This is a genomic window from Enterobacter sp. UPMP701 (genome assembly GCF_053709515.1).
Genome location: NZ_JBSKJN010000002.1, coordinates 568498 through 621359, shown reverse-complemented (window position 1 = coordinate 621359; position 52862 = coordinate 568498). Strand labels below are relative to the sequence as shown.

General features: G+C 53.6%; 72 protein-coding genes, 2 tRNA genes and 1 pseudogene (2 of these 75 only partly in view). 46 read left to right on the top strand and 29 right to left on the bottom strand.

What is annotated here, in order from left to right; genetic code table 11:
* Window positions 1-762: the 3' portion of a class I SAM-dependent methyltransferase gene (locus ACWKXT_RS08665; protein ID WP_454532209.1), read on the top strand. Its footprint begins 12 nt before the window's first position; 762 of the gene's 774 nt are visible here — the last part of the coding sequence; its start codon lies beyond the left edge, outside the window; its stop codon occupies window positions 760-762.
* 51 nt (window positions 763-813) lie between these two features.
* Here ACWKXT_RS08665 and mltD read toward each other — a convergent pair whose 3' ends face one another.
* Both mltD and gloB read right to left on the bottom strand, forming a co-directional pair.
* Window positions 814-2178, bottom strand: coding sequence for a murein transglycosylase D (gene mltD, locus ACWKXT_RS08660; protein ID WP_080328135.1), 1365 nt, complete (start codon window positions 2176-2178; stop codon window positions 814-816).
* A gap of 68 nt (window positions 2179-2246) precedes the next feature.
* Window positions 2247-3005 carry a hydroxyacylglutathione hydrolase gene (gene gloB / locus ACWKXT_RS08655; RefSeq protein WP_454532208.1) on the bottom strand — a complete coding sequence of 253 codons (759 nt, stop codon included), beginning with the start codon at window positions 3003-3005 and terminating at the stop codon, window positions 2247-2249.
* Between the two features lie 32 nt (window positions 3006-3037).
* On the opposite strand from gloB, the gene ACWKXT_RS08650 reads away from it, so the two are divergent.
* Complete coding sequence (locus ACWKXT_RS08650; protein ID WP_454532207.1) at window positions 3038-3757, top strand: class I SAM-dependent methyltransferase; 720 nt, start codon at window positions 3038-3040, stop codon at window positions 3755-3757.
* Here the strand turns inward: ACWKXT_RS08650 and rnhA are convergent.
* Window positions 3754-4332 carry a ribonuclease HI gene (gene rnhA / locus ACWKXT_RS08645; protein WP_454532206.1) on the bottom strand — a complete coding sequence of 193 codons (579 nt, stop codon included), beginning with the start codon at window positions 4330-4332 and terminating at the stop codon, window positions 3754-3756. The two genes, ACWKXT_RS08650 and rnhA, sit on opposite strands and share 4 nt — an antisense overlap.
* On the opposite strand from rnhA, the gene dnaQ reads away from it, so the two are divergent.
* From dnaQ to ACWKXT_RS08600, 9 genes are all read left to right on the top strand, one after another.
* Window positions 4286-5017 (top strand): DNA polymerase III subunit epsilon, encoded by a 732-nt coding sequence (dnaQ, locus tag ACWKXT_RS08640; protein WP_080328133.1) that lies wholly within the window; start codon window positions 4286-4288, stop codon window positions 5015-5017. The two genes, rnhA and dnaQ, sit on opposite strands and share 47 nt — an antisense overlap.
* A gap of 132 nt (window positions 5018-5149) precedes the next feature.
* Window positions 5150-5226: transfer RNA gene (locus ACWKXT_RS08635), tRNA-Asp, on the top strand.
* Between the two features lie 379 nt (window positions 5227-5605).
* Entirely contained in the window at window positions 5606-6325 is a 720-nt protein-coding gene (locus ACWKXT_RS08630) for a FadR/GntR family transcriptional regulator (RefSeq protein ID WP_454532205.1), read from the top strand.
* Window positions 6322-7335 carry an ABC transporter ATP-binding protein gene (locus ACWKXT_RS08625; protein ID WP_454532204.1) on the top strand — a complete coding sequence of 338 codons (1014 nt, stop codon included), beginning with the start codon at window positions 6322-6324 and terminating at the stop codon, window positions 7333-7335. The genes ACWKXT_RS08630 and ACWKXT_RS08625 overlap by 4 nt, the downstream gene beginning before the upstream one ends.
* Entirely contained in the window at window positions 7332-8414 is a 1083-nt protein-coding gene (locus ACWKXT_RS08620) for an ABC transporter ATP-binding protein (RefSeq protein ID WP_454532203.1), read from the top strand. The genes ACWKXT_RS08625 and ACWKXT_RS08620 overlap by 4 nt, the downstream gene beginning before the upstream one ends.
* A 2-nt stretch (window positions 8415-8416) precedes the next feature.
* Entirely contained in the window at window positions 8417-9931 is a 1515-nt protein-coding gene (locus tag ACWKXT_RS08615; RefSeq protein ID WP_454532202.1) for an ABC transporter substrate-binding protein, read from the top strand.
* Window positions 9932-9949: 18 nt separating this feature from the next.
* Complete coding sequence (locus ACWKXT_RS08610) at window positions 9950-10891, top strand: ABC transporter permease (RefSeq protein WP_015571382.1); 942 nt, start codon at window positions 9950-9952, stop codon at window positions 10889-10891.
* A 2-nt stretch (window positions 10892-10893) separates the two neighbouring features.
* On the top strand, window positions 10894-11769 hold the full coding sequence (locus tag ACWKXT_RS08605) for an ABC transporter permease (RefSeq protein WP_032639545.1): 876 nt from the start codon (window positions 10894-10896) through the stop codon (window positions 11767-11769).
* A gap of 9 nt (window positions 11770-11778) precedes the next feature.
* Window positions 11779-13380 (top strand): gamma-glutamyltransferase family protein, encoded by a 1602-nt coding sequence (locus ACWKXT_RS08600; protein WP_454532201.1) that lies wholly within the window; start codon window positions 11779-11781, stop codon window positions 13378-13380.
* Between the two features lie 55 nt (window positions 13381-13435).
* On the opposite strand, the gene ACWKXT_RS08595 is transcribed toward ACWKXT_RS08600, so the two are convergent.
* On the bottom strand, window positions 13436-14206 hold the full coding sequence (locus ACWKXT_RS08595; protein WP_454528103.1) for an amidohydrolase: 771 nt from the start codon (window positions 14204-14206) through the stop codon (window positions 13436-13438).
* Between the two features lie 108 nt (window positions 14207-14314).
* On the bottom strand, window positions 14315-16759 hold the full coding sequence (gene fadE, locus ACWKXT_RS08590; protein WP_454528102.1) for an acyl-CoA dehydrogenase FadE: 2445 nt from the start codon (window positions 16757-16759) through the stop codon (window positions 14315-14317).
* 239 nt (window positions 16760-16998) lie between these two features.
* On the opposite strand from fadE, the gene lpcA reads away from it, so the two are divergent.
* Together lpcA and ACWKXT_RS08580 are read left to right on the top strand one after the other, a co-directional pair.
* The gene (lpcA, locus tag ACWKXT_RS08585) at window positions 16999-17577 is read left to right on the top strand and encodes a D-sedoheptulose 7-phosphate isomerase (RefSeq protein ID WP_003863232.1); all 579 of its coding nucleotides are present in this window, start codon (window positions 16999-17001) and stop codon (window positions 17575-17577) included.
* A 48-nt stretch (window positions 17578-17625) separates the two neighbouring features.
* Window positions 17626-18393, top strand: coding sequence for a class II glutamine amidotransferase (locus ACWKXT_RS08580; protein WP_080328125.1), 768 nt, complete (start codon window positions 17626-17628; stop codon window positions 18391-18393).
* On the opposite strand, the gene dpaA is transcribed toward ACWKXT_RS08580, so the two are convergent.
* Window positions 18364-19104, bottom strand: a complete 741-nt coding sequence (gene dpaA, locus ACWKXT_RS08575; RefSeq protein ID WP_454528101.1) for a peptidoglycan meso-diaminopimelic acid protein amidase — start codon at window positions 19102-19104, stop codon at window positions 18364-18366. The genes ACWKXT_RS08580 and dpaA overlap by 30 nt on opposite strands.
* A 298-nt stretch (window positions 19105-19402) precedes the next feature.
* Here dpaA and ACWKXT_RS08570 point away from each other — a divergent pair, with 298 nt between their 5' ends.
* The 8 genes from ACWKXT_RS08570 to dinB all read left to right on the top strand — a co-directional run bounded on the left by ACWKXT_RS08570 (window position 19403) and on the right by dinB (window position 26607).
* On the top strand, window positions 19403-20746 hold the full coding sequence (locus ACWKXT_RS08570) for a Na(+)-translocating NADH-quinone reductase subunit A (RefSeq protein WP_454528100.1): 1344 nt from the start codon (window positions 19403-19405) through the stop codon (window positions 20744-20746).
* A gap of 2 nt (window positions 20747-20748) precedes the next feature.
* Window positions 20749-21984, top strand: coding sequence for an NADH:ubiquinone reductase (Na(+)-transporting) subunit B (locus tag ACWKXT_RS08565; RefSeq protein WP_454528099.1), 1236 nt, complete (start codon window positions 20749-20751; stop codon window positions 21982-21984).
* The gene (locus ACWKXT_RS08560; RefSeq protein ID WP_454532200.1) at window positions 21977-22771 is read left to right on the top strand and encodes a Na(+)-translocating NADH-quinone reductase subunit C; all 795 of its coding nucleotides are present in this window, start codon (window positions 21977-21979) and stop codon (window positions 22769-22771) included. Before ACWKXT_RS08565 ends, ACWKXT_RS08560 begins: the two co-directional genes overlap by 8 nt.
* Entirely contained in the window at window positions 22764-23402 is a 639-nt protein-coding gene (locus tag ACWKXT_RS08555) for an NADH:ubiquinone reductase (Na(+)-transporting) subunit D (protein WP_003863219.1), read from the top strand. The genes ACWKXT_RS08560 and ACWKXT_RS08555 overlap by 8 nt, the downstream gene beginning before the upstream one ends.
* Window positions 23403-23408: 6 nt before the next feature.
* Window positions 23409-24005: an NADH:ubiquinone reductase (Na(+)-transporting) subunit E gene (nqrE, locus tag ACWKXT_RS08550; protein ID WP_061099102.1), complete on the top strand. Its 597-nt coding sequence runs from the start codon at window positions 23409-23411 to the stop codon at window positions 24003-24005.
* Window positions 24006-24015: 10 nt separating this feature from the next.
* Window positions 24016-25239, top strand: coding sequence for an NADH:ubiquinone reductase (Na(+)-transporting) subunit F (gene nqrF / locus ACWKXT_RS08545; protein WP_080328119.1), 1224 nt, complete (start codon window positions 24016-24018; stop codon window positions 25237-25239).
* A gap of 2 nt (window positions 25240-25241) precedes the next feature.
* A complete protein-coding gene (gene nqrM, locus ACWKXT_RS08540) occupies window positions 25242-25442 on the top strand; it encodes a (Na+)-NQR maturation NqrM (RefSeq protein WP_454532199.1) in 201 nt (66 codons plus the stop codon).
* A 106-nt stretch (window positions 25443-25548) separates the two neighbouring features.
* The gene (gene dinB / locus ACWKXT_RS08535; RefSeq protein WP_041911133.1) at window positions 25549-26607 is read left to right on the top strand and encodes a DNA polymerase IV; all 1059 of its coding nucleotides are present in this window, start codon (window positions 25549-25551) and stop codon (window positions 26605-26607) included.
* A 55-nt stretch (window positions 26608-26662) separates the two neighbouring features.
* On the opposite strand, the gene pepD is transcribed toward dinB, so the two are convergent.
* Window positions 26663-28120, bottom strand: a complete 1458-nt coding sequence (gene pepD / locus ACWKXT_RS08530; RefSeq protein WP_454532198.1) for a cytosol nonspecific dipeptidase — start codon at window positions 28118-28120, stop codon at window positions 26663-26665.
* A 257-nt stretch (window positions 28121-28377) separates the two neighbouring features.
* On the opposite strand from pepD, the gene gpt reads away from it, so the two are divergent.
* From gpt to crl, 3 genes are all read left to right on the top strand, one after another.
* Window positions 28378-28836, top strand: a complete 459-nt coding sequence (gene gpt, locus ACWKXT_RS08525) for a xanthine phosphoribosyltransferase (RefSeq protein ID WP_003863205.1) — start codon at window positions 28378-28380, stop codon at window positions 28834-28836.
* A 104-nt stretch (window positions 28837-28940) separates the two neighbouring features.
* A complete protein-coding gene (frsA, locus tag ACWKXT_RS08520; protein WP_028012084.1) occupies window positions 28941-30185 on the top strand; it encodes an esterase FrsA in 1245 nt (414 codons plus the stop codon).
* Window positions 30186-30242: 57 nt separating this feature from the next.
* Window positions 30243-30644 carry a sigma factor-binding protein Crl gene (gene crl, locus ACWKXT_RS08515; protein WP_205916628.1) on the top strand — a complete coding sequence of 134 codons (402 nt, stop codon included), beginning with the start codon at window positions 30243-30245 and terminating at the stop codon, window positions 30642-30644.
* Between the two features lie 157 nt (window positions 30645-30801).
* Here the strand turns inward: crl and phoE are convergent, their stop codons facing one another.
* Window positions 30802-31854 carry a phosphoporin PhoE gene (phoE, locus tag ACWKXT_RS08510; protein ID WP_454528094.1) on the bottom strand — a complete coding sequence of 351 codons (1053 nt, stop codon included), beginning with the start codon at window positions 31852-31854 and terminating at the stop codon, window positions 30802-30804.
* Between the two features lie 305 nt (window positions 31855-32159).
* Here phoE and proB point away from each other — a divergent pair, with 305 nt between their 5' ends.
* From proB to ACWKXT_RS08495, 3 genes are all read left to right on the top strand, one after another.
* Window positions 32160-33263 carry a glutamate 5-kinase gene (gene proB / locus ACWKXT_RS08505; RefSeq protein ID WP_454532197.1) on the top strand — a complete coding sequence of 368 codons (1104 nt, stop codon included), beginning with the start codon at window positions 32160-32162 and terminating at the stop codon, window positions 33261-33263.
* An 11-nt stretch (window positions 33264-33274) separates the two neighbouring features.
* Window positions 33275-34528 (top strand): glutamate-5-semialdehyde dehydrogenase, encoded by a 1254-nt coding sequence (gene proA / locus ACWKXT_RS08500; protein ID WP_454532196.1) that lies wholly within the window; start codon window positions 33275-33277, stop codon window positions 34526-34528.
* Window positions 34529-34639: 111 nt separating this feature from the next.
* Window positions 34640-34715, top strand: a tRNA-Thr gene (locus ACWKXT_RS08495).
* A gap of 14 nt (window positions 34716-34729) precedes the next feature.
* On the opposite strand, the gene ACWKXT_RS08490 is transcribed toward ACWKXT_RS08495, so the two are convergent.
* The 21 genes from ACWKXT_RS08490 to ACWKXT_RS08390 form a co-directional block, all read right to left on the bottom strand.
* Window positions 34730-35848 (bottom strand): tyrosine-type recombinase/integrase, encoded by a 1119-nt coding sequence (locus tag ACWKXT_RS08490; RefSeq protein WP_454532218.1) that lies wholly within the window; start codon window positions 35846-35848, stop codon window positions 34730-34732.
* Window positions 35770-36120: a helix-turn-helix domain-containing protein gene (locus tag ACWKXT_RS08485; RefSeq protein WP_072049671.1), complete on the bottom strand. Its 351-nt coding sequence runs from the start codon at window positions 36118-36120 to the stop codon at window positions 35770-35772. Before ACWKXT_RS08485 ends, ACWKXT_RS08490 begins: the two co-directional genes overlap by 79 nt.
* 394 nt (window positions 36121-36514) lie before the next feature.
* A complete protein-coding gene (locus ACWKXT_RS08480; protein ID WP_454532195.1) occupies window positions 36515-37381 on the bottom strand; it encodes a hypothetical protein in 867 nt (288 codons plus the stop codon).
* A 3-nt stretch (window positions 37382-37384) separates the two neighbouring features.
* Entirely contained in the window at window positions 37385-37735 is a 351-nt protein-coding gene (locus ACWKXT_RS08475; RefSeq protein WP_454532194.1) for a hypothetical protein, read from the bottom strand.
* A gap of 1 nt (window position 37736) precedes the next feature.
* On the bottom strand, window positions 37737-38558 hold the full coding sequence (locus tag ACWKXT_RS08470; protein ID WP_454532193.1) for an ead/Ea22-like family protein: 822 nt from the start codon (window positions 38556-38558) through the stop codon (window positions 37737-37739).
* Window positions 38555-38773, bottom strand: a complete 219-nt coding sequence (locus ACWKXT_RS08465) for a hypothetical protein (RefSeq protein ID WP_454532192.1) — start codon at window positions 38771-38773, stop codon at window positions 38555-38557. The genes ACWKXT_RS08470 and ACWKXT_RS08465 overlap by 4 nt, the downstream gene beginning before the upstream one ends.
* On the bottom strand, window positions 38770-39177 hold the full coding sequence (locus tag ACWKXT_RS08460; RefSeq protein ID WP_454532191.1) for a hypothetical protein: 408 nt from the start codon (window positions 39175-39177) through the stop codon (window positions 38770-38772). The genes ACWKXT_RS08465 and ACWKXT_RS08460 overlap by 4 nt, the downstream gene beginning before the upstream one ends.
* Window positions 39174-39353, bottom strand: coding sequence for a DUF2737 family protein (locus ACWKXT_RS08455; RefSeq protein WP_454532190.1), 180 nt, complete (start codon window positions 39351-39353; stop codon window positions 39174-39176). Before ACWKXT_RS08455 ends, ACWKXT_RS08460 begins: the two co-directional genes overlap by 4 nt.
* A complete protein-coding gene (locus ACWKXT_RS08450) occupies window positions 39350-39637 on the bottom strand; it encodes a hypothetical protein (protein WP_454532217.1) in 288 nt (95 codons plus the stop codon). Before ACWKXT_RS08450 ends, ACWKXT_RS08455 begins: the two co-directional genes overlap by 4 nt.
* A gap of 274 nt (window positions 39638-39911) precedes the next feature.
* Window positions 39912-40481: a hypothetical protein gene (locus ACWKXT_RS08445; RefSeq protein ID WP_454532189.1), complete on the bottom strand. Its 570-nt coding sequence runs from the start codon at window positions 40479-40481 to the stop codon at window positions 39912-39914.
* Window positions 40481-41302 (bottom strand): PD-(D/E)XK nuclease-like domain-containing protein, encoded by an 822-nt coding sequence (locus ACWKXT_RS08440; RefSeq protein WP_454532188.1) that lies wholly within the window; start codon window positions 41300-41302, stop codon window positions 40481-40483. The genes ACWKXT_RS08445 and ACWKXT_RS08440 overlap by 1 nt, the downstream gene beginning before the upstream one ends.
* A complete protein-coding gene (locus ACWKXT_RS08435) occupies window positions 41299-41595 on the bottom strand; it encodes a hypothetical protein (protein ID WP_454532187.1) in 297 nt (98 codons plus the stop codon). The genes ACWKXT_RS08440 and ACWKXT_RS08435 overlap by 4 nt, the downstream gene beginning before the upstream one ends.
* A 93-nt stretch (window positions 41596-41688) precedes the next feature.
* The gene (locus ACWKXT_RS08430) at window positions 41689-41898 is read right to left on the bottom strand and encodes a hypothetical protein (protein WP_454532186.1); all 210 of its coding nucleotides are present in this window, start codon (window positions 41896-41898) and stop codon (window positions 41689-41691) included.
* Window positions 41895-42065 (bottom strand): hypothetical protein, encoded by a 171-nt coding sequence (locus tag ACWKXT_RS08425; protein ID WP_214601313.1) that lies wholly within the window; start codon window positions 42063-42065, stop codon window positions 41895-41897. The genes ACWKXT_RS08430 and ACWKXT_RS08425 overlap by 4 nt, the downstream gene beginning before the upstream one ends.
* A gap of 97 nt (window positions 42066-42162) precedes the next feature.
* Window positions 42163-42423 carry a hypothetical protein gene (locus ACWKXT_RS08420; protein ID WP_454532185.1) on the bottom strand — a complete coding sequence of 87 codons (261 nt, stop codon included), beginning with the start codon at window positions 42421-42423 and terminating at the stop codon, window positions 42163-42165.
* Between the two features lie 158 nt (window positions 42424-42581).
* Window positions 42582-42758 carry a hypothetical protein gene (locus ACWKXT_RS08415; protein WP_454532184.1) on the bottom strand — a complete coding sequence of 59 codons (177 nt, stop codon included), beginning with the start codon at window positions 42756-42758 and terminating at the stop codon, window positions 42582-42584.
* The gene (locus ACWKXT_RS08410) at window positions 42758-43045 is read right to left on the bottom strand and encodes a hypothetical protein (protein ID WP_116484367.1); all 288 of its coding nucleotides are present in this window, start codon (window positions 43043-43045) and stop codon (window positions 42758-42760) included. Before ACWKXT_RS08410 ends, ACWKXT_RS08415 begins: the two co-directional genes overlap by 1 nt.
* Window positions 43046-43091: 46 nt before the next feature.
* Window positions 43092-43394, bottom strand: coding sequence for a hypothetical protein (locus tag ACWKXT_RS08405; RefSeq protein WP_454532183.1), 303 nt, complete (start codon window positions 43392-43394; stop codon window positions 43092-43094).
* 2 nt (window positions 43395-43396) lie between these two features.
* Complete coding sequence (locus ACWKXT_RS08400; RefSeq protein WP_454532182.1) at window positions 43397-43639, bottom strand: transcriptional antitermination N peptide; 243 nt, start codon at window positions 43637-43639, stop codon at window positions 43397-43399.
* Window positions 43636-44196: an HNH endonuclease gene (locus ACWKXT_RS08395; protein WP_454532181.1), complete on the bottom strand. Its 561-nt coding sequence runs from the start codon at window positions 44194-44196 to the stop codon at window positions 43636-43638. Before ACWKXT_RS08395 ends, ACWKXT_RS08400 begins: the two co-directional genes overlap by 4 nt.
* A gap of 269 nt (window positions 44197-44465) precedes the next feature.
* Window positions 44466-45116: a LexA family protein gene (locus ACWKXT_RS08390; protein WP_454532180.1), complete on the bottom strand. Its 651-nt coding sequence runs from the start codon at window positions 45114-45116 to the stop codon at window positions 44466-44468.
* 83 nt (window positions 45117-45199) lie between these two features.
* On the opposite strand from ACWKXT_RS08390, the gene ACWKXT_RS08385 reads away from it, so the two are divergent.
* The 19 genes and pseudogenes from ACWKXT_RS08385 to ACWKXT_RS08295 all read left to right on the top strand — a co-directional run.
* The gene (locus tag ACWKXT_RS08385) at window positions 45200-45385 is read left to right on the top strand and encodes a Cro/CI family transcriptional regulator (protein ID WP_045347010.1); all 186 of its coding nucleotides are present in this window, start codon (window positions 45200-45202) and stop codon (window positions 45383-45385) included.
* A gap of 108 nt (window positions 45386-45493) precedes the next feature.
* Complete coding sequence (locus ACWKXT_RS08380; protein WP_454532179.1) at window positions 45494-45784, top strand: CII family transcriptional regulator; 291 nt, start codon at window positions 45494-45496, stop codon at window positions 45782-45784.
* A gap of 34 nt (window positions 45785-45818) precedes the next feature.
* Window positions 45819-46223, top strand: a complete 405-nt coding sequence (locus tag ACWKXT_RS08375) for a hypothetical protein (RefSeq protein ID WP_454532178.1) — start codon at window positions 45819-45821, stop codon at window positions 46221-46223.
* Window positions 46223-46369 (top strand): DUF2740 family protein, encoded by a 147-nt coding sequence (locus tag ACWKXT_RS08370; RefSeq protein WP_088130987.1) that lies wholly within the window; start codon window positions 46223-46225, stop codon window positions 46367-46369. Before ACWKXT_RS08375 ends, ACWKXT_RS08370 begins: the two co-directional genes overlap by 1 nt.
* On the top strand, window positions 46362-47252 hold the full coding sequence (locus ACWKXT_RS08365; protein ID WP_454532177.1) for a replication protein: 891 nt from the start codon (window positions 46362-46364) through the stop codon (window positions 47250-47252). The genes ACWKXT_RS08370 and ACWKXT_RS08365 overlap by 8 nt, the downstream gene beginning before the upstream one ends.
* The gene (locus ACWKXT_RS08360; RefSeq protein WP_454532176.1) at window positions 47252-48586 is read left to right on the top strand and encodes a replicative DNA helicase; all 1335 of its coding nucleotides are present in this window, start codon (window positions 47252-47254) and stop codon (window positions 48584-48586) included. Before ACWKXT_RS08365 ends, ACWKXT_RS08360 begins: the two co-directional genes overlap by 1 nt.
* A gap of 3 nt (window positions 48587-48589) precedes the next feature.
* On the top strand, window positions 48590-49042 hold the full coding sequence (locus ACWKXT_RS08355) for a helix-turn-helix domain-containing protein (protein ID WP_454532175.1): 453 nt from the start codon (window positions 48590-48592) through the stop codon (window positions 49040-49042).
* Entirely contained in the window at window positions 49039-49296 is a 258-nt protein-coding gene (locus tag ACWKXT_RS08350) for a DUF4752 family protein (RefSeq protein WP_454532174.1), read from the top strand. Before ACWKXT_RS08355 ends, ACWKXT_RS08350 begins: the two co-directional genes overlap by 4 nt.
* A 27-nt stretch (window positions 49297-49323) precedes the next feature.
* Window positions 49324-49593 (top strand): hypothetical protein, encoded by a 270-nt coding sequence (locus ACWKXT_RS08345; protein ID WP_454532173.1) that lies wholly within the window; start codon window positions 49324-49326, stop codon window positions 49591-49593.
* A gap of 2 nt (window positions 49594-49595) precedes the next feature.
* The gene (locus tag ACWKXT_RS08340) at window positions 49596-49760 is read left to right on the top strand and encodes a hypothetical protein (RefSeq protein WP_454532172.1); all 165 of its coding nucleotides are present in this window, start codon (window positions 49596-49598) and stop codon (window positions 49758-49760) included.
* Window positions 49741-50178, top strand: a pseudogene (locus tag ACWKXT_RS08335) (recombination protein NinB). The gene ACWKXT_RS08340 and the pseudogene ACWKXT_RS08335 overlap by 20 nt, the downstream one beginning before the upstream one ends.
* 204 nt (window positions 50179-50382) lie before the next feature.
* A complete protein-coding gene (locus ACWKXT_RS08330; protein WP_454532171.1) occupies window positions 50383-50601 on the top strand; it encodes a hypothetical protein in 219 nt (72 codons plus the stop codon).
* A gap of 1 nt (window position 50602) precedes the next feature.
* On the top strand, window positions 50603-50908 hold the full coding sequence (locus tag ACWKXT_RS08325; protein ID WP_454532170.1) for a phage protein NinX family protein: 306 nt from the start codon (window positions 50603-50605) through the stop codon (window positions 50906-50908).
* Window positions 50909-51066: 158 nt separating this feature from the next.
* Window positions 51067-51372, top strand: a complete 306-nt coding sequence (locus ACWKXT_RS08320) for a hypothetical protein (RefSeq protein ID WP_454532169.1) — start codon at window positions 51067-51069, stop codon at window positions 51370-51372.
* The gene (locus tag ACWKXT_RS08315; RefSeq protein ID WP_454532168.1) at window positions 51365-51970 is read left to right on the top strand and encodes a recombination protein NinG; all 606 of its coding nucleotides are present in this window, start codon (window positions 51365-51367) and stop codon (window positions 51968-51970) included. The genes ACWKXT_RS08320 and ACWKXT_RS08315 overlap by 8 nt, the downstream gene beginning before the upstream one ends.
* Before the next feature lie 76 nt (window positions 51971-52046).
* A complete protein-coding gene (locus ACWKXT_RS08310; RefSeq protein ID WP_454532167.1) occupies window positions 52047-52244 on the top strand; it encodes a protein ninH in 198 nt (65 codons plus the stop codon).
* On the top strand, window positions 52232-52417 hold the full coding sequence (locus ACWKXT_RS08305; protein ID WP_454532166.1) for a hypothetical protein: 186 nt from the start codon (window positions 52232-52234) through the stop codon (window positions 52415-52417). Before ACWKXT_RS08310 ends, ACWKXT_RS08305 begins: the two co-directional genes overlap by 13 nt.
* Complete coding sequence (locus tag ACWKXT_RS08300) at window positions 52418-52609, top strand: hypothetical protein (RefSeq protein WP_246932152.1); 192 nt, start codon at window positions 52418-52420, stop codon at window positions 52607-52609.
* Window positions 52606-52862, top strand: the start of a protein-coding gene (locus ACWKXT_RS08295; RefSeq protein WP_454532165.1) for a hypothetical protein. The gene runs 355 nt beyond the window's last position; only the first 257 of its 612 coding nucleotides appear in the window; it begins with the start codon at window positions 52606-52608; the stop codon falls past the right edge of the window. The genes ACWKXT_RS08300 and ACWKXT_RS08295 overlap by 4 nt, the downstream gene beginning before the upstream one ends.

Below are 52862 nucleotides of genomic sequence, written 5' to 3'. Positions count from 1 at the left end.
CACTCCCATCATGACAACGTAGAAAAACAGTTTGGTTCTCAGGCAAGTGCTTATCTGAGCAGTGCCGTGCATGCCTCAGGTCGCGATCTGGTGCGTCTCGGTGAACATCTGGCGGCATTCCCGCAGGCGCACGTGCTGGATTTGGGCTGTGGGGCAGGGCACGCCAGCTTTACGGCTGCGCAGCAGGTAGCCCATGTTACCGCGTATGATTTATCGAGTCAGATGCTGGACGTCGTAGCTGAGGCGGCGAAAGCGAAAGGGCTGAACAACATTGATACGCGGCAGGGGTATGCGGAGTCTTTACCTTTTGATGATGCGTCGTTTGATGTCGTGATCAGCCGTTATTCCGCACACCACTGGCATGATGTCGGCCAGGCATTGCGCGAAGTCAGACGCGTTCTGAAGCCGGGTGGCATCTTCATCATTATGGATGTGATGTCTCCTGGGCATCCGGTGCGTAATATCTGGCTGCAGACGGTCGAAGCGCTGCGCGATACCTCGCACGTGCAAAACTACGCCAGCGGGGAGTGGTTATCGTTTATCACTGAAGCCGGGCTGATTGCGCGCTCGTTAATAACAGACCGCTTACCGCTGGAGTTCAGCTCGTGGATCGCGCGTATGCGTACCCCGGAAGCGTTAAGCCAGGCGATTAGGCTTTACCAGGAGAGTGCGTCCGCAGAGGTGAAGGCGTATTTTGAACTGCAGGCCGATGGCTCATTTACCAGCGATACCATCATGGCTGAAGCACAAAAAGCGGGATAAACAAAAAAGGCACCGAGGGGAATCGGTGCCTTTTTATTTGCGATCGTGTTATCAGGAGTCTGGCGTGGCGCTGTTCTTCACAAACAGCGTCAGCTGGTCGCCCGGTTTCAGATTGTCAGTATCATTATTCCAGCGCATCACATCTTTAATGTTCACGCCGTGTCGTTTTGCGATACTGGACAGTGAATCGCCTTTGCGCACGCGATAGGTAATGCTATCGCTGTTGCTGGCGAGACGCTGTGCGCTGTTACCTGCACCCACCGTCAGTGTCTGACCCACTTTCAGCCCTGAACTGCGCAGATTATTCCACTGCTGCAGATCTTTCGCCGTCACGCCAAGGCGTGAGGCAATGCCTGAAAGCGTATCACCTGAACGTACCTTATAGCTGCGGCTGTTAACGGAGGAAGCATCCGCGATCAGCGTTGACTGAACGGCGGCAATCTCACCCGATGCTAAAGACTCACGTAACTGCTCAGCATGCTTCTGCGGAACCATCACATACTGCGGGCCGCTTGCCCCCAGCGTCGAGCCTTTAACGCCTGCATTAAAGGTTTTCAATTTACTTACCGACATACCCGTCATATCAGCAACCTGTTGGATATCAACCGGATTGCTGAGGCGAACGCGCGCCAGTGCACGACTTTCGTCTGGTGTTGGCAGTTGTACACCGTAACGCTTGCTGTTCTTGAGAATATCGCTCAATGCCAGCATTTTCGGTACGTAAATCTTTGTTTCCTGTGGCAGTGAGAGCGACCAAAAATCGGTGGATTTACCCCGTGCTTTATTCGCTTTCATTGCCTTCAGTACACGACCTTCGCCACTGTTATACGCTGCGACCGTTAACAGCCAGTCGCCGTCAAACATCTTGTTCAGACGTTGCATCATGTCGAGAGCGGCTGTCGTTGAAGCGACAACATCGCGACGCGCATCATAGTTGCGGGTCTGTTTCAGACCATAGTTTCGCCCGGTGCTCGGAATGATCTGCCAAATGCCTGCGGCATTGGCGCCAGACGTCGCGTGTGGGTCAAAAGCGCTCTCCACTATGGGTAGGAGTACCAGCTCCATAGGCATGTTACGTTTTTTAACTTGCCCGGCTATCCAGTACATATACGGCTCTGCCCGTAACGTTACATCGTGGAGATAGCTCTTATTTCTCAAATACTTCTGTTTCTGTTCGCGAATCCGGCTGTTTTCCGGAATTCCCATCTTTAGCTCGTCGCCAATAGAGGTCCACAAGTCTTGCTCCTGCGCGAAAGATGTCCCATCGTCCAACCATCGCGCCTGACTCGTAAACTTCCCTGCTTCCCCTTGACCAGCTGCAGAAAGGCTCTGTGCGTGCTGTTGTACGTTGCTGCCGTTCTGCGACTGGCAACCTACAAGCAGGACAGAGGCGAGTAATATCGCTTTTGCCTTCATGTGTGTGTCAATAGTTGCTTAAAAGACGAGCGATGATAACGGCGAAATTTTGAAAAGGCAACCCGCATTTATCTGAAGTTATCTTTCTTTGACCGTAACCATGCAAATCGCTGTTCTGGTTGTTGCAAATTTGTTTCTTGGTTAATTTTTTTAATTAAATCAATATCATCAGTTCGTAAAAATAAATTAATTTGGCGCTCATTTTTCAGAATAACGGGCAGTGTATTTTGGTTTTTTGCACGTAACTCCTTCACTTTGTGATAATAATCCTGAATCGCCCGATCCTCAGGTAAGAGGCTCACGGCAAACTTCATATTCCCTAATGTATACTCATGTGCGCAACAAATAAGGGTATCATCCGGCAGAGCACTAATCTTCTGTAAAGACTGATACATCTGTTCTGGTGTGCCTTCAAAAAGTCTTCCGCAGCCGCCAGAAAAGAGCGTGTCGCCACAAAAAAGATAAGGTTTGCTGTAGAAACACAGATGTCCCAAAGTGTGACCTGGTGTAGCAAATACGGAAAACTCCCACTTGTGGATGAGGATATTTTCGCCTTCTTCGACTACTTGCGTGGTTCCCTTATCTTGTGTCTCAGCCGGTCCGTAAACCACAAGATGCGGAAAATGGGCGCGCAGTTCCGGCACACCGCCTGTGTGATCGTTATGATGGTGCGTCAACAGAATGGCCTCAGGCTGCCAGCCGTTCTCTTCTATTGCGCCCAGTACAGGGGCGGATTCTCCGGGATCGACAATGACGCATCGACGATCGTCATCGACCAAAACCCAGATGTAATTGTCCTCAAAAGCAGGAATACTGATAAGATTCATACATTACCTCTTATAGCGTGGCGGGTGTGTTGATGAAACCGGCAAGGATACCTCAGACTGTCATAGCACCGGAACGTTGGGCGGAATTGCCCTGGGGTGAATACTATCGCGAGGCGTTAGAGCTACAGTTGAAGCCCTGGCTCGCGAAAATGTATGGCTTTCACCTGCTTAAGATTGGCAATCTCAGCGCGGAAATCAATACCGAAAGCTGCGCTATCTCCCATCAGGTCAATGTCTCTCTCGGCGGATCGCCGGTTCAGGTGAAGGCGGACCCCTTGCATCTGCCGTTTGCGGAAAAATCCGTTGATGCGTGTCTTCTGGCACACACGCTGCCCTGGTGCAGCGATCCTCACCGTATGCTGCGTGAAGCCGATCGCGTGCTGATTGATGACGGCTGGCTGATACTCAGCGGATTCAATCCGCTGAGCCTGATGGGGCTGCGTAAGCTGGTGCCTGTGCTGCGCCGTACGCCACCCTACAACAGCCGGATGTTCACCATGATGCGCCAGCTCGACTGGCTTTCACTGCTGAATTTTGAAGTGCTCAGCTACGGCGGTTTTCAGGTGCTACCGTGGGCGCGGCAGGGTGGCGTGGTGTTGAGCACGCATTTGCCCGCCTTAGGCTGCATGCAATTTATCGTCGCGCGTAAGCGAACCATCCCCCTTACGCTTAATCCGATGAAGCAGAGCAAATCGAAAACACCCCTTCGGCAGACCGTAGGTGCCACGCGGCAGTACAAAAAAACCGATTAGGCGTCGGGCTGATAGCCCGCATCTTCATGAGCGGGGTTGGATGCCGCAGCGCGCGCCAGTTCGTCGCAGCGTTCGTTCTCAGGGTGACCAGCGTGGCCTTTTACCCATTCCCATTTAATTTGGTGCTGACCTAATGCCGCATCCAGACGCTTCCAGAGGTCGACATTTTTAACCGGCTTCTTATCAGCTGTTTTCCAGCCGCGTTTTTTCCAGTTATGGATCCACTGGGTGATGCCCTGTCGCACGTACTGACTGTCTGTACTGAGTATCACATCGCAGTGTTCTTTTAAGGCTTCCAGCGCCACAATGGCCGCCATCAACTCCATCCGGTTATTGGTGGTCAGAAAATAGCCTTCGCTAAAGGTTTTTTCGTGTTGGCGATAGCGCATAATCGCGCCATAGCCGCCAGGCCCCGGGTTGCCGAGACAAGATCCATCGGTGAAAATTTCTACCTGTTTGCGCATCTCTGGTAGACTTCCTGTATTCGAAACGTTCAGTAAAACGATAAGTCTGACATAAATGACCGCTATGAGCACTGCAATTACTCGCCAGATTGTCCTCGATACCGAAACCACCGGTATGAACCAGATCGGCGCGCACTACGAAGGGCACAAGATCATTGAGATTGGTGCCGTTGAAGTGGTGAACCGTCGTCTCACGGGGAACAACTTCCACGTGTACCTCAAACCCGATCGGCTGGTGGATCCAGAAGCGTTCGGCGTTCACGGTATTGCCGATGAGTTCTTGCTGGACAAACCGACCTTTGCCGAGGTGGCAGACGAGTTTCTGGAATACATCACAGGCGCCGAGCTCATCATTCATAACGCCTCGTTCGATATCGGCTTTATGGACTATGAGTTTAGTAAGCTCCATCGCGATATTCCGAAAACAAACACCTTTTGCAAAGTAACCGATAGCCTGGCGCTGGCGAGGAAGATGTTTCCCGGCAAGCGTAACAGCCTCGATGCGCTCTGTTCACGTTACGAAATAGATAACACCAAGCGAACGCTGCACGGGGCACTGCTCGATGCCCAGATCCTGGCCGATGTCTATCTGGCAATGACCGGCGGACAGACTTCAATGAAGTTCAGCATGGAAAATGAGTCTCAGCAGACGCAGGGCGAAGCGGGTATTCAGCGCGTTGTCCGTCAGGCAAGCCGCTTGCGGGTTGTTTTAGCCAGTGATGCAGAGTTACTTGATCACGAATCTCGCCTCGACCTTGTGCAGAAGAAGGGCGGAAGCTGTATGTGGCGTGCCTGAAAAAACGTCGGAATGCCTGTAAAATCATCTGTTGGGCGATTTTTGCAGCAAACGATTCAAAACATGAGAAAAAGCGTTGACGAGATCCGAGGCACACCGTAATATGCGCCTCGTTCCCCAAACGGGAACAGTGGAGCGGTAGTTCAGTCGGTTAGAATACCTGCCTGTCACGCAGGGGGTCGCGGGTTCGAGTCCCGTCCGTTCCGCCACTATTCAGAAGGCCTGAATCAGAAATGATTCAGGCCTTCGTCGTTTCAGCTTTTCTCATCATTTCACTCCTCCCTTTTATTAACAAAAAGTTAATTTATGTGGTGCAATTATTTAACATTTGCACAAATTTAGTGCGTTATTTGCACTTAAATTGTGCATTCTTTCGTCTCATCATCTTTGCGCCGCTCTCCAGATTGTGTCCGGTTGTAAAAATAATTACCGGAAAATCATTCGCTTACCCGTCTTGTTCATAAAAGTTCATGAACCAATAACGTATTGGTTCGGTTATTGCTTAATCATTAGCACGGTAAGCTTCATTCCATATCAATAACTTATCGTAAATAAAAACAAAATAATGATGATAGCGAGCGAACCAATATGGAAAAGCCGTCACGGTTTCTGGCCAATTCCAGTATCGCGCTTGAGCAGTTGCGCGGGCTAATCAACCAGCATGAGTCAACACCAGGCACTCCGCTGCCCACGGAACGTGAGCTGTCGGCAACACTCGGCGTAGGACGACGCGAAGTTCGTCGCGCGCTGGACGTGCTGGAAGAAGAAGGGCGAATCTGGCGCAAGCAGGGCAAAGGCACCTTTATTGGCCCGGCTGCCCCGGTTGAACCGCTGGCCCTTCAGGGACTGGTTCAGCAGACCAACCTGCTGGAAGTGATGGAAGCTCGTCTACAGCTCGAACCCGGCTTAGCCCGGCTTGCGGCACTGCGTGCCACCAGGGAAAACCTCGCGCTCATGCAGCGCATGCTGGAACGCATCGATAAGGTCAGCCCGGACGACCGCGATCTCAACGAACTTTGGGATAGCGCCTTTCACCGCGCCATTGCGGAGGCTGCGGGCAACCGCCTGATGCTCGGCCTCTTTGATGCCATTGATGCCGTGCGGCGTGAACCCGGCTGGCAGCACCTGCGCGAGCTGGCCCGCACGCCCGAACGTGTCGACAGCTATAACGACCACCATCACAAGATCATGTCCGCGATTATCCATCGCCAGCCTAATGAAGCCGCGGCTGCCATGCGCGAGCACCTGCTCAGCCTGCAAAACGCCCTGATTCAGGCGATCCACCTTGAGGATGACTTCACGCTATGACGACGATCCTGTTTAAGGATTCCACGCCAGTACTGCGGCTGAATAATCTCAACGTCAGGTTTTCCGGCTCGCCGGTGAGCGTACTTGACGGCATTTCCCTGACGGTCAAAGCGGGCGAAACGCTGGCGCTGGTGGGGGAGTCCGGCTGTGGGAAAAGTATCACCTCACTGGCGCTGATGGGTTTACTGCCCGCCAGCGCGCAGATTGTTAGCGGCGAGATGCAGTTTCGCCGTCACGATCTGCGTAAGCTCTCGCCGCGCGAATATGCCGATCTGCGCGGCAGCGAGCTGGCGATGATATTCCAGGAGCCGATGACCTCGCTCAATCCGGCGTTTACGCTCGGGGACCAGCTTAGTGAAGCGGTTATGCGACACCAGAACGTCTCGCGTGCAGAGGCGATGACGGTCGCGCTGCAGATCCTGGAGAAGGTGCAGATCCCGGCGGCAGAGATGCGTCTTAAGGCATATCCGCATCAGCTTTCCGGCGGCATGCGCCAGCGCGTGATGATTGCCATGGCCCTGATTAACCATCCCAAACTGCTGATTGCCGATGAGCCGACCACCGCGCTCGACGTCACCATCCAGGCGCAAATCCTGACCCTGCTGAACACCTTAAAAGAGGAAACCGGCACGGCGGTCCTGATGATCACTCACGATTTAGGCGTGGTGGCAGAAGTGGCGCAGCAGGTCGCCGTGATGTACGCGGGACAGGTGGTGGAGCAGGGGAGCGTCGAAGCGATATTTGCCGACCCGCAGCACCCGTATACCATCGGCCTGATGGGCTCGATCCCTTCTCTGGGCGCACGTAAAGGCCAGCTTTCCACCATTCCCGGATCGGTTCCTCTCCCGGAATCCATGCCGAAAGGCTGCCGTTTCGCGACGCGCTGCCCGTTTGCGCAGGCGCGCTGCCATGATGAAAAACCGCATCTGAACACGCTCGGCGCGGGCCATCAGGTCGCCTGCTTCCGCGTGCCGCTCGAACACCACATTTCCCTGGGAGAGACCGCATGACCACGCCCATTCTTGAAGCCCGCGATCTGAGCAAGCGCTTCCCTGGCCCGAAAAAACTCTTCTCCCCGGCGCGGTTTGTCACGGCGGTCGATCGCGTTTCGCTTGCCGTCATGCCGGGCGAGACGCTGGCGATTGTTGGCGAATCCGGTTCCGGGAAATCCACCCTTGGCCGTCTGCTGCTGCGCCTGCTGGCCGCCAGCGAGGGGCGCGTGTTTTACCAGGGTGAGGAGATCACCGACGCCTCGGGCGCCCGTCTGAACCAGCTCCGGCGAGAGCTGCAGATTATCTTTCAGGATCCCTTCGCCTCGCTGAACCCGCGCATGACGGTTGAGCAGATCGTCGGCGAGCCGCTGTGGCTGCATCAGAACATGAAGAAAGCGGATCGTCAGTATCGCGTTGCCGAACTCCTGAAAACCGTTGGTCTGCCTGCCGCCTGGGCAGGGCGCTACCCGCACGAATTTTCCGGCGGACAGCGTCAGCGCATCGGCATTGCGCGCGCGCTGGCCTCGGGACCGAAGCTGCTGCTGGGGGATGAGCCGGTATCGGCGCTGGACGTCTCTGTTCAGGCGCAGGTGGTCAACCTGCTGGAAAGCCTGAAGCACCAGCTGGGGCTGACGATGGTGATCGTCGCCCATGGTCTGGCGGTGATCCGCCATATGAGCGACCGCGTGGCGGTGATGTACCTTGGGCAAATCGTTGAGCTTGCCACCGTGGACGAAATCTTTGACGCACCGCTGCACCCTTACACCCAGGCGCTGATCGCCTCGGCGCCGCAGATGCAGCCGGGTGTTGAACGCGACGCGCCATTGCTGCAGGGGGATCTGCCGAACCCGGCGAGCCCGCCTTCCGGCTGTCGCTTCCACACCCGCTGCCCGTACGTGACCGATGAATGCCGCCAGATCGAGCCGATTAACCAGGTGCTTGACGGCGGCCGTCAGGTTGCCTGCCACCGCTGGCAGGAGATCAACCGCGATCGCAGCGTTATCCAGATCGCACCGCCATCCGCCGCTTTTCTGCGCCGCCGCGCGCTGTTTGAACACGCGGCCACTCACTCGTCCCTTCCTTCAAGGAACTCATGATAATGACAATGCGTAATTCTCTTTTGACCGTACTGGGAAGTGTTATGTTGCTTGGCGCGGCGCTGCCCGCCCATTCTGAAAGCGTGCTGCGGATCGGCCTGGGCGCTGACCCGGATATGCTCGACCCGCATCTGGCGCGCACCTACTATGGACGTTTCGTGTTTGCCTCCCTGTGCGACAGGCTGGTGGACGTCGACGAGCACCTGAAAGTAGTGCCGGGTCTGGCAAAATCCTGGGCCTGGAGCGAAGATGGCAAAACGCTGACTATGGATCTGCGCGAAGGTGTGACCTTCCACGACGGTGAGAAATTCGATGCCGCCGCGGCAAAATACAACCTCGACCGCGCCCTGACCCTCAAAGGCTCCCTGCGTAAAAGCGAGATCTCCTCCGTTGAATCGGTCGAGGTTACCGGCCCGATGCAGGTTGCGCTGCATCTGAAAACGCCCGATGCCGCGCTGCTGATGCAGCTCACCGACCGCGCGGGCGCGATGATGGCGCCCGAAGCGGCGAAAAAGCCTGACTTTGCCGCCCATCCCGTCTGTTCAGGGCCGTACAAATTCGACAGCCGCGTGTCACAGGACCGCATCGTTCTGACCCGTTTCGACAAATACTGGAACAAAGACGCCTATCACTTCGACAAAATCATCTATCTTCCGATCCCGGATGCCTCCGTGCGCCTCGCGAACCTGCGCGCGGGCGATCTAGACCTGACCGAGGGCATTGCCGCCAGCGACGTCAAAACCGTCGAAGCCGACAGCAAGCTGGCGCTGGCGAAGGTCACCGGCCTGGGCTATCAGGGGATCACCTTCAATATCAACAACGGCAAGGTACCGGCGAACGATCCGTTCAAGGACGCTCGTGTGCGCGAGGCGTTTTCTCAGGCCATCGACCGTGAGGCGTTAAACCAGGTGGTCTTCGAAGGCCTCTATACCCCGGCAAACCAGGCGTTTTCGACGGTGAGCCCGTATCACGTTAACCTGCCGGTTCCGCCGCGCGACGTTGATAAAGCCAAAGCGCTGCTCAAAGCCGCCGGTGTGACCACGCCGCTGACCGTCAACCTGCTGGTGCCGAACAACCCAACCTCGCAGCAGGTGGGACAGGTGCTGCAGGCAATGGTCGCCGAGGCGGGCTTTACCCTGAACCTGCAGATGACCGAATTCGCCACGCTGCTGGACCGCCAGCAGAGCGGTGACTACCAGCTGAGCTTCTCCGGCTGGTCGGGACGCCCCGATCCGGACGGCAGCATTTACGGATTTATCCACAGCAACGGCACCCTGAACGACGGCCGCTACAGCAACGCACAGGTCGACGAGTGGCTGACGCAGGCGCGCCAGAGCACCGACCAGGCCGCACGCCAGCCGCTGTACGACAAAGTAGTGAAGCAGCTGCAAATCGACATGCCGATTGCCTACCTCTACTTCGAGCCGCGCATTTTTGGCCTGAACAAGCGCGTGCAGGGCTTTAAGCCTTACCCGGACGGCATCGTGCGTCTGGCGGGTTTGACGCTGACGAAATAAACGTCCTGAGGAGAACCCATGCTGGAACTGATTTGCAAACGTCTGCTGCTGGCTGTCCCGACGCTATTGCTGGTGAGCATGATGGTGTTCGGGCTGCAAAAGCTGCTGCCCGGCGACCCGCTGATCGCGATGGCCGGCGAGGAGCGCGATCCGGCGGTCATCGCCCAGCTGCGCGCGGAGCTGAACCTGGATGCGCCCATCCCAGTGCAGTATTTCCACTGGCTGACGCGGGCGCTGCAGGGCGATCTGGGCGTCTCCTTACGCACGCATGAACCGGTGACGCAGCTGATCGCCAGCAAGCTGCCGGTCACGCTGGAGCTGTCCCTGCTGGCGATGATTATCGCGCTGGTGTTTGGCATCAGCATGGGGATCCTCGCGGCGGTGAACAAAAACAGCTGGGTCGATCACGGGGCGAACTTCGTGGCGATCTCGGGGATCTCGATCCCGCACTTCTGGCTGGGGATCCTGCTGATTCTGGTCTTCTCGGTGAACCTGCAATGGCTGCCCGCATCCGGCTACGTGCCGTTCAGTGAAGATCCGATCCAGAACCTGCGCACGCTGCTGCTGCCCGCGTCCGTGCTCGGCACGGGTCTGGCGGCGACGCTAATGCGCCATACCCGCGCGTCGATGATTGCGGTTCTGAAAGCGGACTACATCCGCACCGCGCGGGCGAAAGGGCTGCTGCCGAAAGCGGTGATTTTAAAGCACGCTTTTCGCAACGCGCTGGTGCCGGTGATCACTCTCACCACGCTGCTGTTCGGCGAGCTGCTGGGCGGCGCGGTGCTGACCGAGCAGGTCTTCACCATTCCGGGCTTTGGCAAGATGATCGTCGATTCGGTATTTAACCGTGACTACGCGGTGGTGCAGGGCGTGGTGCTGATCGTGGCGATTGGCTTCCTGATGCTCAACCTGCTGGCCGACGTGCTTTACGTCCTTATCAACCCGAAAATGCGAGGTTAACCATGGCGGAACTGACGACGCAAACCGTTACGCCTGCGCTTCCGCGCGCGCAGAACCGGGTGCTGAAGAAATTCCTCGGCAACAAAAGCGCGGTGATCGGCGCGGTGGTGGTGGGCTTTTTTGTACTGGTGGCGCTGCTGGCGCCGTGGATCGCCCCCTTCGACCCGGTCAAAGCCAACTTCCTGGCGGTGCGCAAAGCGCCGTCGGCGATGTACTGGTTCGGCACCGACGAGCTGGGGCGCGACATTTTATCCCGCATTATCTGGGGGGCGCGCACCTCGCTGATGGCGGGCTGTATGTCGGTCGTTATCGCGGTGGTCATCGGCGTGCCGCTGGGGCTGGTGGCGGGTTACTTCCAGAAGATGTGGGACGGGGTAATCTCGCGGTTTATCGAGGCGCTGCTGGCCTGTCCGTTCCTGATCATGGCGATCGCGCTGGGGGCATTTTTGGGCCCGAGCCTGACTAACGCGATGATCGCCATCGGTCTTTCGGCGATGCCGATCTTCGCCCGCCTGACGCGCGGGCAGGTGATCGCCATTCGCAACGAAGAGTACATCGACGGCGCGCGGGCGATAGGCCTGCCGGATCGCTGGATCATCATTAAATACGTTCTGCCAAACGTAATGTCACCGATCCTCGTGCAGGCCACGCTGGCGATTGCCTCGGCGATTATCGCCGAAGCCAGCCTGTCGTTTTTGGGGCTGGGACAGCAGCCGCCGAATCCGTCCTGGGGCTCCATGCTCAATACCGCGAAAGGGTTTCTTGAGCAGGCGCCGTGGATGTCCGTTTTCCCCGGCGTGGCAATTTTCCTCGCCGTGCAGGGCTTTAATTTACTTGGCGACGGGCTGCGCGACGCGCTCGATCCGCGCCACGACTAAGGAGTCATGATGACCAAAGCGCTTGATTTTACGTTCGGTTACGCTTCACGCCGCCCGCCGATGATGGGCCATAACGCCGTTGCGACCTCTCAACCTTTGGCGGCGCAGGCAGGGATGAAGATGCTGCAGCTGGGCGGCAATGCCGTTGATGCGGCCATTGCTACCGCGATGGCGCTGACGGTGGTTGAGCCGACCGGTAACGGGATCGGCAGCGACGCCTTTGCCATCGTATGGGACGGTGAAAAGCTGCACGGCCTGAATGCGTCCGGCCGCTCACCAGCCAGCTGGCATGCGGATCTGTTTGCCGGTAAAACCGCGGTGCCGGAAATCGGCTGGGACGCGGTGACCGTGCCGGGGGCGGTATCCGGCTGGGTCGCGCTGGCGGAACGCTTCGGCACGCTGCCGCTGACCACGCTGGCGCAGCCCGCCATTGACTATGCGCGCAACGGTTTCCCGGTCTCCCCGCTGATTGGCCATCTCTGGCAGCGCGGCTATAGCAAGCTGAAAGATCAGCCGGGCTTTAGCGCCTGCTTCGCGCCGGAAGGCCGCGCGCCGCGCGTGGGAGAAATCTTTCGTAACCCGGCGCAGGCCAACTCGCTGGAGCTGATTGCCCGCACCAACGGCGAAGCCTTTTACCGCGGCGAGCTGGCGCAGAAAATTGCCGCCTTCGCCAAAGAGCACGGTGCGCACCTGACGGCTGAAGATCTGGCAAACCACCGTGTGGACTGGGTTGACCTGCTGTCGCGCGACTTCGCGGGCGGCTCGGTGCAGGAGCTGCCGCCAAACGGTCAGGGGATCGCCACGCTGATTGCGCTCGGCATTCTGGAGCAGTGCGGTATTGAGAAGCATCATCCGGACTCTGTGCAGTCTCTGCATCTCTCCATCGAGGCGATGAAGCTGGCGCTGGCGGATCTCGACCGCTACGTGGCGGATGAAGACCATATGGCGTTCGCGGCGAAAGAGCTGCTGAGCGACCATTATCTGAAATCGCGCGCGGCGCTTATCAACCACGACAGTGCCTCAGACTTCGTTTACGGTTCCCCGACGCAGAGCGGCACGGTCTACATCAGCACCGCCGACGCCAGCGGGATGATGGTCTCGTTCATTCAGTCCAACTATATGGGCTTTGGTTCCGGGATCGTCGTGCCGGACACCGGCATCAGCCTGCAAAACCGGGGCTGCGGTTTTGTGCTGGATCCTGAGCACCCGAACGCGCTGGCGGGCAGCAAGCGCCCGTTCCACACCATCATTCCAGGCTTTGCGATGGACGGTAACGGCAAGCCGCTGATGTCCTTCGGCGTGATGGGCGGCCCGATGCAGGCGCAGGGGCACATGCAGATGGCGCTGCGCATTATGCTGCACGGGCAAAACCCGCAGGCGGCGATTGACGCCCCGCGCTGGCGCGTGGTGCAGGGCAGGGAGGTGATCGTTGAATCGACGTTCGATCGCAATACTATCGCCGCGCTGCGCGAGCGCGGGCATCAGATCGTGGTGGAAGATCCGCTCCAGGATTACAACTTCGGCGGTGCGCAGGTGATCTACCGTCTGCCGGAAGGGCACTACGTGGCCGCGACGGAAAGCCGTAAAGACGGGCAGGCGTTGGTGAGTTAAAAGACGCGATCAACATTTGTAGGCCGGGTAAGGCGTAGCCGCCACCCGGCTTTTTTCATCCAATGCTAAACGGATCCGCATCCTGCCAGGCCGGAAATTTCTCCCGATACTCCTTCAGCGCCGTTAACGATAGCTCCGCATCAATGCGCGTGGCCTGATGCGGCTCGGCGGTGGCAATAATCTCGCCCTGCGGATTCACCACCCGGCTATCGCCGCGGTAGTGATGCCCGTTGCCGTCCGTTCCGACACGGTTACAGCCCACCACGTAGGCCTGGTTCTCAATGGCGCGCGCCACCAGCAGCGCCTGCCAGTGCAGCGAACGCGGCGCAGGCCAGTTGGCAACATACAGCGCCAGGTCGTAATCGTTGCGGTTGCGCGACCACACCGGGAAGCGCAGGTCGTAGCAGACCAGCGGCAAAATACGCCAGCCGCGCCATTCAAACACCACGCGCTCGTTACCCGCTTCATAGTGATGATGCTCATCCGCCATGCGGAACAGGTGGCGCTTATCGTAGAAGTGCACTTTTCCTTCCGGCTCAACCAGCAGGAAGCGGTTTACCGGCCCGCGCTCCGTCTGCAGCGCGGCGCTACCGGCAACCAGCGCGTTGGTCTCCTGCGCTTTGGCATGCATCCAGGCGACCACTTCCTCCTGCGGCATCGACTGTTTTGCCGCTTCCATGGCGAAGCCGGTGGTGAACATCTCCGGCAGGACAATCACATCTCGCCCGGTAATCTCTTCCAGTTGACGATCAAAGTGGCGCAGGTTGGCAGGACCATCCATCCACACTAAAGGCTGCTGCAAAATCGAAATCTTAAGACCAGGCACGATACAGGCTCCTCAAACGACCGCTTTTTGACACTGTAGCACGTCATTACGAGAAAATGTGGCAATAAAAAACCCCGCGCGGGGCGGGGTTTGTCAAAGCGAAACGCGTTATGCCGCTTCAGGTTTGCGGTGCTTCTCCGGCAGCTTTACCGGCTGCGTCGCCAGCTCTTCCGGTTCGAAATCATCCACGTTAATGCTGCGCAGACGGCTCTCTTCGGCTTTCACCAGCAGCGCGGCTTCATCTTTGTTGATAATGCCACCGGCCAGCGCCTGTTTCGCCAGTTCATCCAGACGGGTAAACGGCAGGTTTTTGCCCAGCTGTTTGCAGATCTTCTGGTGAATCGGGTCTGCGGCCATCACGTCCAGCAGCGCCTCTTCCAGCAGACCCACCGGGTTATGCGGCGTCGGCTCAAGATACTGACCGCGGCCGATACGGGAGCGGGTTGCGCTCGGTACCTGCAGGATCTTCGCGACCTTGTGATCCAGCTTGTCGGACGGGGCCAGGTGGTGACGACCGGTCGGGAAGATCACCGCGCGCAGAGCGCCTGCGACAAAGCGGTTCGGGAAGTTGGCCAGCAGGTCGTCAATCGCCTGTTCTGCCTGATACATCGCATCCTGCACGCCCCAGTGGACCAGCGGCAGATCTGCTTCCTGACGGCCTTCGTCGTCGTAGCGTTTCAGCACCGCCGAGGCCAGGAAGATCTGGCTCAGCACATCCCCCAGACGGGCAGAGATACGCTCGCGACGCTTCAGGCTACCGCCCAGAACCGCCATGGAAACATCCGACAGCAGAGCCAGGTTGGCGCTCAGACGGTTCAGATGCTGGTAGTAACGTTTGGTCGCATCGCCGGTTGGCGTCGCGCTGGTAAGACCGCGCGTCAGGCCCAGCCAGAAGCTGCGCACCTTGTTGCTGCCCACGTGACCAATATGTTTGAACAGCAGCTTGTCGAAGGCATCCACGTCGTTATTCTGCGCGGCGGCCATCTCTTCCAGCACATATGGATGGCAGCGAATCGCCCCCTGGCCGAAGATCATCATACTGCGGGTCAGGATGTTCGCCCCTTCCACGGTGATGGCAATCGGTGCGCCCTGATAGCCGCGCGCCAGGAAGTTGCCTTCGCCGAGCATAATGCCTTTACCGCCCGCGATATCCATCGCGTCAATGATCGACTGCTGCGCGCGGTGGGTACAGTGGTACTTCACAATCGCGGACAGCACGGCGGGTTTTTCGCCCAGCATGATGCCGTAGGTAATCAGCGACGCAGCGGCATCCATCACGTAGGCGTTGCCCGCGATACGCGCCAGCGGCTCTTCGATACCTTCCATCTTGCCGATGGAGATTTTGAACTGACGGCGGATGTGGGCGTATGCACCAATCCCCATCGCTACCGACTTCAGACCGCCGGTTGAGTTCGACGGCAGGGTAATACCTCGGCCCACCGACAGGCATTCCACCAGCATACGCCAGCCCTGACCGGCCATTTTTGGGCCACCGATGATGTAGTCAATCGGCACAAAGATATCCTGGCCTCGGGTCGGACCGTTCTGGAACGGCACGTTCAGCGGGAAGTGGCGGCGACCAATTTCAACGCCTGGGGTAGACGTTGGGATCAGCGCACAGGTAATGCCCAGATCTTCTTCACCGCCCAGCAGTTTTTCCGGATCAGAGAGCTTAAAGGCCAGACCGAGCACGGTGGCGATAGGCGCCAGGGTGATATAGCGTTTGTTCCAGGTCAGGCGCATGCCCAGCACCTGCTGGCCCTGCCACTCGCCCATGCAGACCACGCCGGTATCCGGGATGGCGCCTGCATCAGAACCTGCTTCCGGGCTGGTCAGCGCGAAGCACGGGATTTCCTGACCGCGTGCCAGACGCGGCAGATAGTGATCTTTCTGCTCTTCGGTACCGTAGTGCTGCAGCAGTTCGCCCGGGCCTAAGGAGTTCGGCACGCCGACGGTAATCGCCAGGATCCCGGAGACGCCCGCCAGCTTTTGCAGCACGCGAGCCTGAGCGTAAGCGGAAAACTCAAGACCGCCGTACTCTTTCTTAATGATCATCGCGAAGAAGCGATGCTCTTTCAGGTACGCCCACAGCTCCGGCGGCAGGTCGGCCATTTCGTGGGTGATAGCAAAGTCGTTCGCCATGCGGCACGCTTCTTCCACCGGGCCGTCAATAAAGGCCTGTTCTTCAGCGGTCAGGCGCGGCTGCGGATAGTTGTGCAGCTTTTTCCAGTCCGGGTTGCCCTGGAACAGGTCGCCTTCCCACCAGGTGGTGCCCGCATCAATTGCTTCTTTCTCGGTGCGCGACATTGGCGGCATCACTTTGCGGAAGCCTTTAAAAACCGGCGCGGAGATCATCGCCTTACGCATCGGAGCCAGGTTAAAGGGCAGAAGAATGATGGCAAGCGGGACTAAAAGCCAGATATTCCAGAGCCCTGCGACGCCAAGCGCAGCCGTCCAGGCCAGAAGAATCAGACTGCTCAGGAATAAACTTACGCGGTGATAGAACAGCACACCGAGCAGTACAACGGTTGCGAGAATGCTCAAAATCATCATAAAGAAAAGCTCCCTTGCTTGTAGGAGGTCTGACCACTTGTGATGATATGGTTGTAGTTGATGTGAATTCCTTTAGCAATGTGTTTACAAAATAATTACAACCTGGTTCACATTGTTCGCGTTTTAGCCGGCACAAAAAATCAAAACGCCGGATGATTCGCATGGCTTTAGCTTCTCGCTTTTCCCGCTATCCGGTACACTCCACTGTGTTATTTCATCAATACTGAAGGATTATCCTCATGTACCAGGATCTTATTCGTAACGAACTGAACGAAGCGGCGGAAACGCTGGCGAACTTTCTGAAAGATGATGCCAATATTCACGCTATTCAGCGCGCGGCGGTCCTGCTGGCCGACAGTTTCAAAGCCGGTGGCAAAGTGCTCTCCTGCGGTAACGGCGGCTCCCACTGCGACGCCATGCACTTCGCCGAAGAGCTGACCGGACGCTACCGTGAAAACCGCCCGGGCTACCCGGCGATTGCGATTTCCGACGTGAGCCACATCTCCTGCGTAGGCAACGACTTCGGTTACGACCATATCTTCTCCCGCTACGTTGAAGCGGTAGGCCGTGAAGGCGATGTGCTGCTCGGTATCTCTACCTCCGGTAACTCCGCTAACGTGATCAAAGCGATCGCCGCCGCGCGTGAAAAAGGGATGAAGGTCATCACCCTGACCGGCAAAGATGGCGGTAAGATGGACGGTACGGCGGATATCGAAATTCGCGTTCCGCACTTTGGCTATGCAGACCGCGTTCAGGAAATTCATATCAAAGTGATCCACATCCTGATCCAACTGATCGAAAAAGAGATGGTTAAGTAAGACTTCGCTGGGGGATCCCTGTGTCCCCCGCTGTTGTGGAGGTGATATATGTGCGAACTGCTCGGGATGAGCGCCAATGTGCCAACCGATATCTGCTTTAGTTTCACCGGGCTGGTTCAGCGCGGTGGAGGAACCGGGCCGCATAAAGACGGCTGGGGCATCACCTTCTACGAAGGCAAAGGGTGTCGCACGTTCAAAGATCCACAGCCCAGCTTTAACTCACCGATTGCCAAACTGGTGCAGGATTACCCCATTAAATCCTGTTCGGTGATCGCCCACATCCGCCAGGCAAACCGCGGCGAAGTGGCGCTGGAAAATACCCATCCGTTTACCCGCGAACTGTGGGGCCGTAACTGGACCTACGCACATAACGGGCAGCTTACGGGCTATAAATCACTGGAGACGGGCAACTTCCGTCCGGTCGGTGAAACGGACAGTGAGAAAGCGTTCTGCTGGCTGCTTCATAAGCTGACGGAGCGCTATCCCCGCACGCCCGGCAATATGGCCGCCGTGTTTAAATACATCGCTTCGCTGGCATCAGAGCTGCGTGAAAAAGGCGTGTTTAATATGCTGCTGTCTGACGGGCGTTACGTGATGGCGTTCTGCTCGACGAACCTGTTCTGGATCACCCGCCGCGCGCCGTTTGGGGTGGCAAAGCTGCTCGATCAGGATGTGGAGATAGACTTTCAGAAAGAGACCACACCGAACGATGTGGTCACAGTCATTGCGACGCAGCCGCTGACGGGCAACGAAGCCTGGCAGAAGATCATGCCAGGCGAGTGGGTGCTATTTTGTCTCGGGGACCGTGTAATTTGACGCCAGCTGCGGGTGGACGACTTCGTGGCTCAGCGGTTTGCTGACCACGTAACGCCCATCGACGATAGAGACTACCGGCGGCTTGTGGGTCTGCTCAAAGTAGTCATAACCTGGCTTCAGCTGTTTCCAGAAATCGGCGTAGTAAGAGTACTTATGGCGCGCCATATTGGCATCGGTCATGCGGAACGGATAGATGCTGACCTGAACGTTAGGCTGCCCAAACACCAGCGCGCCCGTTACAAACTGGAAAATCTCATCAATACCGGCGTCGGTCATCGCATAACAGCCGACAGACACGCAGGCGCCGTGGATCATCAGGTATTTACCTTCATAGCCGTGAGCACGGTCATAGGCGTTCGGGAAACCAATGTTAATGGCTTTATAGAAACGGCTGTCGGGTTTGAGCTGGCTACGCTGAACGTTGTAAAAACCTTCCGGGCTTTTGAAATCGCCCTGACGCTGTTTCGGACCCAGCCCGCCGGAATAGTTACAAATCTTGTAGCTATCAAGCAGCTGATATGTTTCGCCCATTTTGACATACAGATCGAGCGTGCGCTCTTCCTTGAAGATCTGAATATAAACCGGGGATCCCATTAACTGCTGTTTATATTCTTTGCTGATCGGCGTCGTGGAGCTGTTGCTGCTGAGCAGCCCGGCAAACGACATGCACGGAATCAGAAGCATCGCAATGAACAATGCGATTTTACGCATACTACTAGTTCCTTGATAAAACCATGACCAACTTGCCAGGACGGCAAAAGAGACCCGAAATCAGATTATTCTGTTAGGAGCGCTCACATTAGCACCGCTATAGATTTTCGCAAGAGCCGGGCGGTGAGTTTACAAATTAGTTTTACTTTATAAACCATCAAAATCGCGCTGGCTCCAGGAACTTTGCGTAATAGCTCGCAATTTGGCGCGCTCGAAGCTGGATTACCTGCCCGTCAGAAGGGGAAAATGTTACACTTCGCGTCCACTGGATTGTTGTTTATGGAAACCTGCTAACCACATGTTTAAAATAAAAAAAGGACTTGATTTGCCGATTGCAGGCGTGCCTGAGCAGCACGTCTCGTCAGGTGCAAGCGTCCGTCATGTCGCTATATTAGGTGACGATTATCTGGGAATGCGGCCTTCAATGCTGGTACAAGAGGGCGATCGCGTTATTAAAGGGCAAGCGCTCTTTGAAGACAAAAAAAATCCCGGCGTCATGTTCACCGCACCCGCCAGCGGCACCGTCGTCGCGATCAATCGTGGCGAGCGACGCGTGCTGCAGTCGGTGGTAATCCGCATTGAAGGCGATGAACAGCGTGAGTTCGCGCATTATGAAGTAGCGGAACTCGCGTCGCTTAGCCGCGAAGCCGTGCAGGCTCAACTGCTGGCATCCGGTTTGTGGACGGCGCTCCGCACGCGCCCTTTCAGCAAATCTCCTGTTCCTGATACCGCGCCGGTCGCCATTTTCGTTACGGCCATCGACACCAACCCGCTCAGCGCGGATCCGCAGCCTGTTATTCTGGCGCAGCGCAAAGATTTTGATGCCGGTCTGAGCGTTTTAACGCGTCTGACCCCTGGAAAAGTGCACGTGTGCCAGGCTGGCGGCGGGAAGCTTGGTGGACATCCGCTGGGGCAGGTCACGTTTAATGAATTCGCCGGCCCGCATCCAGCGGGGCTGGTCGGGACGCACATCCATTTCCTTGAGCCGGTGAGCCTGACAAAACAGGTCTGGCATCTTAACTATCAGGATGTCATTGCCATCGGTAAGCTCTTCACCACTGGTGTGCTCTGCGCTGAACGGACCATCGCTATCGGTGGGCCGCAGGCGGCAAACCCGCGCCTGGTGAAAACGCTTCTGGGAGCAGACATGAATGAACTGCTCGTCGGGGAAACGAAAGAGGGTGAAAACCGCCTGATTTCCGGTTCGGTACTCAGTGGCCGCCATGCCGTTGGCGCGCACGCGTACCTGGGACGTTTCCATTTGCAGGTCAGCATTGTGCAGGAAGGGCGTGAAAAAGAACTGTTCGGCTGGGTGCTGCCCGGCGCGGAAAAATTCTCGGTCACCCGCACCACGCTGGGCCATTTCCTGCGTCATAAACTGTTTAACTTCTCCACCAGCACGAACGGCGGAGAGCGCGCAATGGTGCCAATTGGCAACTACGAGCGCGTGATGCCGCTGGATATTCTGCCTACCGTGCTGTTGCGCGATCTCCTGGCCGGCGATACCGATGGCGCGCAGGCGCTCGGTTGTCTGGAGCTGGACGAAGAAGATCTGGCGCTTTGTACCTATGTGTGTCCAGGTAAATACGAATATGGACCCGTATTGCGCGAGGTGTTAACCCGCATTGAGCAGGAAGGATAACCATGGGTTTAAAACATCTCTTTGAAAAATTTGAGCCGCACTTCACCGAAGGGAAGCTCAAAAAGTACTACCCGCTGTATGAAGCGACGACCACCATTTTCTACACGCCAGGTCTGGTGACGAAAGGCGCGGCGCACGTTCGCGATGCCATCGATCTGAAGCGAATGATGATTCTGGTGTGGTTTGCCGTCTTCCCGGCGATGTTCTGGGGCATGTACAACGTCGGTCTGCAGACCATTCCTGCCCTGCATCATCTCTACGATGCGCAGCAGCTGGCGCAGGTGATTCAGTCTGACTGGCACTATCGTCTGGCACAGTCGCTGGGCGTCAGCTTTGCCGCTGATGCTGGCTGGGTCAGCATGATGACGCTGGGCGCAGTCTTCTTCCTGCCGATTTACATGACCGTCTTTATCGTGGGCGGCTTCTGGGAAGTGCTGTTCGCCATCATCCGCAAACACGAGATCAACGAAGGCTTCTTTGTTACCTCCATTCTGTTTGCGCTGATTGTTCCGCCAACGCTGCCGCTCTGGCAGGCGGCGATGGGGATCAGCTTTGGCGTGGTGATTGCCAAAGAGATCTTCGGCGGAACCGGACGTAACTTCCTCAACCCGGCGCTGGCGGGGCGTGCGTTCCTGTTCTTTGCTTACCCGGCGCAAATCTCAGGTGATCTGGTGTGGACGGCTGCGGACGGTTTCTCCGGCGCGACGCCGCTTTCACAGTGGGCGGCTGGCGGCGGTGAAACGCTGGTGAACAATGCGACCGGCCAACCGGTGACCTGGTTTGATGCATTTATTGGCAACATTCCGGGCTCCATTGGCGAAGTATCTACCCTGATGATTTTGATCGGCGGGGCCATCATTCTCTTTGGCCGCGTAGCCTCATGGCGGATCGTCGCGGGCGTTATGCTCGGCATGGTGCTTACCGCCACGCTGTTCAATCTCATTGGTTCAAACACGAACCCGATGTTTTCCATGCCGTGGTACTGGCACCTTGTGCTGGGAGGCTTTGCGTTTGGCATGATGTTCATGGCCACCGATCCCGTCTCGGCCTCGTTTACCGACAGAGGTAAATGGTGTTACGGCGCGCTCATTGGGGTGATGTGTGTACTGATTCGCGTGGTCAACCCGGCCTATCCGGAAGGGATGATGTTGGCCATTCTGTTTGCCAACCTGTTTGCGCCGCTGTTCGACTACCTGGTCGTGCGCGCTAACATTAAGCGGAGGAAGGCGCGTGGCTGAGGTTAAAAATAACGACAGCATCAGCAAAACGCTGCTGGTGGTTTTGGTACTGTGTCTGGTTTGTTCCATCGTGGTTGCCGGTTCTGCCGTAGGGTTGAAACCGCTGCAGCAGGAACAGCGCGCGCTGGATAAACAGCGCAACATCCTGGCCGTAGCCGGGCTGATGCAGGAAGGCATGACGAAGGACGACGTCGCGGCCGTGTTTGCTGAACGCATTACCGCACGGCTGGTGGATTTAAAAACCGGCGAGCTGATGGATAAAGACCCGGCGAAATACAACCAGGCGCTGGCGCTGAAAGATCCGCAGATGAGCACCGCGCTTGACGCCTCGCAGGATCCGGCAGGTATTAAGCGCCGCAGCAACATCGCGGAGATTTACCTGGTGCGTGACGAGCAAAAGCGCGTGCAGGAAGTGGTTTTGCCCATCTACGGCAACGGCTTGTGGTCAATGATGTACGCCTTTGTGGCACTGGATACCGATGGCCGCACGGTCAAAGGCATTACTTATTACGATCAGGGCGAAACGCCGGGGCTGGGTGGCGAAGTGGAAAACCCTAACTGGCGTGCGCAGTTTGTCGGTAAAAAAGTGCTCAACGACAACGGTCAGCCTGCACTGAAGGTGGTGAAAGGGGGCGCGCGTGCCGGGGATGAATTCGCCGTTGACGGCCTTTCCGGCGCCACGCTCACCTCTAACGGGGTGCAGCACAGTTTTGATTTCTGGATGGGTGAACTGGGCTTTGGTCCCTTCCTGAAAAATGTACGTGAAGGAGCGCTGAACAATGGCTGATACGGGCGAACTGAAAGAAGTTAAAAAGGTGCTGATTGGTCCACTTTTAGCCAATAACCCGATAACGCTGCAGGTGCTGGGCGTCTGTTCAGCTCTGGCGGTAACGACCAAGCTGGAAACGGCGGTAGTGATGACGCTGGCGGTAACGCTGGTTACGGCGTTTTCCAGCATGTTTATCTCCATGATCCGCCACCACATCCCCAACAGCGTGAGGATCATCGTGCAGATGGCGATCATCGCCTCGCTGGTGATCGTGGTCGATCAGCTGCTGCGCGCTTTCGCCTACGAAACCTCGAAGCAGCTTTCGGTGTTTGTCGGGCTGATCATCACCAACTGTATCGTGATGGGCCGCGCAGAAGCCTACGCCATGAAAATGCCGCCGCTGGCGAGCTTTATGGACGGTATCGGCAACGGCCTGGGTTACGGTGTGATCCTGCTGACGGTCGGTTTCCTGCGCGAGCTTATTGGCAGCGGCAAGCTGTTTGGCATTCCGGTGCTGGATACGGTACAGAACGGCGGCTGGTATCTGCCGAACGGCCTGTTCCTGCTGGCCCCCAGCGCGTTTTTCATTATCGGTTTGCTGATCTGGCTGATTCGTACGTTGAAGCCTGAACAGCAGGAAAAGGAGTAACCGACAATGGCTCATTACCTGAGTTTATTTGTGCGCGCGGTGTTTGTTGAAAACATGGCGCTCGCCTTCTTCCTGGGCATGTGTACCTTCCTGGCCGTTTCTAAAAAGGTCTCGACGGCATTTGGCCTGGGTGTGGCGGTCACCGTTGTGCTGGGGCTTTCGGTTCCGATTAACAACCTGGTGTTCAATTTCGTGCTGCGGGACAGCGCGCTGGTGGAGGGGGTTGATCTCAGCTTCCTTAACTTCATCACCTTCATCGGGGTGATTGCGGCGCTGGTGCAAATCCTGGAGATGATCCTCGATAAGTATTTCCCGTCGCTGTACAACGCGCTGGGGATCTTCCTGCCGCTGATCGCGGTGAACTGCGCCATCTTCGGTGGCGTCTCGTTTATGGTTCAGCGCGATTACAACTTCAGTGAATCGGTTGTGTATGGTTTCGGTTCCGGTATCGGCTGGATGCTGGCGATTGTCACCATGGCGGGGATCCGTGAAAAAATGAAATATGCCAACGTGCCTGCGGGTCTACGCGGCTTAGGGATCACCTTTATCACCACCGGCCTGATGGCGTTGGGCTTTATGTCCTTCTCCGGTGTGCAGCTATAAGGGCTAACAGATGGAAATTATTCTTGGCGTGGTGATGTTCACGCTGATAGTACTGGTGCTGTCAGGGCTTATTCTGGCGGCGCGTGCAAAACTGGTCAATTCCGGCGACGTGGTCATTGATATCAATGACGATCCGCAGAATCAGATCCGCACGCCAGCAGGCGATAAGCTGCTTAATACGCTCTCGGGCAATGGGATTTTTGTCTCATCAGCCTGCGGCGGCGGTGGCTCGTGCGGACAGTGCCGTGTGACGGTGAAAGAAGGGGGCGGTGATATTCTGCCTACTGAACTGTCGCATATCACGAAGCGTGAAGCGAAAGAGGGCTGCCGTCTGGCCTGCCAGGTTGCGGTGCGCCAGAACATGAAGATTGAGCTGCCGGAAGAGATCTTCGGCGTGAAAAAATGGGAGTGCGAGGTTATCTCTAACGATAACAAAGCCACGTTCATTAAAGAGCTCAAACTGCGTGTCCCTGAAGGGGAGAGCGTTCCATTCCGGGCGGGAGGCTATATCCAGATTGATTGCCCGGCACACACCGTGGCGTATGCCGACTTCGATGTGCCTGAAGAGTACCGGGCCGACTGGGATAAATTTAATCTCTTCCGCTTTGTTTCCGAGGTCAAAGAGCCCGCGCTGCGCGCCTATTCCATGGCTAACTACCCGGAAGAGAAGGGCATTATTATGCTCAACGTGCGTATCGCCACGCCGCCACCGAATGTGCCTGATGCACCGCCGGGCGTGATGTCATCATACATCTGGTCCCTCAAGCCGGGTGACAAAGTGACGATCTCCGGTCCATTCGGTGAGTTCTTTGCTAAAGATACCGACGCGGAAATGGTCTTTATCGGCGGCGGTGCGGGTATGGCTCCGATGCGTTCGCACATTTTCGACCAGCTCAAACGTCTTAGCAGCAAGCGTAAAATTAGCTTCTGGTACGGCGCGCGCTCGCTGCGAGAAATGTTCTACGACGACGAGTTTGAACAGCTGGCGCGTGAGAATCCGAACTTTACCTTCCACGTGGCGCTTTCCGATCCGCAGCCGGAAGATAACTGGACGGGCTATACGGGGTTCATCCACAACGTGCTGTATGAGAACTACCTCAAACAGCATCCGGCACCGGAAGATTGCGAGTTCTATATGTGTGGTCCACCAATGATGAACGCCGCCGTGATCAAGATGCTTAAAGATCTCGGTGTGGAAGATGAGAACATCCTCCTTGATGATTTCGGAGGCTGATTATGCTGACCTTTCTGGCAACCTTTGCGGTGTTTTTGCTGGTAATCTTTGGCATGTCATTAGGCTGGATCATCAAGCGTAAAAGCATTCAGGGCAGCTGTGGAGGCATCTCATCCATCGGAATGGAAAAAGTGTGCGATTGTCCGGAGCCGTGCGATGCGCGGAAAAAGCGGATGGCTCGCGAGCAGCAACGCATTATTTAGTTTTCCTGGTCGGGTAAGGCACCCCGCCACCCGACAATTCCTGCGCACCCTTCTCAACCCTCATTTGTTTACTGTATACTTATCCAGTGATGAGTGAGGGCTTACTATGCGCAAAATAATCCATGTCGATATGGACTGCTTTTTTGCCGCAGTGGAGATGCGTGACAACCCGGCGCTGCGGGATATTCCCATCGCCATTGGCGGCAGCCGCGTTCAGCGCGGTGTGATCAGCACCGCCAACTATCCTGCACGCAAATTTGGCGTGCGCAGCGCCATGCCGACGGCAATGGCGCTGAAACTTTGCCCGCACCTTACTCTTTTGCCAGGGCGCTTTGACGCCTATAAAGAAGCCTCAAACCATATACGCGAAATCTTCTCCCGCTACACCTCACTGATTGAACCGCTTTCGCTGGACGAAGCCTATCTGGACGTCACCGACAGCCTGCATTGTCACGGCTCCGCTACCCTGATGGCGCAGGAGATCCGCCAGACCATTTTCAACGAGCTGAATCTCACCGCGTCGGCAGGCGTCGCGCCGGTAAAATTTCTCGCCAAAATTGCTTCCGATTTAAATAAACCCAACGGCCAGTACGTCATCACCCCTGAAGAGGTCCCGGCGTTTTTAAAAACGCTGCCGCTTGGCAAAATCCCCGGCGTAGGCAAAGTCTCCGCCGCGAAGCTGGAAAGTATGGGGTTACGCACCTGCGAAGATGTGCAGCGAAGCGACCTGGCTATGCTGCTCAAGCGCTTTGGGAAGTTTGGCCGCGTGCTGTGGGAGCGCAGTCAGGGCATTGACGACCGCGATGTAAACAACGAACGGCTTCGTAAATCGGTCGGGGTTGAGCGCACGCTGAGCGAAGACATCCATGACTGGTCGGAATGCGAAACCATTATTACGGAACAGCTCTATCCGGAGCTGGAGCGACGCCTGATCAAAGTAAAGCCTGATTTACTGATTGCCCGACAGGGCATCAAGCTGAAATTTAACGACTTTCAGCAGACGACGCAGGAGCACGTCTGGCCGCGCCTGAACAAAGAAGATCTTATCGCAACGGCGAAAAAGGCGTGGGAAGAACGACGAGGCGGACGAGGGGTGAGGCTGGTGGGACTGCACGTCACGCTGCTGGATCCGCAGCTGGAGCGTCAGCTGGTTTTGGGATTGTAGATTGCACTCATCGTAGGCCCGGCAAGCGTAGCGCCGCCGGGCAACAGACGACAAATTACTTCGCAGGGATCGCCTTCAGCAGTTCCGTCAACAGCGTCCAGTAATGGCCGACGCTTTCAATATGAACCTGCTCATCCGGAGAGTGTGGACCGGTAATGGTTGGCCCGATGGAGACCATGTCCATGTCCGGATACGGTTTTTTGAACAGACCACATTCCAGACCCGCGTGAATAACCTGAATGTTCGGGGTGCTGTTGAACAGACGCTGGTAAGTTTCACGCACCAGCGCCATCACCGGAGAGCTTGCATCCGGCTGCCAGCCAGGATAGCTGCCTTTAGCGGAGGTTTTCGCACCGGCCAGCGTGCCCAGGGATTCCAGCATGCTCACCACGTACTCTTTACCGCTGTCGATCAGAGAACGAATCAGACAGATGATCTCTGCGCTGTCGTCGCTCATGGTTACCACGCCTACGTTCAGGGAGGTTTCCACTACGCCTTTCGCTACGTCAGAGTTGCGAATAACGCCGTTTGGCGTCGCGTTCAGCAGTTGAACGAAGCTGTCGCGAGACTGCGCGGTCAGGGCGGTTTTATCCGTAGACACGGATTCCAGCACCACGGTCAGGTTCTTCTCTTTCGCCGACAGTTCGTTTTTCAGGATATCCAGGTAGATGCTGGAGAGTTTTTTCAGCTCGTCCGCTTTCGCCGCTGGCACCGCCACGGTGGCAAAGGCTTCGCGTGGGATCGCGTTGCGCAGGGTACCGCCATTGAAGTCCACCAGACGCAGGTTCAGCTCGGTCGCGTGGCCCGCCAGGAAGCGTGCCAGCAGTTTGTTGGCGTTACCCAGACCCAGGTGAATATCTCCGCCGGAGTGACCACCTTTCAGCCCTTTCAGCGTCAGCTTGAAGGTCTGGAAGCCCGCAGGAATCGCTTCGCGGGACAGCGGCAGGGTAGAGATGAAATCAATCCCGCCCGCGCAGCCCATGTAGATCTCACCTTCTTCTTCGGAGTCGGTGTTGATCAGGATGTCCGCCTGCAGCCAGTTGGCCTGCAGACCAAACGCGCCGTCCATGCCCGCTTCTTCGGTCATGGTCAGCAGCACTTCCAGCGGACCGTGCTCAACGCTGTCGTCGGCCAGCACCGCCAGGGCAGAAGCCATACCGATGCCATTATCCGCACCCAGGGTTGTGCCGCGTGCTTTTACCCAGTCGCCGTCGATGTACGGCTGGATAGGATCTTTAGTGAAGTCGTGAACGGTATCGTTGTTTTTCTGAGGAACCATGTCCAGGTGCGCCTGTAGCACAACCGGTTTACGGTTTTCCATACCTGCGGTGGCAGGTTTGCGGATCAGAATGTTGCCAACCTGGTCGCGCTCTGCGTGCAGACCTTTTTCCTTCGCCCAACCCATAATATGTTCGGCAAGCTGTTCTTCATGGTAAGACGGGTGTGGGATGGAGCAGATTTTCGCAAAAATATCCCACAGTGGCTGTGGAGATAATTGAGACAGTTCAGACACGATAAGTCTCCTTGTCGAGGCGCTGCAAACAGGGTTGCAGGTCACAGGGTTAGCAGGTTAATAGTTACCACAAGACAGGCTTGCGAGATGCATCTGAGAATACCACTTTCTCTGCTGGCTGGTAGCATAAAGCATGTAAAAACTCAGGCAGGGAGCGCTAAACACTGGTTTTTAGTGCGCCAGATCTCTATAATCTCGCGCAACCTGGTTCACCCTCATTTTTTTAAGCCGTATAAAAACAGGCTGGGACACTTCACATGAGCGAAAAATACGTCGTCACCTGGGACATGTTGCAGATTCACGCACGCAAACTGGCTGCGCGTCTGATGCCTTCCGAACAGTGGAAAGGCATTATTGCCGTCAGCCGTGGCGGTCTGGTACCGGGGGCGCTGCTGGCACGTGAGCTGGGTATTCGTCATGTCGATACCGTCTGCATCTCCAGCTATGACCATGATAACCAGCGTGAGCTGAAAGTGCTGAAACGCGCTGAAGGCGACGGTGAAGGCTTCATCGTTATCGACGATCTGGTGGATACCGGTGGTACCGCGGTCGCTATTCGCGAAATGTACCCGAAAGCGCACTTCGTGACGATCTTCGCCAAACCGGCGGGCCGTCCGCTGGTTGATGATTACGTGATTGATATCCCGCAGGATACCTGGATTGAACAGCCATGGGATATGGGCGTGGTCTTCGTACCGCCTATTTCAGGCCGTTAATTCCCGCACGTAACTTTACACGCCCGGCTATGCCGGGCGTTGTTCTTTTTATCCCGCCACGCGTTACAATGGACTCTATATGACGTATCCATGGAGGCAACGCAATGACGCAGGCGAATCTCACCGAGACTCTCTTCAAACCCCGTTTCAAACACCCTGAAACGTCGACGCTGGTCCGTCGGTTTAATCCGGGTACCATGCCTGCCGTCCAGTCTGCGTTAGACGGTAAAAACGTGCCCCACTGGTATCGCATGATTAACCGCCTGATGTGGATCTGGCGCGGTATTGATCCCCGTGAAATCCTCGACGTACAGGCGCGTATCGTCATGAGCGAGTCTGAGCGTACCGACAGCGAGCTCTACGACACGGTGGTGGGCTACCGGGGCGGAAACTGGATCTACGAATGGTCTAAACAGGCGATGCTCTGGCAGCAAAAAGCGAGCCAGGAAGAAGATGCCACGCGCAGCGGCAAGCACTGGCTGCATGCGGCCAATCTCTACGCTATTGCCGCGTACCCGCATTTAAAAGGGGACGAGCTGGCTGAACAGGCTCAGGCGCTGGCAAATCGCGCCTATGAAGAAGCGGCTCAGCGTCTGCCGGGCCAGATGCGCGAGCTTGAGTTCGCCGTTCCGGGCGGTGCGCCCGTCACCGGCTTCCTGCACATGCCTGAAGGCGACGGCCCGTTCCCGACCGTGCTGATGTGTGGCGGTCTGGATTCCCTGCAAATTGACTATTACAGCCTGTATGAGCGCTACTTCGCACCAAAAGGGATCGCGATGCTGACGCTCGATATGCCTTCCATTGGCTTCTCGTCGAAGTGGAAGTTAACGCAGGATTCGAGCTTGCTGCACCAGCATGCGCTTAAAGCGCTGGAAAATGTTCCATGGGTTGATCATACCCGCGTGGCGGCATTTGGTTTCCGTTTTGGGGCGAACGTCGCGGTGCGTCTGGCTTACCTTGAATCTTCACGTCTGAAAGCTGTCGCCTGTCTGGGGCCGGTGGTTCATGCCCTGCTTAGCGATCCTGCCCGCCAGGGCAGCGTGCCGGAGATGTATCTTGACGTGCTGGCCAGTCGCCTTGGCATGCATGATGCATCAGACGAAGCGCTGCGCGTTGAGCTCAACCGCTACTCGTTAAAAACGCAAGGATTGCTTGGGCGCCGCTGCCCGACGCCGATGCTGTCCGGTTTCTGGAAAAACGACCCGTTCAGCCCGGAAGAAGAGTCGCGCTTAATCACTTCGTCATCTGCGGATGGCAAATTGCTTGAGGTGCCGTTCAGCCCGGTGTATCAGAATTTTGACAAAGCCTTGAAAGAGATCACGCGCTGGATCGCCCAGAGAGTGTGTTAATAGATTGCTAAATTTCGCTGGTTTGGTAAAACAGTGGCTTCACAAAAGGAGATCGCAATGACGTTACCGAGTGGACACCCGAAAAGTAGGCTGATTAAGAAATTTATGGCTCTCGGCCCGTATATTCGAGAAGAGCAGTGTGAAGAGAATCGCTTTTTTTTCGACTGCCTGGCTGTTTGCGTCAACGTGAAGCCTGCACCCGAAAAACGTGAATTCTGGGGCTGGTGGATGGAAATGGAAGCAGAGGAAAAGCGTTTTACCTATAGCTACCAGTTTGGCCTGTTTAATAAAGACGGCAACTGGCAGGCCACCACCATCAAAGATCAGGAAGTGATCGATCGCCTGGAATATACCCTGAAAGAGTTTCACGACAAGGCTGGCGCACTGCTGGCAACCCTGGATCTGAAGTTCGAGCCAGCGGATGACTTTTCCAGCGAAGCGGTGAAACTTACTGCCTGATACCAAAGCGCCGGGTAGCGGCTACGCCTTACCCGGCCTACAAAAACTGATGGTTTTCTCCCTCTCCCCGTGGGAGAGGGCCGGGGTGAGGGCACCAGACCGCATTAATTCCCGACAAAAAAACCGGCATTAAGCCGGTTTTTTTTATTTCGCATCATCAGAACTGGTATGTCACACCCAGCGCAACGATATCATCGCTGCTCACGCCCAGTTTATTATCGTCGTCAATCTGGTTGATTTTATAATCAACAAACGCGGACATATTCTTGTTGAAGTAATAGGTCGCGCCGACATCAATGTATTTCACCAGATCTTCGTCACCAATGCCTTCGATATCTTTGCCTTTAGACTGGACATAACCCAGAGACGGGCGCAGACCAAAATCAAACTGATATTGAGCGACGACTTCAAAGTTCTGGGCTTTATTTGCAAAACCGCCCGAGATTGGCGTCATATTGCGGGTTTCAGAATACATCGCTGCCAGATAAATATCGTTCGCGTCGTATTTCAGACCGGTAGCCCAGGCTTCCGCTTTCTGCCCCTGGCCGCGCGCCAGCAGGTTCTGCGCGTTGGTGCGGTCAGAGTTGGTGTATGCGCCGCTGACTGCGAAATCGCTGCCGCCGAAATCATAGGTCAGAGAGGTACCAAAACCGTCACCGTTCTGTTTTTTGGCGTCACGATTTTCGTTCTTACCCTGGTACTGCAGCGTCATGTCCAGGCCGTCAATCGCACCGAAGAAATCAGTGTTACGGTAGGTCGCAAGACCGGACGCACGCTTAGTCATGAAGTTGTCGGTCTGCGCGGAAGAGTCGCCGCCGAACTCTGGGAACATATCGGTCCACGCTTCGACGTCGTACAGGGCGCCCAGGTTACGACCGTAATCCAGAGAGCCAAAATCTTTCAGTTTCAGACCAGCAAACGCCAGACGCGTTTTCTGCGAAGAGTCGCTTTCTGCTTTATTACCCGCAAATTCAGCTTCCCAGCGGCCATAGCCTGTCAGCTGATCGTTAATCTGAGTTTCGCCTTTAAAACCGAAACGAACGTACGTCTGGTCACCATCTTTTGTGTCATCATCGCTGATATAGTGCATAGCTTTCACTTTGCCGTACACGTCCAGTTTATTACCGTTTTTATTATAAACTTCAGCTGCGTGAACTGATGCGGAAGCTACCACGCCCATAACCACTAATGCCAGAGTGCTCTTTTTCATTTTCGATCCTGTCTTATAAACGCGCTTAAAAAATTCGCTGGACGATAAGCTCATGCTTAAGTCCCGTGAAAAAACAGGAAGGGTTTTATCGTTCTGGAATGAAACTTTTATGACAAACTAAGAATAATTTTAAAAAACTGTGATTTATTATTTCGGTAATAAATTTGTCAAAATTTGCCGCTACGCTTCCTGATCCCGCGCAACAAAGTGCTTTGTGATGCGCTAAGGCAGTTGGCAACCGGGCTGACTCCTGTTAAAACGTTCGTTTGACATTACTTTCCCTTATCGTTGAACGGCAGAGAATCATGAGTGACAGCCAGACGCTGGTGGTAAAACTCGGTACCAGTGTGTTAACAGGCGGATCGCGCCGCTTAAATCGCGCCCACATTGTTGAGCTTGTACGTCAATGCGCTCAACTGCATGCCGCAGGGCATCGGATTGTGATTGTGACCTCCGGGGCGATTGCCGCCGGGCGTGAACACCTGGGTTACCCCGAACTCCCCGCGACGATCGCCTCTAAACAGCTGCTGGCCGCCGTGGGACAAAGCCGACTCATTCAACTCTGGGAACAGCTGTTCTCCATCTACGGCATTCACGTCGGGCAGATGTTGCTGACGCGTGCGGATATGGAAGACAGAGAGCGCTTCCTGAACGCCCGCGATACCCTGCGTGCGCTGCTTGATAACAATATCGTTCCCGTGATCAACGAAAACGATGCCGTTGCCACCGCCGAAATCAAAGTGGGTGACAACGATAACCTCTCTGCGCTGGCTGCGATTCTGGCCGGTGCCGATAAATTACTGCTTCTGACCGATCAGCAGGGGCTATTCACCGCCGATCCGCGCTCGAATCCTGAAGCCGAGCTGATTAGCGACGTTCACGGCATCGATGATGCCCTGCGCGCCATCGCCGGTGACAGCGTTTCTGGCCTGGGAACGGGCGGCATGGGAACCAAGCTGCAGGCCGCCGACGTGGCGTGCCGCGCCGGTATCGACACCATTATTGCGGCGGGGAGCCGCCCTGGCGTCATTGGCGACGTCATGGAAGGTATCTCTGTGGGAACCCGCTTCCACGCGCAGGAATCCCCGCTGGAGAACCGCAAGCGCTGGATTTTTGGCGCGCCGCCTGCGGGTGAACTCATCGTTGATGAAGGGGCAACCGCCGCGATTCTGGAACGCGGAAGCTCATTGCTTCCTAAAGGAATTAAAAGCGTGACAGGCAACTTCTCTCGTGGTGAAGTGATCCGTATCCGTAACCAGGAAGGTCGCGACATTGCCCACGGCGTAAGCCGCTATAACAGCGATGCCCTGCGCCGCATTGCGGGTCACCACTCTCAGCAGATCGACGCCATCCTGGGCTATGAATATGGCCCGGTTGCCGTGCATCGCGATGACATGATTATTCGTTAAGGAGCCAGAACATGCTGGAACAAATGGGCGCAGCCGCGAAGGCCGCCTCTTACAAACTGGCGCTCCTTTCCAGTCGCGAGAAAAACCGTGTGCTGGAAAAAATCGCTGATTATCTGGAAGCACAGTCTCAGGACATTCTGCTCGCCAACGAGCAGGATTTACTGGAAGCGCGTCGTAATGGTCTGAGCGAGGCGATGCTCGACCGCCTGGCGCTGAACCCGTCGCGTCTTAAAGGTATCGCCGACGATGTTCGTCAGGTTTGTAATCTGGCTGACCCGGTAGGGCAGGTGATTGACGGTGGGCTGCTCGATAGCGGTTTACGTCTGGAGCGACGCCGCGTGCCGCTCGGCGTTATCGGTGTGATTTACGAAGCCCGTCCAAACGTGACGGTCGACGTCGCTTCCCTGTGCCTGAAAACCGGTAACGCCGCGATTCTGCGCGGTGGGAAAGAGACATGGCGCACCAACGCCGCCACGGTGAAAGTCATCCAGCAGGCGCTGGAAGAGTGTGGCTTACCGGCGGGGGCGGTGCAGGCGATCGAGAGTCCTGACCGCGCGCTGGTCAATGAAATGCTGCGCATGGACAAATACATCGACATGCTGATCCCACGCGGTGGCGCGGGCCTGCACAAGCTGTGCCGCGAGCAGTCGACCATTCCGGTCATTACGGGTGGTATCGGGGTATGTCATATCGTGGTTGACGACAGCGCCGAAATTGAACCAGCGCTCAGGATCATCGTCAACGCCAAAACCCAGCGTCCAAGCACCTGTAACACCGTGGAAACGCTGCTGGTGCATCAGGGAATTGCGAGCACCTTCCTGCCAGCGCTGAGCAAACAGATGGCGGAAAGCGGCGTGACGCTGCACGCTGATACTAACGCGTTTGCGCTGCTTCAGGACGGCCCGGCTAACGTTGTTCCAGTGAAAGCGGAACAGTATGACGACGAGTTCCTGTCACTGGATCTGAACGTGAAGATTGTTGCCGATCTCGACGATGCCATTGCGCACATCCGTGAACATGGCACGCAGCACTCTGACGCCATCCTGACGCGCACGCTGCGCAATGCCGATCGCTTCGTGAACGAAGTGGATTCCTCTGCGGTCTATGTGAACGCTTCCACCCGCTTCACCGACGGCGGCCAGTTTGGGCTTGGCGCAGAGGTCGCGGTCAGCACGCAGAAACTGCATGCGCGCGGTCCGATGGGGCTTGAAGCATTGACCACTTACAAGTGGATCGGCTTCGGTGACGATACGATTCGTGCGTAAATAATCACGGGTGATGCAAAAATAGCCGTTTGATTCAAAAGGGCATTGACGCATCACCCGGATAGATCTAACCTTTTGCCCCGTGGTTACATTCGTAACCGACCTCTCAGGGCCGATATAGCTCAGTTGGTAGAGCAGCGCATTCGTAATGCGAAGGTCGTAGGTTCGACTCCTATTATCGGCACCAGTCATATCAAGTAGTTACGCATCATTTGTACCTTCCTTGTTTTCACTGTGGGACAGATTTGGGACAGAAGACCCGAAAATAGAGTCAATTTGCCGTGCATGTTCTGTCAGGTGATTAGGTGCAAGGTGAGCATATCGGCGAACCATTTCGATTGACTCCCATCCTCCCATTTCCTGCAAGACAGAAATCGGAACTCCAGCCTGAACAAGCCAGCTTGCCCATGTATGTCTCAGGTCATGAAAGCGAAAATCCTCAATACCAGCTCGCTTTAATGCAGCCCTCCATGCAGTGTTAGCGTCGTAGCGCATCTTCCTCACTACAGGTGATTTGGTTCCGTCTGGTTTTGTGCTGCTTTCCTTGTAAACAAATACCCACTTGTGGTGATTTCCGATTTGCTTTTTCAGCACCCGGCAAGCAGTATCATTCAGCGCCACGCCAATGGCCTGATTCGACTTGCTCTGCTCAGGGTGTATCCATGCCACCTTTCGCTGCATGTCTATCTGCTGCCATTCCAGATTGATGATGTTCGAACGTCTTAAGCCAGTAGAAAGCGCAAACTCAACGACTGACTTAAGCGGCTCCGGACATTCATCAATCAACCTTCTCGCCTCGTGAGGTTCAAGCCATCTGATGCGCTTGTTCTTTGGCTGAGGAACTTTGACTATCGGAGCCTTATCCAGCATTTTCCATTCACGTTCTGCTGCCCTGAGAAGCGCTTTAATGAATGATAGGTGGGTTGCTTTTGTGGCTACCGCTGCTGGCTTTGGTTTGTATTCTGGCGGTTGCTTTCCCTTCTTGCGACACGCCTCTTCCATAAGTTTCCAGTTTTCCTCATGCCGACGATTGGTCATCTTCTGAATGGCAGAGTAAATCTTCGTTTCTGTAATATCCTTCAACTGCATCCCTGCAAAATGCTGTAGCCAGAATCCGATCCGGCTCTTGTCGTCATCCAGTGACTTCTTGTGCGACTTTTCCTCCAGCCACCTGACACAAGCCTCTTCAAATGTCATGTCAGGGGTCTCGCCTAATTTGCTTACCCTCCATGCTTCGGCCTTTAGCTTGTCATGAAGCTCCGTGGCCTGCCTTTTGTCCTTTGTCCCAAGAGACTGCTTAAATCTTTTGCCGTCCGGCAATGTGAAGCTGGCGTACCAGGTTTCACCTCTGCGGAATAGTGACATTTCAGTTCCTCTGCTATGCCATCACCCGCGCTCACGCCGACAGTATGCAGCGGAGACTGAAGCGCCGCAATGCAGGCTTGCCGAGTAGTGAGGTATGGGGATTTGGGTTTGGAAGGGTCTTTGCGTGTTGCCTGAAGGCGGCCCGTGCGAATCCAGTTTGTGGCGGTAGGTCTGGATATCTTGAGAAATGCACAGGCCTCATCGAGTGTGAGGCTGTGTGATTCCATGGTTACTCCTACGCATACCACTTATCGACTTTGGCATATTCATCAACTACGTCCGCAAAGCCTAAGGATTCCAATAGCTGGCATATAACTGCATCTGCCTCTTCGTGTGACACCTCAGTGTCTCGCCACGTTTGTAATTCCTTGAGTTTCTCTATCGCTTCTTCACGAGTCATTATCTATCTCCAATAAAAAACCGCCATTGCGGCGGTCTAGTCGATGCGGATGTGCTGTACAATACCTGAAGTTATGCGCTCTACAATGTCTGTAGCTATGCGCCAAGCCAGTTACCGCAAAAGTCGCATCGTTGGATGCGACACCAAATACAACTGACTTGTGCCTGGGTTTTGGTTTTCGAGCTTCCAGATATGCATCAATTTCGGCTGCATTCATTTGATTACTCCTGCTGCGGTGCTGCTGCGAGCATCGTACGGTAAGCAGATGCATGGTAAATGCCATGTGACACCCAGGCGGCATTAAGCATATCTGGCGTTGGCTCCTTCGGAACCAGCACCCAACCATCCGGAATCGCCGGTGCGTTCCCAGCCTCAGCCAGTCCAGCCTTCTTGCCAGCCTGATAACACTCACGCTGCGTCATTACGTAGCCCGGATAATCCGGCATTACTGCAGTCTCTCCCGCACCAACAGGAACCGGTGGCGCTGCTTCAAGTTCAGCAATGTGATTCCTTTGCCAGTCTACGAAATCAGTCAGTGATTCGACGTTGTACCTTTCGCAGAGTGCGTCGTGTACTGCAGCCTTGCGCTTTAGTTCCGTATCGGCACCATGAAGCATGGCAGCCTGATAGTGCTCAAGTTTGACGTATTCCTGCACTCCCCACCCCATTACTCGACAATCAGATGCCTCGGCGGAATCCGTGGAATACGTAGTCGCTCTCCCTCCAGGAACGCTGATGCCATACAGGTCTGCCACTGGCCTAAAGATAGCGTCATTCTCATCAGGCACAGATACCGGCGCTGTCGGGGCGGTGTATACAGGTACAATCTCGCCGCCGAAATCATCCTTCGACTTCAACGCATCGAGTTCATAGCAATAGGTTCGAAGCTCTACATCTTCGCCGTATGCATCACTGCGTTTAACTCTGTTGATGAAATAAGAAGGCTCCGCTTCGCGCGATGCCAGCGCGATACGCAGGGCCGCCAGAGTGTTGATGTCGTCTTCGTCCAGGCCGAACGGGATTTCATCGCGGGTGGCTTCCATGTCGGCAATTTTCTGCTGCAGCCATTCTTTGGTAATAGTACTCATGGGTTAGTCCTCCCCGAACTTCTGAATGCAGATGGTTTTTCCGACGAAACGAGCGCTGCCTTTTCTTTTGGGCAGGCGATATTCACCATCGAACCGATAAATGCCGACAGCAGCGCAAGGACCATCATCACGAATTAATTCCCAGATGAAGTCTCCACGATCGGTGAAATAACCAGGCCCTTCGCCAAATGTCGGGAAGTCGCTATACACCACATCCATGTCACCATGCTGCCCATTGATGAAAATGAAATACCCCTTATGACTCTCACCCGGTTTCGCGTCGAGATGTCCGAACGTTTCGTGTATTACAGCCGCAGCCCTCGCCGCCGTGATTTGAGCTCCGATTTCACGCATTTCACTCCCCCTTACCGATGCCAGCGGCGCGGATTGCTTTTGCGCACTCAGAAATTGCCTGGTTCCAGACTTCTGTTTCGCCCCATAACACGCTACCTGCGTATTCACCCGGACAATATTTTTGTGCCGGAAGCGTCACTGTTCTCGCCTCCAGCTCAGCAATTCGCTGCCTTGCTTCCAGCAATTCTTCAAACCATTGTTCTGAGCTGTCACGCATCTCGATGGCCTGCTCTTTCCACGTTACGGGCCAAAGCGGTCCGCAGCCATTCGGGCAAGGCTCTGTTTTGCTGTTACCCGCTGCGATGGTACCAGCCGCCATATTTATGCTGTTTTTCGTCAGGACGAATCCGCATCCAGCGCAGCGCATTATCCCCGGAGCGATAACAGCCGATGACAGCTCAGCAATCCGCTTCTCTGCCTCTTCAAGTTGAGAGCGCAACTCTGGCGCTTTGTCATCGGCGTTTCGACGTAATTTTGTCACCTCATCAAGCAGCGCTACCGCGATATTTCCCTGCTGTTTTGCCTGGTTCTCTGCGGCTTCCAGCTTCTGGCACAGTTCGCAATTGACTTCCTGGAACATTAGACGCAGCCTCTCGGACTCTTCCAGTTCATCCAGCAGCGCCAGCACGGCGGCAGGGTTGGAGGACTCGAGAAATCCGGCGCATTTGGCTGGAACATCACCATCAGTGCAGTTGACGACTGTCGAACCTTTATCGTCCGTTATGTATGCTTTCGAATGTTGCGTCGCGCGCATGTATTGCCACTTCACGCCACCTGCGCGAACCGCCGCTTCACGTAATGCGCGTTTGTCGATGTTGCTCATTGGGCGGCTCCTTCTATAACGTCTTCCCCACAGTGCATCTGCCCATTTCGGTAGCTCGGATGCTGAACGGTGTAGATAAGGTAAGCACTGCCAAACGCGGTCCATTTGCCTTCAATATGCCGCACTTTCCCGCTTTGCTTTCTGCCCTGACGGTCTGTGTAATTGACAGTTTCACCGACATTGAATTTTGGCCGTAATGCTTTTGCTTTGCTCATGCCTGCACTCCTTTGCGAAGCTGGGCTGCGAATTCCTTTGCGGTTTCTTTAACCATGTCGGATAACAGAGTTCCTCCACCAAATCTCTCAGAGAACATCTCCACCCCCTGCGCCCGCACTTCAGCCAGTAAAGCGTCCGTCGCCGGGGTTTTTATGTCGTTAAGCGCATCAGTGAATCCGCCGCGCTCCATTCCTAATTCAGCTTCGTAATCAGCATCGAACGCAGCGTCTTTGCAGAATTTCTTCAGCCAAGCCATCTCCGCAGCCAGCGCCGCGCATCTGGCTTCAGTTTCTGCGAGCTTTTCTTCGTTCTCAATAGCAATCTTGTACAGCTTCTCAAGCTGAGCCATTGAAGCCAGAAGACCGTTGTGCTTAATGTTTGAAACCAAATCCTTAATGCTCATTTCTTCACCCTCTTTAACCACGCTGTCAGGTGTCGATTGTTGTTGAGGCGTTCTGCATTTCCGAATGAGTCACGCTTCAGCATTTCTTCGCGCGGGATATCGTTGATGGGTTTAAAGCGGTGTCCTTCGATGAGCTCTTGTGGCTGGATAAACGGGTCGTATGTCATGCCTATCATTGTGCACGCTCCAGAAAGTCGTTAACGCCGTCAGCTAGTTCAGAGGAAAGATTGTCGATATGAGCTTTGAGCTCTTTAAGTGATTGCGCTTCTGACTCAAGAATCTCTTTGTGGCAAAGCTCTTTAACCAGTTTGTCGAAGGTGCTGAAATATCCGAGTCTGGATGTGATTTCCTTTCCAAAGTTATTGCTATTTTCGTCTGTGACTTTTTTCTTTTCGCTGAGGACAAGGTCAAACTTAGTGCCGGTGATGACATATTTACCGACGACGATATTTAATTTCATGATGGCAGCCTCAATAGTTTTGCTCTCACTGAATAGATAGAACGGGAGGTGGCTTCTGCGATTTCGTTTGGAGAGTGCGATGAAAAGAGAGCTAATTCCTTTTTGCTCCATGGCTTGTTGTCGCTGGAGATTAACTTGATGCCTAATCTTCCAGCCTTGCTCCATATCGACATTTCAGAGCGCTCAAGCTTTTCCGCTATTAGCTTTGGTTCCATGGTGGAAGCAACTTCGCGCAAGAAGTCCTCCTCCCATGATTCCCACAGGAGGTATGTCATTATTCTTTCTCCAAATCTGCCTTGCGTAGGTTGTAAATTTCATCGAGCTGAGCGAGAAGCTCATCGTTACTTCCGATAACGCCTTTCGTGCGTTTGTATGCAACTTCAAGCTTTGCAGCATCCATGCTTAATACGTTATCAGAGAACCACTTCAGCGCTATTTCAGGTGTGGCCTGTTGCTTAACTTCAAGCCTACGAACCCGATGCTCCTGACGCTTGCCGCGCGACACTGACAGCATCATTGAGAAATCAGCCTCAACGTCGCTCATTGCATAAATCTTGATGCCGCCTACCGCTACACCACCGAACCTCACAGAGGCGTCACCAACTAGTGTAAGAGAGCGTCCAACCCACGAATGGCCATCTGCACCCCAGCCGCCAATTAACACGCGACGCATTGATTTAGACGGCTTGTATGGTCTTCCATCGAAACCTTCCAGGTCGATGAATACTGGCTGCTCGGAGTTGCCAGCGCGAACGGCTTTGATGACTGCTGTGATACTTTGAGTCTGAACATCTTCAAAGTTGAGCTGGTCTGACTTCGGAATAATTGTGCGTGAAAGGTCCATTAGAGAATTACCTCGTCATCGTATTCGTTATCCAGCAAATATGCCGGAACGTTAATTTCGTTGGATGGAAGTACAATTCCTTCGTACTTCAGCTCGTCGTTTTCTTTGCAGGCTACGAGCTTGTCTAATGCAGCAAACATTTCGCGATAACCAAGCTCCAGAGATTCCTCGCCGATGTAGTACATGCAGTTGCGAAATGGTGGCGAGTTCTCGATAGCGAAGAAGGCAAACTGGTTATATTCGATTCCGGTCGCCAGCTTTAGAACGTAGAGATAGAAGGCTGCCTGAATATGGTATTTGTACTGACCGAAAGCATTGCTAAATCCGCGCTCAGAAGCGTCTCTGCAACTCTTAACGTCGAGAGGGTAGGCGAGAGTGTCAGACAGTCTGTCGAAGCGGCATTTAAGCACCAAGCCTGTTTCTGGACACTCTGCGAACATAGATACCTCAGAGTTGCCCTTGGTGTTCATGTAGTCCATGAAGTCGCCATTCAGGCGTGATGATTCGAACATTCGGTTTACTGTTTCGACTTCATTTCCAACAAGGATAAATTCAGGAGATACCTTGCCAGACAAATCCTTGTACTCTTTCGTGTTTCTGGCTTGAATATCTTGCCTGCGAATATATCTGTGCTGATAGATGTCCGGCTCAAGCAACGCCGCATGAATGGCACTTCCAATATGCGCTGATTTACTTCCGGTGAATTTATTGAAGAAGTGGTTAGCGGGACTGATGCTTATGGCTTTGACTGTCGTAGAGCCTATTGCCTCGTCAGCGTGATAGTCCTCGTTAGACATGCCGTAATAAACGCCGGGATTCATGCTGCATCCTCGAAAAGATGACGGCGCATAAAGATATAGAGTGCGTACTCAACTTCTACACGCGGCCTGAATAAATCCCACATGACTGTTCCAGCCATATCCTGATAGTTGCAGTCGTCCTCGCCAAGCCACTCGACTGCATGCTTCGTGTAATCGTCAGGCTTGTGTGCTTCCAGCATGTTGAGCACCGGGCGCATGTTCGCGCACAGCATCTCAACCTGCTTATCAATCGCTGAATTGTCCTCATCGCTAAAGCTCGCGATGATTTGCTTAATCTCTGTTTTGTCTGTCATCGTCAGGCGCATCTTCTGCATCCTCTTTTGGCTGTTTCAACATGTCCTGCATAAGGCGGACAAAGGCATCTTCTGACCAGATATCTGCAATGCTCACTCTGATGACTCTCTTTTCATGTGCTGGCGAATCTGTTTAATAAGCTCTTCTCCATCAACCTCAAATCGCTTCAGGTTTGAACATCCTGAAACCTTGTCTCCTGACATCCGATACCCGAAATCATCATTGCAAATACACAGCGTTAGTCCGCCAGACTGATTGCGGGATATGTCGATATAAACACTTCCTGGACTTAACTCTTTCATGGCTGCACCTTTTGATTCAGAAACTCAACAAGACGCTCCAGGAAGCTCTTAACGCGAGGCTGCTTGAAGTCTGCTCCGGTGATGATGTTCTGGCGTGAATGCTGGACGGATAAGATTGGGTCGAATGAGCGGGCCACGACGGCACCGCCCGCGATAGCAAATGTCATCGTGGGATTCCTTATGTTGTGTGTGATTGCATGAGGCTGAGCACTTGAATAAATGCTCACTCAGATGCGGATATCAAAAAAGCCGCTGGTTAGGCGGCTACGTGAACAGGTTACGTATATACTTCTCGCACTTAGCAGCGCCGCCATACATGACTCTGTTTCTGTGCTGAAACTTATTTGTCGTCGGGTAGAAAATTACTTTTCCTTTATCTGTTTCGAAGTGCATCGAGCCAGAAGAGTCTACCGAGTAGGCGAGACCGCATGTAATCATGTGCGCTTTGTTCTTTTCCAGATTCGCTTGCTTGCGCTCCATCGCCAGCTGCTTATGTGCAGAGTAATCTTTTCCACAGTCACCCATACTTTCCTCCAGGCAAAAAGAAGCCCCGACTGGCGGGGCAAATCAGACAACAAGGGATTTTTCCATCTATCAGGCACTATCGAATCGTCTCCGATAGTACGGTGCGGTATTACACCCAATAGCTAACTCAGAGAATTAGCTATCAGCTGCTATTCGCTTTAATCGTCATCATCGTCATCAAGGTTGACCGTTTTCACCCATACGCCTCTGGTATTCCTTGCGCACCATTCATCGGCCTCGTGATAACTGTCAAAAGTTAGATTGTCGTCAAAGCTATCCTTTGCGATTTCTACGCCCTCAGGATCATCTACATTAAGCAATGCGATTAATTTCATCACTCCTCCCCCAGAGCCTTGCTGATGGCTGCCTGTGACGACATCAATGGATGCTCACTATCACAATCTTCGTCATCTACGCCGCAGACGTTAATGACGTATTCCCGAAGTTTTTGCAGTTCCTTCAGCAAACTAGGAGCTGCTGATATCAGTTTTGCGTTAGCTTTATCTTCAGAAACATCAGTTCGACTGCTATACGTCATGTCGATTATATGATCTCCGTCACCGTCAAAAATCTCATAGTCAAACACGGACCATGGGCCTGGGGAACCTTTGAACTCTTTCATATTCACCTCTGTGGCTTGCTGCCAAAAGAAGGCCGACTATGCGGACTCAGTCAGAAATTATCTTTCCGTGATTAACGATGCTGTCTATCATCCATTCGTAACCACAGAATCCCTTGCTACCCTTGATGGCCTGGTTTTTAGCCTTAACTTCATCAACAATCGTCACGCTAATGTTTGCTCCCCATCCATCCCCGAAGTTGTAATAATGACTGGAGCCATTTTTAACGTTCGGCGAGCCTTTTAGTGGCAGTTGACGGTGTCTGACATATTTATCTCGCTCACCCGACCAGCCTCCATTCCATGAGCCACGGTTAGGCATTGAAAGTTCGAATATTGCGTACTGAGCCATGCTCACCTCGCGGTTACGTTATTAGACTTACGATGACCAGCTGCGAAAATCGCCACTTCTGGCAGACACACAGCACCACCTTCAACTTCCTTCTGACGCGTTCCGGCAAGCGAAATGGCTTTGGTTACGCGTTCACTACAGCCTTCCGACAGCCGTGAAAATGCACGGTCAATCTTTTTACAGTAGGCTTTCATCTCTTTGTGCTGACGAGCACGTTCGAGTTTACGAATCTCTCTGGCTTTCATTGGATACCTCCGAATTCCTTAATTAATTTCTCTCTATTGAATTCAACTTTTCTCAGAGCAGAATCGCCGTGAAGGGCTAATGCAGTTTCGTTGTAAGCGACAACAGCTTCCTTTTTTGAGTCGAACGTGCCTACATGAATTGCCTTTCGATTAATCTTTATTTGAGATGTCCATTTCTTGCTTCTCTCATCAAAACGAACCCCGATATAACCGCTTTTATTTGCCTTGGTTATACAGATGTTCCTATTATTTTGATGCCGACTAACGGCTCTCAAGTTGCAGATTCTGTTATCTGTTCGGTTTCCATTAATGTGGTCTATGTGTTGAGGTTCGGTACCATGGACAATTTTCCAAATCAGTCTGTGCACCGTATAAGCAATGGTTTTATGTCTTACTGCTAAGTAACCGGATCCAGTAACTACTCCACAAGGTTTGGATAGGTCTCTGTTGAAACCTCCAATCTTTCTCCATAAAAGCCCGGTCGAATGGTCATATCTAAAGTGTTCTTCAAGCTCAGACTGCTCAGGCAAGGGAACTCTTTTTGATCTATCACTCATTTAACCCCCTAAGTATTCAGTCAATGTCCACTGCATCATTGGCTGAAGACCTATTTAGGTCTTTGGCGGGGACGAATCATCCCCATGTCATCTTGTTAAAGAGCCAGCCAATCAGTTCCGTTTGGCTACCAGCGTCCTGCTGATGGCTTAAATTTAAGTGTTCTTAATTTAATGGTCAAGTTGATTTTGAAGAAAACTTAAATAAATTCTCGAAATTTAAGTTTGTGACTGATTTTTAAAGGGAAATAAAAAAGCCCCAGAGGAGGGGCTTAAGGAAGGTTTGCTATCTTGGCGTCTACTACTACGCCGATTATCTTACAGTTGCCGTCAACTTCCATCATTGGGTACTGGGGGTTGAGAGGCTTGAGGAACTTTCTACCCGCGTCAATTACGAGCTTTTTGAAGGTGGCTTCGTTCTCGCCTTCAAGTTTTGCGACAACCAGCTTTCCATTTCGTGGCTCAGCTTCTGGATCGACGAGAATCACCATTCCTTCAGGAATACTTAATCCGGCTGGCGAGGTCATTGAATCCCCTTGAACGTCCAGCCAGAAAGAATCCTCTGAACACTCAACGGTTGTGTCGTACCAGTTATCTATAGCTCTTCTGTGATAAGGCTCTACAGCTTCCATCCATTGCCCTGCGCTTACCCAACTGATGAGAGGATATGATCCTCTCGGCTCATGCCTACTATGATAGGCGATATTGGACTGGCTTGAATCTCCCTTCATAAGATAGTCAGGAGAGCACTGAAGAGCCTTGGCGAGAGCAAGCAAGTTCTCACCATTAGGTTCTGTCTCAGAGCGCTCCCATTGCGATATAGCAACATTCGAGACGCCGACCATTTTACCGAGTGCGGCCTGCCGGATCTTGAGCTCTTTTCTTCTGGCGCGTATGCGCTCACCCATCAAAGTTGTATTCATAGTTAAGACATCTTAAATAAACTTGACTTAAGATTCCTTTAGTGGATAATTTAAGTGTTCTTTATTTATTTCGGAGCGAGTCTATGTTCAAGAAGGAAGTTATTGACCACTTCGGAACCCAGCGAGCTGTTGCTAAGGCTTTAGGCATTAGTGATGCAGCGGTTTCTCAGTGGAAGGAAGTGATCCCAGAGAAAGACGCCTATCGACTAGAAGTCGTTACAGCTGGAGCCCTGAAGTACCAAGAAAACGCCTATCGCCAGGCAGCTTAAGTAGTAGCAGTGCCGCTCTTTAACACCACAGGCCAGGGATGTTTCGTCCCTACAACCAACGCATCAACCGATGCGTATTTACTTATTAACTAAGGAAAATATTAATCAATGGAACTAGCAAATCACAGCAAAAAGATACGCGAAGTGGAAACAGAGCTTCGTGCACGACTCGTTTCAATGGGTCAGACAAATTTCGCAAAGATGGCGGGATGGGCTGATTCAAAGGTGAGTCGATTAAACATCCACGATATGGCAGTAACGTTCGTTCTTCTGGAGAAAGTCTGGGAGACAAGCCTGATTCGTGAAGTGGCAAGACAAGCTATTGCAGCTGTGATGCCAGAAAGCAAAAAACGCCCGGTGGTGGCCGGACGCTCTGAGCAAATCAGCATCGAATTCTAGAGACACTGTGTTACGCCAAGTAACAGGAGTAATTATGGCAGGACAAACCAAGCAAGTAAACACCAGCATAATGGCCGGTGACAAGTTCGAAACCGTATATCCATTTATCTTCGTATGCACGGATTATCAGTCTTACGACGGCAACGTGCATACCGATGAGCGTTGGATTGGCGGTTGCCACAAAAATTATGAGCCAGCCGACTGTGGTTATGGCGATCAGTGTTTTTACACCGCTGATGCTGAAGGAAAAAGAATTCTTGAGGTTCTGGCAGTAGTGGAAATGCCAGGCAACTGGCAGCGCAGAATCATTTATTCATGCCACCTTATAGAGCCTGAAGGCAAGGAGAGGAAAGGCAGGAAGGCTTACACAGTAACCGAATCAAGGTTTTTAAAAATGTCTACCGGTTACTTCGCTGATTACGAAGTAGAGGAGGCTTAATGACAAAACCACTCAGTCCTTACCAGGACAAAATGCACAAAAACATACTACGTGATCGCTTCCTGTCCAGCTTCAAGCAGCCTGGTCGATTTCGGGCTGAGTTGGAGAAAGTGAAGCTGATGCAGAAGGAGAAAGGTCATGAGTAATCTCGCAACCGTAACACAATTAAGGCCAACACAGCGGCCTGTGGAGCGTCGTGTGGCAGAACTTGAAGATGGATATACCCGTCTTGCAAATGCCCTGTATGACGAGCTAATCGGCGCAGATTTAACGAAGAATCAGAGCAAAGTTGCTCATGCCATTTGCCGTAAAACATATGGCTTTGGCAAGAAGATGGATCGCATATCTGACAGCCAGTTAGCTCAACTTACCAGGCTGCCAAGACAGAAAGTTAACAAGGCCAAAAATGAGCTGATTTCAATGAAGGTCATCCTTCGCGAAGGCAGTCAAATCGGGCCGAATAAGAATATCACTGAATGGAATATCGAAGGGTGTCACTACTCTGGTGATAATGTCACTGCATTGGTGACAAAAGGTGTCACCAAAACGGTGACAAGGCTGTCACCAAAACAGAGTCACACAAAAGAAACTATTACAAAAGAAAAGAAAGAAAATACCCAAACCCACGAAGTGGGATTGTCATGTGATGAAAAATTAACACCCCGTCAGAAAGAAACTAACCCCAGAGCCAGACAAACCAATCCTCGCTCTACAGTCCCGGCATTCGACCGGGAGCGTTTCAAAGAGACCTGGAACTGCAAAGCCAAACGTCTTGGTATGCCGACCATCAGAAGCATCACCACGTCGACAGAAAATGGAATAAAGCGCCTGTGGTCATCCTACCTGAAGCAGTGCAAAGAGCTTGGCAAGGAGCCACGTGATATCGACAGCATCCTGAACGGATACATCGAGCACGGCTATCAGCCTACGCAGTGGGCGCTTGGTGGCAACCCTGAAGGGAAGGTTTACGGGATTGATACAGCCCTCACGCAGAAGAAGATTGACGAGATTTTAGGAGCTGGAAGCTGATGGAAAGTTACGACTTTGAGCACCAACTGGTTGGCTCGATGATGGTTAAGGGCGATCACATCGACTGCCGCGAAATCGCCGGGAAACTTCCTGCTGAAGCATTCGAGAACTTCCACCTGAAAAGCATGTACCAGGCGATTGTGACATTGCTGAACAAGGCTGAGCCGGTAGATATGTTCACTGTGAAGGACGCTGTTCCATCTGCGACGAAGGACTTTGTGGTTGAGGTTGCATGTAAGTGCTCATCAGCAGCAAACATCCGAGGCTGGGCCAAGCGTGTCAGGCAGTGCTGGATGTTACGCCGTGGCGAGGCTGAGCTTAAGCGAGCAGCAGAGCTTCTGGCAGGTGCGGGAACGCATGACCTGAATGACCGCATCGCTGAAGTAAGCGGGATCCTGTCAAAACTCCAGTTCGAAACCAACGACAAACTACCGCGCCGCATCGGTGATTTGCTGGATGATTACATGGTTGTTCTGGAAAACAGGATGCAAGGCGAGGAGTCTGGTTTGTATCTCAAGACGGGCATTCAGCCTATGGACGATGCATATGGCGGGCTGGACCGAACTGACCTTATTGTAATCGCTGGTCGCCCGGGCATGGGTAAAACGGAACTTGCCATTAATATCGCCAACTCGGTTGGGAGGCAGAAAGGGAAGGGGCTGTTTATATCAATGGAAATGTCGGATATGCAGGTCGTTGAGCGTCACGTTGCTGACCGAGCAGGACTATCAGTAGGCACGCTGCGAAACCCTCTCAATATGATACAGGAGCAATACACACGCCTTACTGCGGCAACGGGAACTCTTCTGGATGAAGATAATCACGTCATAGATGGCTCCTTCACGGTCGATGAGTGCATAGCTCACGCCGAGCGCATGAACATGGACGGCGGCCTAAGCTTCCTGGCTATAGATTACCTCGGCCTGATAGAGAAGCCATCAAACATTCCTGAGCATCAAGCCATCGCTGACATCACCAGAAAGCTCAAGCAGTTCTGCCTTCGCAATAAGGTTCCGGTGATTCTGCTGGCCCAGCTTAACCGTGGTCCAGAAGGTCGGCAGGAAAAACGCCCTGGTCTGGGAGATTTGGCTAAATCTGGCGCTATCGAGCAGGACGCCGACGTAATTATCTTCCCTTATCGCGATGAAGTTTACGACGAGAACAGCAACATGAAGGGAATCGCGGAAATCATCATCGGCAAATATCGATCTGGTCAACCACAGACGTTCTACATGGGATGGAAGAACGGGCACTTTGTGAATATTGACCAGCAGGAAGCCGCAAAACAGTTCTCAGCCAACCAGACGGAGTCCAAATCAAACGACTGGAGATAATCCATGAACACACGAGACAAAATACTCAACCACCTTGAAAGAAACAAACCAACATCAGCACGAGAGTTTCACCACCTTACCGGTGCACCAAAATCCCGCATCACCCAACTACTCCGCGAACTCACAGAATCAGGCCAGCTTGAAATACACAGCGTCCATAACGGAATCAAGCGTTATCGGCTGACTGAACTTCATGCTAACCGTCGCCAGGCGATTCTGGACTGGATGGAGAGCGGTAACGATGGAACTTCAGGAGCTATCTCAGCAGCAACCGGAGTAGACCTGCAAATGACCGCGCAGATTCGGGCATCACTGAGCAAGCAAGGTGAGGTTTATCGTGAGTGGTTAGGCAGAGAAAAGGTCTGGCTGTATCGCAAGAACGCACCGTTTACCTTTGGCTGCGCCAATGAAATGACTGCATTTATCAACAAGGCATTAAGAGAGGTGCGAGCGTGAAAGACCTATCTTCGGCGCTAAATATTGGCCTTTGCTTCATCGGATATCTCTACATCATGTACAAAACTGGCCAATGGGTTGTAAGTAACGCCCTAAAGCAATGGGATAAACGACGTAAGGATTCCCAAAAGCAAAAAGCGGTCAATGCGTTATACGAGGCCTATGAGTTAGACAAGGTAACCGCAGGCGACACGGTTAAGCTAGCAACAAAGTCAGGCTTGGTGATTATGATTTATCGCCAGGATAACAACTAACACCCCAGCGCGCTGATGGAGAGGAATATGGACGAATCAAGAAAGGCTTTCGAATCATGGGTTGAAAGTGCGACAAATTCAGATTTACACAGAGGAATAATGCTAGATAGGCGTGAGAGTGGTGGGTACAGCCATCTTGCAACCGAAAACAAATGGGAGGCATGGCAGGCATCCCGCGCAGCTATCGAGATTGAGCTTCCTGAAAGCTTTACCATGCATAGTGGTCGAACCCCCTACCTGTATGTAAGCGATGTGCAGAGCGCAATCCGCGCCGCTGGAATCAAAGTGAAGGAGTGAGTATGAGCGCATACGAAGAAATTATGTTAGCCCTGCGATTCTTTTTCGATGTGGAAGAAGATGAAAACGTAAACGAGATTATCGGGCAAGACCACGACCCGATCGGAACCATTGCTGCCGCACTTGAAGATTACAGGAGCGTGAAAGGTGAGGAAACTAACGTTTGAACTAAGAAGCCCCATTCATCAGCAGAACGCCATTCAAGCCATATAGCAAATATTCCCCGACCCAACCAAGCCTATCATCGTAACCATCCAGGAACGCAACCGCAGCATTGACCAGAATCGCAAACTCTGGGCTTGCCTTGGTGATGTTTCGCGTCAGGTCGAATGGCATGGGCGCTGGCTCGACGCAGAAAGCTGGAAGTGTATCTTTACCGCAGCGTTAAAGCAGCAGGATGTCGTGCCTAATCTCGCTGGAAACGGATTCGTGGTGATAGGCCAGTCAACCAGCAAGATGCGCGTCAGTGAGTTCGGAGAGCTTCTGGAGCTTATCCAGGCATTCGGTGCAGAGAAGAATGTGAAGTGGTCTGACGAAGCCAGATTAGCGCTGGAATGGAAAGCCAGATTCGGAGATGCGGCATGATATGAAGATGACATGGTTTCACCATCACGACCTCACCAACGAAGAAGCAACCCAGTTAATCACCGCCTACCAGTCCCGCAACGTAAAAACTCAACGAACGCTAAGCGCAGACCCTCGGTTATGGGTGGTTTCCGCATTGCTTCCAGAGTACGCCAGCGAACCAAAGGGCGGAAGTCTGTATCAGCAACGAATCTGGAGTTAGCTATGAGCGCAGAAGAAGACTACATCGAGCGTTTCTCTGACCTCATGGAAGATGCAGAAAGCGAAGGAGTCGACGGCATAAACATCATGATGAATTACCTGATGGCTTATGTGGAGGCAATGACAGAGGACGAAGAAGAGCAGGGAATTATCTGGAAGTTGGGCGACAAAGACCTGGTTATTTCCATTGAACCAGCAGAACAAAATGCGAGGTTGCATTGATATGGACTATTCACAGTTATCAGATTTTGAAATTAACAGCTTAGTTAGCGCGCATCTATGGGGTAGCGTATGCGCGGTTGATGGTGTCGTATTGCACAACGAAAAGGATGGTGAATTTAACCCCTGTAAAAACCCCGATGATGCATGGCTAATCATCGCTGACAACGGCATCAACATTCTCTGGGATTGGAACGAGAACGGATTGCACGGGGCTTCTGCTAACCCTATTTGGGAGTACGAACATGAAAACGTTCTTAGAGCGGCCATGATTGTCTTCCTCATGATGCAGGACGCCAACAATGCTTAGCCAATCAGAAGCCCAATCCTACGAGCAGCAGAGCATACGTCGAACGTTGTGCGCTGGCTGCACGAAAGAGTTATCAGATGGCGAGGTTCATTGCTGTGAAGAATGCGCCTCACTGGCAATAGCGTATCGCGACCCTAACGGATTTATGACGGAGGAAGATGATGGGTGAGTTACGCGCAGGTGGCATCGCGATAGTCATTTTTTCAGAAAACAAACCAGAAATTGGCAGATGCGTTGAGTTAATCGAAAAAGTAACAAACGGATATTTTTTTAATTTTCCTGGCGCAGGTAAGCATGGGTGGCGCGATGAGACGCCCGGCTGGTTAGTTAAAGGCGATGTATCGATTTATACAAACAAGCCTTCAGGTGGCTTCTCTTATTTTTACAGTGATGAACTCATGCCAATCGACGGAGAAGACTTCTCTCACGAAGATGAGCGACAGAAGGAATTGACCAATGACTAAAGCTCCCCGGCGAAAATGCAAAGTCTGCAATGAATGGTTCCACCCGGCATTCTCAAATCAGTGGTGGTGTAGCCCGGAACACGGAACCGAACTAGCAATAGAGCGACGAAGCAAGGAGAGAGAAAAAGCAGAGAAAGCAGCAGACAAGAAACGACGACGAGAATATCAGCAGCAGAAAGACAAGTTAAAGATTCGAAAGCTCGCCTTAAAGCCCCGCAGTTACTGGATTAAACAAGCCCAACAAGCAGTAAACGCCTTCATCAGAGAAAGAGACCGCGACGTACCATGTATCTCGTGCGGAACGTTCACGTCTGCTCAGTGGGATGCGGGTCACTACCGCACGACTGCTGCGGCACCTCAACTCCGATTTGATGAACGCAATATCCATAAGCAATGCGTCGTATGCAACCAGCACAAGAGCGGGAACCTGGTTCCTTATCGAGTGATGCTCATCGAGCGCATCGGGCATGCGGCTGTAGACGAAATCGAATCAGACCATAAGCGACATCGCTGGACTACCGAAGAGTGCAAAGCGATTAAGGCGGAGTATCAGCAGAAGCTTAAACACCTGCGTAACAGCAGAAGTGAGGCAGCATGAGCACTGGAGAATGTATAGCGCTGGCGGTGGGTTTCATCGTTTGCGTACTTCTTATGTCTAGATTGGAGCCACTTCAATGACACCAACTATCAAAACCATACCTGACATTCTCATAGAAGTACGTGGGAATCAGTCAGAAGCAGCCAGGCAACTAGCCTGCAGCCGAAACACCATCCTCAGGTATTCACGAGACACCAAAGCTCAATTCCACGCCATCGTTAACGGCGTTCTCATGGTTCATCAAGGCGGTCGAGGTAAAACATGTGCAGCGTAACTAACATCCAGCATGTTAAGTGGCAGCGTCAGCGCGATATGCATAATGAGCAGGTGCTGATAGGCAAAGAGCAGGAACTTGAGCGCAGTCTTGAGTATGTGCGCGAGCAGCTGCGCGAGGTGCGTAATCGGCTCGGAACGAATAAGCCAGACCATGATCCGGAGGCGGCGTAGATGGACGTTAAAAACTCACTTGAACGCCTTAAAAAGCTGAATGAAGAAAACAGAACTCCAGTGAGAGTATCTCGCGGCCTTCTTAAGTCGGCGCTGATGGAAATTGAAATGCAGAGCAAGCTACATGGCGAATCATTTGCAACAAGGATGGTGCTCGGTCAGTTGAAAGATGTGCTGGGGATAAAATCATGAGACACACACCGATATTTGGCATGATTAACTTCATCGACGATGCTCATTTCCGCCGCGTATGGAAACACCCAAAGAAAACCATCAACTCACGCCAGAAAGCATGGGTTCACTACATGCTGCAGGTATGGGGCAAGGTTAACGCAGGGGATGATTCCCCGGGTGGTGCAATCAACGTTATCGGTCGCCTGATGATTCGTAGCCAGTGGAGTGATGACAAGGCCAAACAGATTGAGTCTGTTGTCATGCGCCTGTA

Coding starts and splice junctions, on each gene's coding strand:
- ACWKXT_RS08630 (WP_454532205.1), top strand. CDS start 5,606: ATGGAAAAGCCGTCACGGTTTCTGGCCAATTCCAGTATCGCGCTTGAG.
- ACWKXT_RS08465 (WP_454532192.1), bottom strand. CDS start 38,773: ATGAGCAAAGCAAAAGCATTACGGCCAAAATTCAATGTCGGTGAAACT.
- ACWKXT_RS08345 (WP_454532173.1), top strand. CDS start 49,324: ATGGACGAATCAAGAAAGGCTTTCGAATCATGGGTTGAAAGTGCGACA.
- ACWKXT_RS08410 (WP_116484367.1), bottom strand. CDS start 43,045: ATGAAAGAGTTCAAAGGTTCCCCAGGCCCATGGTCCGTGTTTGACTAT.
- ACWKXT_RS08400 (WP_454532182.1), bottom strand. CDS start 43,639: ATGAAAGCCAGAGAGATTCGTAAACTCGAACGTGCTCGTCAGCACAAA.
- ACWKXT_RS08455 (WP_454532190.1), bottom strand. CDS start 39,353: ATGATAGGCATGACATACGACCCGTTTATCCAGCCACAAGAGCTCATC.
- ACWKXT_RS08565 (WP_454528099.1), top strand. CDS start 20,749: ATGGGTTTAAAACATCTCTTTGAAAAATTTGAGCCGCACTTCACCGAA.
- ACWKXT_RS08360 (WP_454532176.1), top strand. CDS start 47,252: ATGGAAAGTTACGACTTTGAGCACCAACTGGTTGGCTCGATGATGGTT.
- lpcA (WP_003863232.1), top strand. CDS start 16,999: ATGTACCAGGATCTTATTCGTAACGAACTGAACGAAGCGGCGGAAACG.
- ACWKXT_RS08570 (WP_454528100.1), top strand. CDS start 19,403: ATGTTTAAAATAAAAAAAGGACTTGATTTGCCGATTGCAGGCGTGCCT.
- ACWKXT_RS08375 (WP_454532178.1), top strand. CDS start 45,819: ATGGCAGGACAAACCAAGCAAGTAAACACCAGCATAATGGCCGGTGAC.
- gloB (WP_454532208.1), bottom strand. CDS start 3,005: ATGAATCTTATCAGTATTCCTGCTTTTGAGGACAATTACATCTGGGTT.
- ACWKXT_RS08390 (WP_454532180.1), bottom strand. CDS start 45,116: ATGAATACAACTTTGATGGGTGAGCGCATACGCGCCAGAAGAAAAGAG.
- ACWKXT_RS08435 (WP_454532187.1), bottom strand. CDS start 41,595: ATGACAGACAAAACAGAGATTAAGCAAATCATCGCGAGCTTTAGCGAT.
- ACWKXT_RS08555 (WP_003863219.1), top strand. CDS start 22,764: ATGGCTGATACGGGCGAACTGAAAGAAGTTAAAAAGGTGCTGATTGGT.
- ACWKXT_RS08380 (WP_454532179.1), top strand. CDS start 45,494: ATGGAACTAGCAAATCACAGCAAAAAGATACGCGAAGTGGAAACAGAG.
- proB (WP_454532197.1), top strand. CDS start 32,160: ATGAGTGACAGCCAGACGCTGGTGGTAAAACTCGGTACCAGTGTGTTA.
- fadE (WP_454528102.1), bottom strand. CDS start 16,759: ATGATGATTTTGAGCATTCTCGCAACCGTTGTACTGCTCGGTGTGCTG.
- ACWKXT_RS08450 (WP_454532217.1), bottom strand. CDS start 39,637: ATGAAATTAAATATCGTCGTCGGTAAATATGTCATCACCGGCACTAAG.
- ACWKXT_RS08425 (WP_214601313.1), bottom strand. CDS start 42,065: ATGACATTTGCTATCGCGGGCGGTGCCGTCGTGGCCCGCTCATTCGAC.
- ACWKXT_RS08650 (WP_454532207.1), top strand. CDS start 3,038: ATGAAACCGGCAAGGATACCTCAGACTGTCATAGCACCGGAACGTTGG.
- ACWKXT_RS08480 (WP_454532195.1), bottom strand. CDS start 37,381: ATGAGTACTATTACCAAAGAATGGCTGCAGCAGAAAATTGCCGACATG.
- ACWKXT_RS08385 (WP_045347010.1), top strand. CDS start 45,200: ATGTTCAAGAAGGAAGTTATTGACCACTTCGGAACCCAGCGAGCTGTT.
- ACWKXT_RS08615 (WP_454532202.1), top strand. CDS start 8,417: ATGACAATGCGTAATTCTCTTTTGACCGTACTGGGAAGTGTTATGTTG.
- ACWKXT_RS08445 (WP_454532189.1), bottom strand. CDS start 40,481: ATGGACCTTTCACGCACAATTATTCCGAAGTCAGACCAGCTCAACTTT.
- nqrE (WP_061099102.1), top strand. CDS start 23,409: ATGGCTCATTACCTGAGTTTATTTGTGCGCGCGGTGTTTGTTGAAAAC.
- dinB (WP_041911133.1), top strand. CDS start 25,549: ATGCGCAAAATAATCCATGTCGATATGGACTGCTTTTTTGCCGCAGTG.
- ACWKXT_RS08580 (WP_080328125.1), top strand. CDS start 17,626: ATGTGCGAACTGCTCGGGATGAGCGCCAATGTGCCAACCGATATCTGC.
- gpt (WP_003863205.1), top strand. CDS start 28,378: ATGAGCGAAAAATACGTCGTCACCTGGGACATGTTGCAGATTCACGCA.
- nqrM (WP_454532199.1), top strand. CDS start 25,242: ATGCTGACCTTTCTGGCAACCTTTGCGGTGTTTTTGCTGGTAATCTTT.
- ACWKXT_RS08405 (WP_454532183.1), bottom strand. CDS start 43,394: ATGGCTCAGTACGCAATATTCGAACTTTCAATGCCTAACCGTGGCTCA.
- ACWKXT_RS08320 (WP_454532169.1), top strand. CDS start 51,067: ATGATGGGTGAGTTACGCGCAGGTGGCATCGCGATAGTCATTTTTTCA.
- ACWKXT_RS08440 (WP_454532188.1), bottom strand. CDS start 41,302: ATGAATCCCGGCGTTTATTACGGCATGTCTAACGAGGACTATCACGCT.
- ACWKXT_RS08475 (WP_454532194.1), bottom strand. CDS start 37,735: ATGCGTGAAATCGGAGCTCAAATCACGGCGGCGAGGGCTGCGGCTGTA.
- ACWKXT_RS08355 (WP_454532175.1), top strand. CDS start 48,590: ATGAACACACGAGACAAAATACTCAACCACCTTGAAAGAAACAAACCA.
- ACWKXT_RS08460 (WP_454532191.1), bottom strand. CDS start 39,177: ATGAGCATTAAGGATTTGGTTTCAAACATTAAGCACAACGGTCTTCTG.
- ACWKXT_RS08430 (WP_454532186.1), bottom strand. CDS start 41,898: ATGAAAGAGTTAAGTCCAGGAAGTGTTTATATCGACATATCCCGCAAT.
- ACWKXT_RS08370 (WP_088130987.1), top strand. CDS start 46,223: ATGACAAAACCACTCAGTCCTTACCAGGACAAAATGCACAAAAACATA.
- ACWKXT_RS08365 (WP_454532177.1), top strand. CDS start 46,362: ATGAGTAATCTCGCAACCGTAACACAATTAAGGCCAACACAGCGGCCT.
- dnaQ (WP_080328133.1), top strand. CDS start 4,286: ATGAGCACTGCAATTACTCGCCAGATTGTCCTCGATACCGAAACCACC.
- nqrF (WP_080328119.1), top strand. CDS start 24,016: ATGGAAATTATTCTTGGCGTGGTGATGTTCACGCTGATAGTACTGGTG.
- ACWKXT_RS08325 (WP_454532170.1), top strand. CDS start 50,603: ATGGACTATTCACAGTTATCAGATTTTGAAATTAACAGCTTAGTTAGC.
- ACWKXT_RS08330 (WP_454532171.1), top strand. CDS start 50,383: ATGAGCGCAGAAGAAGACTACATCGAGCGTTTCTCTGACCTCATGGAA.
- ACWKXT_RS08420 (WP_454532185.1), bottom strand. CDS start 42,423: ATGGGTGACTGTGGAAAAGATTACTCTGCACATAAGCAGCTGGCGATG.
- ACWKXT_RS08310 (WP_454532167.1), top strand. CDS start 52,047: ATGACACCAACTATCAAAACCATACCTGACATTCTCATAGAAGTACGT.
- frsA (WP_028012084.1), top strand. CDS start 28,941: ATGACGCAGGCGAATCTCACCGAGACTCTCTTCAAACCCCGTTTCAAA.
- ACWKXT_RS08610 (WP_015571382.1), top strand. CDS start 9,950: ATGCTGGAACTGATTTGCAAACGTCTGCTGCTGGCTGTCCCGACGCTA.
- mltD (WP_080328135.1), bottom strand. CDS start 2,178: ATGAAGGCAAAAGCGATATTACTCGCCTCTGTCCTGCTTGTAGGTTGC.
- ACWKXT_RS08485 (WP_072049671.1), bottom strand. CDS start 36,120: ATGGAATCACACAGCCTCACACTCGATGAGGCCTGTGCATTTCTCAAG.
- ACWKXT_RS08600 (WP_454532201.1), top strand. CDS start 11,779: ATGACCAAAGCGCTTGATTTTACGTTCGGTTACGCTTCACGCCGCCCG.
- ACWKXT_RS08415 (WP_454532184.1), bottom strand. CDS start 42,758: ATGAAATTAATCGCATTGCTTAATGTAGATGATCCTGAGGGCGTAGAA.
- ACWKXT_RS08340 (WP_454532172.1), top strand. CDS start 49,596: ATGAGCGCATACGAAGAAATTATGTTAGCCCTGCGATTCTTTTTCGAT.
- ACWKXT_RS08620 (WP_454532203.1), top strand. CDS start 7,332: ATGACCACGCCCATTCTTGAAGCCCGCGATCTGAGCAAGCGCTTCCCT.
- ACWKXT_RS08395 (WP_454532181.1), bottom strand. CDS start 44,196: ATGAGTGATAGATCAAAAAGAGTTCCCTTGCCTGAGCAGTCTGAGCTT.
- phoE (WP_454528094.1), bottom strand. CDS start 31,854: ATGAAAAAGAGCACTCTGGCATTAGTGGTTATGGGCGTGGTAGCTTCC.
- ACWKXT_RS08315 (WP_454532168.1), top strand. CDS start 51,365: ATGACTAAAGCTCCCCGGCGAAAATGCAAAGTCTGCAATGAATGGTTC.
- dpaA (WP_454528101.1), bottom strand. CDS start 19,104: ATGCGTAAAATCGCATTGTTCATTGCGATGCTTCTGATTCCGTGCATG.
- proA (WP_454532196.1), top strand. CDS start 33,275: ATGCTGGAACAAATGGGCGCAGCCGCGAAGGCCGCCTCTTACAAACTG.
- ACWKXT_RS08300 (WP_246932152.1), top strand. CDS start 52,418: ATGGACGTTAAAAACTCACTTGAACGCCTTAAAAAGCTGAATGAAGAA.
- ACWKXT_RS08305 (WP_454532166.1), top strand. CDS start 52,232: ATGTGCAGCGTAACTAACATCCAGCATGTTAAGTGGCAGCGTCAGCGC.
- crl (WP_205916628.1), top strand. CDS start 30,243: ATGACGTTACCGAGTGGACACCCGAAAAGTAGGCTGATTAAGAAATTT.
- ACWKXT_RS08625 (WP_454532204.1), top strand. CDS start 6,322: ATGACGACGATCCTGTTTAAGGATTCCACGCCAGTACTGCGGCTGAAT.
- ACWKXT_RS08470 (WP_454532193.1), bottom strand. CDS start 38,558: ATGAGCAACATCGACAAACGCGCATTACGTGAAGCGGCGGTTCGCGCA.
- ACWKXT_RS08605 (WP_032639545.1), top strand. CDS start 10,894: ATGGCGGAACTGACGACGCAAACCGTTACGCCTGCGCTTCCGCGCGCG.